The organism is Deltaproteobacteria bacterium (assembly GCA_016709225.1).
Lineage (GTDB): Bacteria > Myxococcota_A > Polyangia > Nannocystales > Nannocystaceae > Xiheibacterium > Xiheibacterium phototrophicum.
The window spans coordinates 1-44100 of sequence record JADJEE010000003.1 but is presented as its reverse complement, the minus strand read 5'-3'; the positions used below and the strand labels follow the sequence as shown (position 1 = coordinate 44100).

Annotated in this window: 35 protein-coding genes and 1 pseudogene; 16 read left to right on the top strand and 20 right to left on the bottom strand. The window is 61.0% G+C overall.

The window, feature by feature from the left end:
* Positions 1 to 733: 733 nt before the first annotated feature.
* On the bottom strand, positions 734 to 1102 hold the full coding sequence (locus IPH07_23620) for a hypothetical protein (protein MBK6920409.1): 369 nt from the start codon (positions 1100 to 1102) through the stop codon (positions 734 to 736).
* Between the two features lie 689 nt (positions 1103 to 1791).
* On the opposite strand from IPH07_23620, the gene IPH07_23615 reads away from it, so the two are divergent.
* The 16 genes and pseudogenes from IPH07_23615 to IPH07_23540 all read left to right on the top strand — a co-directional run bounded on the left by IPH07_23615 (position 1792) and on the right by IPH07_23540 (position 19854).
* On the top strand, positions 1792 to 2142 hold the full coding sequence (locus IPH07_23615; protein MBK6920408.1) for a hypothetical protein: 351 nt from the start codon (positions 1792 to 1794) through the stop codon (positions 2140 to 2142).
* 477 nt (positions 2143 to 2619) lie between these two features.
* Entirely contained in the window at positions 2620 to 3204 is a 585-nt protein-coding gene (locus IPH07_23610) for a hypothetical protein (protein MBK6920407.1), read from the top strand.
* A 2058-nt stretch (positions 3205 to 5262) separates the two neighbouring features.
* A complete protein-coding gene (locus IPH07_23605) occupies positions 5263 to 5883 on the top strand; it encodes a hypothetical protein (protein ID MBK6920406.1) in 621 nt (206 codons plus the stop codon).
* A 242-nt stretch (positions 5884 to 6125) separates the two neighbouring features.
* Positions 6126 to 6515, top strand: a pseudogene (locus IPH07_23600) (hypothetical protein).
* Between the two features lie 826 nt (positions 6516 to 7341).
* Positions 7342 to 7773: a hypothetical protein gene (locus tag IPH07_23595; protein ID MBK6920405.1), complete on the top strand. Its 432-nt coding sequence runs from the start codon at positions 7342 to 7344 to the stop codon at positions 7771 to 7773.
* A gap of 295 nt (positions 7774 to 8068) precedes the next feature.
* Entirely contained in the window at positions 8069 to 8341 is a 273-nt protein-coding gene (locus IPH07_23590) for a hypothetical protein (protein MBK6920404.1), read from the top strand.
* Positions 8338 to 8568: a hypothetical protein gene (locus IPH07_23585; protein MBK6920403.1), complete on the top strand. Its 231-nt coding sequence runs from the start codon at positions 8338 to 8340 to the stop codon at positions 8566 to 8568. Before IPH07_23590 ends, IPH07_23585 begins: the two co-directional genes overlap by 4 nt.
* A gap of 721 nt (positions 8569 to 9289) precedes the next feature.
* Positions 9290 to 10402: a PD-(D/E)XK nuclease family protein gene (locus IPH07_23580; GenBank protein MBK6920402.1), complete on the top strand. Its 1113-nt coding sequence runs from the start codon at positions 9290 to 9292 to the stop codon at positions 10400 to 10402.
* A 231-nt stretch (positions 10403 to 10633) separates the two neighbouring features.
* Positions 10634 to 12082 carry a hypothetical protein gene (locus tag IPH07_23575; protein ID MBK6920401.1) on the top strand — a complete coding sequence of 483 codons (1449 nt, stop codon included), beginning with the start codon at positions 10634 to 10636 and terminating at the stop codon, positions 12080 to 12082.
* 18 nt (positions 12083 to 12100) lie between these two features.
* Positions 12101 to 12514 (top strand): hypothetical protein, encoded by a 414-nt coding sequence (locus IPH07_23570; protein MBK6920400.1) that lies wholly within the window; start codon positions 12101 to 12103, stop codon positions 12512 to 12514.
* A 533-nt stretch (positions 12515 to 13047) separates the two neighbouring features.
* Positions 13048 to 13539 (top strand): DUF3310 domain-containing protein, encoded by a 492-nt coding sequence (locus IPH07_23565; GenBank protein ID MBK6920399.1) that lies wholly within the window; start codon positions 13048 to 13050, stop codon positions 13537 to 13539.
* Complete coding sequence (locus tag IPH07_23560; GenBank protein MBK6920398.1) at positions 13536 to 15341, top strand: hypothetical protein; 1806 nt, start codon at positions 13536 to 13538, stop codon at positions 15339 to 15341. Before IPH07_23565 ends, IPH07_23560 begins: the two co-directional genes overlap by 4 nt.
* Complete coding sequence (locus IPH07_23555) at positions 15311 to 15862, top strand: hypothetical protein (protein MBK6920397.1); 552 nt, start codon at positions 15311 to 15313, stop codon at positions 15860 to 15862. The genes IPH07_23560 and IPH07_23555 overlap by 31 nt, the downstream gene beginning before the upstream one ends.
* Positions 15859 to 16536, top strand: a complete 678-nt coding sequence (locus tag IPH07_23550; GenBank protein ID MBK6920396.1) for an N-acetylmuramoyl-L-alanine amidase — start codon at positions 15859 to 15861, stop codon at positions 16534 to 16536. The genes IPH07_23555 and IPH07_23550 overlap by 4 nt, the downstream gene beginning before the upstream one ends.
* Positions 16526 to 16828, top strand: a complete 303-nt coding sequence (locus IPH07_23545) for a hypothetical protein (protein ID MBK6920395.1) — start codon at positions 16526 to 16528, stop codon at positions 16826 to 16828. The genes IPH07_23550 and IPH07_23545 overlap by 11 nt, the downstream gene beginning before the upstream one ends.
* A gap of 770 nt (positions 16829 to 17598) precedes the next feature.
* Positions 17599 to 19854, top strand: a complete 2256-nt coding sequence (locus tag IPH07_23540; GenBank protein ID MBK6920394.1) for a bifunctional DNA primase/polymerase — start codon at positions 17599 to 17601, stop codon at positions 19852 to 19854.
* 19 nt (positions 19855 to 19873) lie between these two features.
* On the opposite strand, the gene IPH07_23535 is transcribed toward IPH07_23540, so the two are convergent.
* From IPH07_23535 to IPH07_23445, 19 genes are all read right to left on the bottom strand, one after another.
* The gene (locus IPH07_23535) at positions 19874 to 20671 is read right to left on the bottom strand and encodes a hypothetical protein (protein MBK6920393.1); all 798 of its coding nucleotides are present in this window, start codon (positions 20669 to 20671) and stop codon (positions 19874 to 19876) included.
* Between the two features lie 334 nt (positions 20672 to 21005).
* Entirely contained in the window at positions 21006 to 21260 is a 255-nt protein-coding gene (locus tag IPH07_23530; protein MBK6920392.1) for a hypothetical protein, read from the bottom strand.
* 176 nt (positions 21261 to 21436) lie between these two features.
* The gene (locus IPH07_23525) at positions 21437 to 22321 is read right to left on the bottom strand and encodes a hypothetical protein (protein MBK6920391.1); all 885 of its coding nucleotides are present in this window, start codon (positions 22319 to 22321) and stop codon (positions 21437 to 21439) included.
* Between the two features lie 752 nt (positions 22322 to 23073).
* The gene (locus IPH07_23520; protein MBK6920390.1) at positions 23074 to 23742 is read right to left on the bottom strand and encodes a hypothetical protein; all 669 of its coding nucleotides are present in this window, start codon (positions 23740 to 23742) and stop codon (positions 23074 to 23076) included.
* Between the two features lie 101 nt (positions 23743 to 23843).
* Positions 23844 to 26912, bottom strand: a complete 3069-nt coding sequence (locus IPH07_23515) for a hypothetical protein (protein ID MBK6920389.1) — start codon at positions 26910 to 26912, stop codon at positions 23844 to 23846.
* The gene (locus IPH07_23510; protein ID MBK6920388.1) at positions 26913 to 28739 is read right to left on the bottom strand and encodes a hypothetical protein; all 1827 of its coding nucleotides are present in this window, start codon (positions 28737 to 28739) and stop codon (positions 26913 to 26915) included.
* Positions 28740 to 28749: 10 nt separating this feature from the next.
* Positions 28750 to 29943, bottom strand: a complete 1194-nt coding sequence (locus IPH07_23505; GenBank protein MBK6920387.1) for a tail fiber domain-containing protein — start codon at positions 29941 to 29943, stop codon at positions 28750 to 28752.
* Positions 29944 to 29976: 33 nt separating this feature from the next.
* Positions 29977 to 33111, bottom strand: coding sequence for a hypothetical protein (locus tag IPH07_23500; GenBank protein ID MBK6920386.1), 3135 nt, complete (start codon positions 33109 to 33111; stop codon positions 29977 to 29979).
* 42 nt (positions 33112 to 33153) lie between these two features.
* Positions 33154 to 33549, bottom strand: coding sequence for a hypothetical protein (locus IPH07_23495; GenBank protein ID MBK6920385.1), 396 nt, complete (start codon positions 33547 to 33549; stop codon positions 33154 to 33156).
* A 1194-nt stretch (positions 33550 to 34743) separates the two neighbouring features.
* On the bottom strand, positions 34744 to 35586 hold the full coding sequence (locus IPH07_23490; protein ID MBK6920384.1) for a hypothetical protein: 843 nt from the start codon (positions 35584 to 35586) through the stop codon (positions 34744 to 34746).
* Between the two features lie 3 nt (positions 35587 to 35589).
* Positions 35590 to 36096: a hypothetical protein gene (locus tag IPH07_23485; protein MBK6920383.1), complete on the bottom strand. Its 507-nt coding sequence runs from the start codon at positions 36094 to 36096 to the stop codon at positions 35590 to 35592.
* Between the two features lie 18 nt (positions 36097 to 36114).
* Positions 36115 to 36807, bottom strand: coding sequence for a hypothetical protein (locus tag IPH07_23480; GenBank protein MBK6920382.1), 693 nt, complete (start codon positions 36805 to 36807; stop codon positions 36115 to 36117).
* A gap of 3 nt (positions 36808 to 36810) precedes the next feature.
* On the bottom strand, positions 36811 to 38043 hold the full coding sequence (locus IPH07_23475; GenBank protein MBK6920381.1) for a hypothetical protein: 1233 nt from the start codon (positions 38041 to 38043) through the stop codon (positions 36811 to 36813).
* A gap of 12 nt (positions 38044 to 38055) precedes the next feature.
* Positions 38056 to 39084, bottom strand: coding sequence for a hypothetical protein (locus IPH07_23470; protein MBK6920380.1), 1029 nt, complete (start codon positions 39082 to 39084; stop codon positions 38056 to 38058).
* Complete coding sequence (locus tag IPH07_23465) at positions 39081 to 40793, bottom strand: hypothetical protein (protein ID MBK6920379.1); 1713 nt, start codon at positions 40791 to 40793, stop codon at positions 39081 to 39083. Before IPH07_23465 ends, IPH07_23470 begins: the two co-directional genes overlap by 4 nt.
* 268 nt (positions 40794 to 41061) lie before the next feature.
* Entirely contained in the window at positions 41062 to 41466 is a 405-nt protein-coding gene (locus IPH07_23460; GenBank protein ID MBK6920378.1) for a hypothetical protein, read from the bottom strand.
* On the bottom strand, positions 41457 to 42941 hold the full coding sequence (locus IPH07_23455; GenBank protein ID MBK6920377.1) for a hypothetical protein: 1485 nt from the start codon (positions 42939 to 42941) through the stop codon (positions 41457 to 41459). The genes IPH07_23460 and IPH07_23455 overlap by 10 nt, the downstream gene beginning before the upstream one ends.
* Entirely contained in the window at positions 42938 to 43150 is a 213-nt protein-coding gene (locus tag IPH07_23450) for a hypothetical protein (GenBank protein MBK6920376.1), read from the bottom strand. Before IPH07_23450 ends, IPH07_23455 begins: the two co-directional genes overlap by 4 nt.
* Before the next feature lie 188 nt (positions 43151 to 43338).
* Positions 43339 to 43818, bottom strand: coding sequence for a hypothetical protein (locus IPH07_23445; GenBank protein MBK6920375.1), 480 nt, complete (start codon positions 43816 to 43818; stop codon positions 43339 to 43341).
* Between the last annotated feature and the right edge of the window lie 282 nt (positions 43819 to 44100).

Genomic DNA, 44100 nt, shown 5'->3' with positions numbered 1-44100 from the left:
GGTAAAGGTTCCCGATGCGGAGCACTTTTTTCTTGGCTCCCTGGTGACGTTGTGCTGGCGTCCGAGGGGGAGGCGCGGGCTTTCCCTTCGCCGAACAACGGACGCCAGCACAGTGGACGCTAGATGCCGTAGCGGCCGCGCTCGCGTTCGGCGGCTTCCGCCAATAGGCGCTCGCGAGCGGCGTCCCGGTGCTGCTGTGCTCGCGCACGGTAGCAGGCTGCGAGGGCGGGGGCGGTTGCCTCAAGACGGGCTGCGTACGCGATCATGGCGCGAGCTAGGCTCAGAAGTGTTTCGGTATCCATTGCAACCTGGTAGTGCGTCGCGAGGGGGAGAAGGTTCCCCGGACCGTGCACTTTTTCTTGTATGCAGGGCCCGTGCCAAGTGCATTGACGTCACTGTCAGTTTCGAGGGCGCATTGGATAATGCTCAAGATAATCCCCGAAACCGGTGTCGATGGTGGCTTTGGTGGGGTCACTTCCTATGCGCCAACATCGACACCCCCCTTCGCTCTCTCTTCACCACCCACTAGAATCTGTAACCGTACTTACGTAAACCTCAATTTTACAGAAACAACAAAGTAACAGCAACTAATCCACCTTGCCACTAACCCTAATCATCTTACGACGTTAGAGATAATGCCACCAGTGGATTATTAAAACTGAATATCCCTATCATTTCTGACTTTCCAGGATATTATTTCGAATATCCTGGAAAGCGCAAGGTTTACATGCGGTTAGCGCGCTTCGCCCAGTCGGTCCAGCGCTTGCATGACGTCGGTATAATACGCCCAGTAGGCGATATCGCGCAACACGTCGTTTACTGATCGGGGAATCAGTTCCGTATGCTCGTCGATCGCGCCTACATTTTCCGACAGATGGATGATGCGGTAGTGCTCGGCGGTGTAGATGGTCGCCCGTTCCGCCGCGTCGTGCACGTAAAACATCCACTTACCAGCATTAATCCACTCGGCCTTGATCTCCTCTGCTGTGTTCCTCACCTCGCGATAGTACCGCGCGATTTCCGCTTCACGCCCAAGGCGGATGGCGGCATCGTCACACTTACGGTACGGGAACTGCACTCTCTTACGCTTGTCTTTCGTCATTGCAACCTGGTAGTGCGGTTTGGGGGCGGGAAGGTTCCCCCTTCTTTTTTATTTTTTCTTGGAACCTTTCCCCCTCCAAACCGCACTACCAGGTTGCAATGAACGCCATCCACCCGCTACCGAACGTGAAGCGTGATACCAAGTCCCTAGCCCCCATCGGGCATCCCTACTACCCCTTGAGTGGTGCACAGGACTGGTCACGCGCCGGAGTCCGGGGGCACTCGCGCCCGTTGCGTGTCAACGCGGCTTCCATCGGTGCATTGGATTGCGACGACCAAACGTGCGCGTGGTGCGCTAAGAAGCTTGCGCGATTTGCGTCTATCTGGGGCGCGATGGCCGCACGCAACCACAAGTCGAACTAAGCCCTTTTCACTTTTTCTTGGAACCTTCCCACCCCCGAAACGCACTACCAAGACAAGAAAGCCGAGACACGAACCATGTTCACCATCATCATCCTTTCGTTCGCCCTGTGCACCGCCTACGCTGCTCCCTTCGCCAGCTGACCCCCACTCCTCCCCACTCCCCACTCCCCACCCAAAACTGTAAGGAAAAATACAATGCCCGATGTTCTCCATGTCCCCCCTCACACCGAAGGCTTAACCGAAGATCAGGTGGGAGATATCGGCCGGATGGGGCTGTGCGCGCTCGCCGCTGGCGATCATGTTATGACGGGGCTATGCGCACGCGCCTTGGACCCCAATATTACCGCATCACAGCGCGACTGGGCACGCGTGATGCTTCTTGCGGCTTTGGACCACCTTCGAAGCTTGTCGCCCCCCGCCCCGACCATCACCGCCAAGATCACCGCCCGCGGCCCCCGCTCGACCGTCCCCGGCAACGCGGGTGCCGTCGACGCCACCCTCTACGTCGACGGCCGGGACGTCGGCGACTGCACCCTGCTACCGCGTCAGTACGATGGGCAGCTGGACGTCTGGGGCGCGATCGACCACTGGGCCGACGACTCCCTCCGCGCGGCGCTCGACGCCGGCACGCTGTCGGCAGACGACGTGGTCGAGGCTGTGATCGCAGCCGACCGGTAGCGCTGCCCCGGCGCGCCACCCCGCCCCGTACCTCGCGAGAGGACGGGGCTTTCGAGGTGTGAGCACCGAAAAAATCAAGCTTCCCACCGCTGTCACCACTCGCGACCTCGCCCCGTCGGATGGAGCAAAGCGAATCCCGGCCGGAACCAAGGTCACGTTGTCATGGCCGAACCGGGACCAGCCGAACCGGACGCACCTCACCGCCCCCGACGGCACGGCGCTAGTATGCCCCACCCTCGCCTTGTCCCTTATCCTCAAGCCTCGGAAGTATCACCGCCCCACGGACCAATCGGTCATTACGTGGGCGATTGGAGGGGTAGCCAAGTCGGTTCTCGGGCACCGTGTCGAGCCGGACGGATGGGACCCTCAAGGCTCCCCCTCATGGTGCCTAGTGATGGGATACGTTTGACCCATCCCCCGCACCGACCCCAGGTCCGCACCCCTCTCGCAAGGGGCCGGGCCTTTTGGGGTGTGAGTATGGAAAAAATCATTCAAATCAAGGTGAAGTCCAGCGAACCGGGCGGCTATTACCATGAGGGCGTCACGGTGGATATCTTTTCCCCGTGTAAGCGAATGGCCGTGCATCGGGCCTGGGATGTTCCGGGCTGGACCGTAACGGCCATCGCCTCGGGACTGGCGTTCGGGCGATACATGAGCAGGGCGGACGCGCGCGAAGCCATGCGAAGAGCTTCCATCGTACTGCCCGATGCTGTGTTGGATGAATCTGACGTGTCACGCGCGAACAAACCAAGGCCAGCGTATGGGCGCAAACTCACCCCACGATTACGTATGGGCCCGAAAGCTCGGATTCAAGCGGACAAAGGGAGTGTAATCATGCTTACGCCAATCAAGTGGACTGTGACCTTCACTACCACTAACCTCGAACTACTCGAAGGCGGGTTTGACTTGTCCGAAATCTCAAGCATCCACGGGAGCGATGCCGCCGCGTTCGCAGCCGCCGTCGCCCGTGCCTTGGCAGGTCACCGCATCGGCGCCGTAACCTCCCGTGTTACTCATGCCCCGTCGCCCGAGGCACTGGAAAAAATCCGAACGTCAGAGTAGGCTAACTTTGGCTTACCCCGGCCCGCACCCCGCAAGGGGCCGGGCCTTTTGGGGTGTGAGTATGGAAAAAATCAAGGGATTTGTGTTGTATGACGGCCCGTCGCTACTGGACGGAGTTACCTCCATCGTCATGATTATGACGCTCGGGAGTGGGAACCGTAAGACGGGAGACATGGTCCAAACGTGGATTCTCCGCAAGGACGCTTCCCCCACGGATGCCGTCCGCGACGGTTCGGATTCCAGTATCTGCGGCGACTGCCCCCACCGTGGCCCCTTCGCTACGCGGACTTGCTACGTCACGGTATTCCAGGCCCCCCGTAGTGTGTGGGCCGCGTACCAGCGCGGGCTGTACAAGTATGCTCCGAGCGATTCCGAGGTAGCCGCAGCAACGGCAGGCCGCATGGTCCGCCTTGGAGCGTACGGCGACCCTGCCGCCGTCCCGGCGTCCGTGCTTCGCCAGGCGGTGCATGGGGCCAAGGGCTGGACGGGATACACGCACGCATGGCGGCAGGGGTTCGCCATTGCGGATTTGTGCATGGCGTCGTGCGAGACTGAAACCGACGTTGCGCAGGCTGCAGCGTTCGGGTTCCGCGCATTCGTCACCACTCCCGGCCCCCTCCCTCGCCGCCCTGGCCATATGGTATGCCCCGCCAGCGACGAGGGTGGGCACCGTCTCACGTGCGCAGAGTGCGGGGCGTGCGGCGGAGTGCGGGACAAGGGTGCGCGTGCTCACGTGCAAATCGCCCTGCACGGTCAGGGAGCGAAGCGGGCCAGCCTCCGCGTGGTCGCGTAACAGAAACGGTAATCCACCACGCAGAAAAATTGACGGGAAAAATATTCTCTTGCCTCCCCCTTGACTGGGGAGTAAGGTAACGACGGGCTTAGACCCAACTGGCGAAGCCTTCAGAAAGCCCGCCCGGCGTGGCCCCGGCCGTATACGGGGCATTAGCCGTGCCAAAGGAAAAATGCGAATGAACGAACGCCAAATCAAAAATTTCGGCGCGACCGGGTACCTTATCCTCCTACTCCAGATTCTGGGGTACAAGGAAGTCGCCCGTGCTGTGACGTGGGACGCAGTCGCGTTGGACGTGGTCTGCCGCATGCACGCATTCAACCTCGAAGATATCCCTCGCCTTGAGAGGCAAATCAACCGCAAATAACCAAGGGGGAAAAAATCATGGGAAAAATTGTAATTGAGGGGTACAAAGACATCTTCGATAACACCGTGTCATACAGCGCCGAGCTATGGACGGAAGATCGAGAGTATCTTCTCGCTGGATACGGTGAAACAGAACAGGAAGCACGAGAGAGTTTGAAGCGAAGGATGGCAACCACTGGAAAAAAGCTGCTGGAATATCATGAAACGTGCGCTGCCGTACTGCGCGAAGCGATGGAAAGGATGGAAATTTTGTAATGACCAGTGCAACGGCAAGGCTTACAAGACTTTACTCAGGCAACATCGTGGCCGATGGAATTTTCCCCGAAGAGGCGTGGATTTGCACGACCCCCGAAGTCGCGTTGCTTGCGCGCCTGACGGGGTTTTGCGAAGCTGCAATGCAGGCTACGGTGTAGAAGCTGGTTGACTGGGGCGCCATGCCGACGGGGGAGTCAGACGCATCTCGAACCGAAACCCTCCTCCCCCTTCTGCCGTACCTTGATGAAGACGGCGAGGCGGATTGGCTCAAAAATTTCGCGATGCGGATAGCGCGAGAGATCATCCCTACTTTCTTGGGACCGTTCCTACTCCCTCACGAAGTAGAGGAGTGGAAGAACCTCACCTCCCCGAAACAAGCCCTTCCCATCATTGCAGCAACCCTCGCTCGATTCGCGCTTCCGCGCCACGACTATCTATACGCTATCTTCTTTCGAGTGAAGCAAGTGATGGAAGATCTGAGTCAGGCCTCCGACACGTCTCAGCAATTGGACAATACACGGAAAAAATGATTATCAACCTAGTCACATGGCTACATAACGAAAAGGTAGTCAAGGAAATCTGCAAAATTTTGCTTGACTTCTTTGCCCACAAGATCTAAGAAAGACAGAAGGAGAGATACAAAAATGCTTCACGATTTTCAAGATGGCAATGGTCCTGTTCCCTCTCACCATCACCCAAGAGGAGGTGGGATTGTCGCGGACACCGCGTACGTTGCGGATGGCGCCTATATCGGCGAAAAAGTTTGGGTGTTTGGATATTCCTATATCGGAAGCGATTACATTAGCTGTTATGGAAATGCACGAATCTGCTCTTCCACCCTAGATTCTCACGTCACTCTCGATGAGAAAGCAAACATCACTGCCTCGCATCTTCAAAACATTATTGTAAGTGGGAAGGCCCACGTGAACAACAGCACCCTCTTCGGGACTCACAGTGATTCCATCATGATTCGTGGAGATGCGGTAATCCAGACAGTAAAGATGTGTGGAGATATTGTGTTGCATGGAGGCGTGTGGAAGCGCGCGCCGATCTTCGCACGCGGTAACTCCTATACCATGGGCGAGACCAGCGAGCATACCTTCCGCGTGGGGTGCCAAGATCACCCTTACTCAAAGTGGAAGCGTGACCTTGACAGAATCGCAGACAATCACGATGCTTCTCCGTTCGATCGGGAGATGGCTCGTGCTATGATCAAGTTCGCGATCTCGATCTGGTCGAACACGAAGGGCTGGGTGATGAAGTGACCCCGGCCCGGCGCATCCGAGCCCGCGGGTGGTGACCACCGCGCCCGCAACCCCGCCCCGCCGACGAAGGTCGCGCGGGGCTTCGGCGGTAGGAGACCACGACGATGCCCGAGCCCACCCTCCGCCCCTGCGGCTACCCGCCGACCCCCATCGAGCACACCGTCGACGCCCAGGGCTTCGTCCTCGTCGACGGCCACCGCGTCCCCCACACCGCCGCCGACAAGCACGCCAACCAGGGCGGCATCTTCATCCGCCTCGCCGCCAACGGAGACAAGGTCGTGGGCGCCTTCTGCGGCGAGCCCTTCGCCCGCGAGGTCGTCTGGACCGGCGAGCGCTACGAGACCTACGACCCCGCCGTCCACACCGACAAGCGCCCGAGCCTCCGCGTGATGCTCAACTTCTTCGTCCCCGACGAGGACGAGATGAAGGTCATCGAGGGCGGCACGGTGTGGTTCAAGGACGTGCTGAAGGTCCGCGACAAGTACGGCCTCGACAAGTGGCTCTTCGAGATCGAGCGCCACGGCGACGCCGGCGATCCGAAGACGACCTACAGCATCCTGCCCGAGGAAAAGATCGACGACGCGATGCGCGCCCGCATCGCCGAGGCCGAGCCCCACGACCTCGCCTCGATCGGCAGCGGCGACGCCTCGGCCAGCGCCGACAAGGGCGCGGCCAAGCCCAGCGCCGGCGACCACCTCCGCTGGACGCCCAGCTGCACCACGAACTGCGCCCGGTGCCACCGCCACAACGTGCCGCAGACCATGCACGTGGTCGCGCAGCTCGACGATGTCGTGCCGGGCGGCGTGCAGTACCACCGCGATCTGCCATGCGCCGCCTGTGCGGCGCGCTTTCCGATGCCTCGCCGCGACTGGCGGTGCACCGTGACCCCGGCATGGCGGAGTCGCCGCCGCGCTCGCGCTCGCTTGCAACCTCGACTGGGGCGGTGGGGTGGCCGGCCGCGACGGTTGGTGGGGGCGTCGGACGTGCCCGCCCGACCTCGACGGCCAAGTGCCGATGCGCATCACCACCCGTCCCCGACCCTCCGACGCCGCGGCGTACCTGGCCGACTGCGCGCGCCGTGGCGTCGAGCCGGGGCCGCTGCCGGCGCGTGAGTACGCCACTGGCGAGGTCGCTTGGGTCGTGGCTCCCGAGCGCGACGGGACTGTCGACTACGTGGCTGTGCGGGCCGGCGCGGCACAGTGCACGCGAGCCATACCGCGGCCGCGACGGGACTGTCGACTACGTGGCGGGCCGGCGGCAGCATCGAAGTGTCCACGCAGGAGGACCACCCGCATTGGTCTGTCTGCCCGAACTCGAGGTGCACAGCCGCCGACCTCGCGCTGCTCTCCACCCTCGTCACCGCGGCCGCGGCCGCACTGGAGACCACCGATGGCTGACGCGACTGCGATCTTTCTCGCCGGCTGGTGTGGCGGTGCAGTGTCCGCTGAGGAGGGACCGATGACGCTGTCGCGCACCGAAGAAATTCGGCAGGTGGCCTCTGAATGGGAGTTCGACAAACGCATCCCCGCACCCCGCGCAGCCAGACTGCTCAAGGAGCTGTTGCGTCGAGTTGACGAGCTAGAGCGCGGGATTGGTCAAATGCGGCTGATTGCCGGCCTCCCGCTCCCGCCTGATGTGGCCGCGAAGGTGGCCGAAGCCGACCGCCTCCGCAAGCTGTTCGACGACGCCGGAGAGGGTCAATACAACGTACTGAATCTTGTCGAGAGCTACCAGCGCAACTCGATGGAGGCGGACGAGCGCCTCCGTGTGGTTCGCAGGCTGCTCGAAGAAAACGGGTGCGATTGCCCGTGCGACCACCACGCGGACGAGCGCGGGCCCGACTGCGAAGTGTGCCTCGCGTGTCGCATCGGAGAGGCGGTCGGGAAGTGAGTTCGTGCAGAGCAACGAATGGGAAAGGGTCCCGGCTGTACCACAACGACAGATGCATCAGCGAGTCCGACGATGGAGAACACGACCATGGCTGACGCGACCAACACCGATCCCGACGGTCCTGCGATGCAGCGCCTGCTCGACGTCCGGTGCCATCTGCGCTACATCGCGAACGACCTGCACACCAGCGATCGCACCGCCATGCATATGCAGGAGGTCGCGCCTCGTACGAGGCGGCCCGCGACGCTGCCGTGGCTGAGATACAGCGTCGCATGGACCGCAGAATGGCGGTGCTGTGATGCCGTACGTCGGGAAAAGCATGGACCGAAAGCGCAATGCTCGTCGGCGCCAGCTCAGCGGAGCGCACACCGCCGTGTCGTGGAATGCCGAGTATCCGGTTGGAACCGCCGTTCGCTACTGGCCGATCTATCCGCCATCCGAAGGCTTTCCGCCTGAGGACACGACGACACGATCAGAGGCGTGGACTCTCGGAGACGGCTCCGTGGTCGTGCTCGTCTCCGGCAAAGCTGGCGGTGTTCACCTGTCGCACATCGAGGTGCTGCCGTGAGCCACAAGGACGGGCGGGTGGTGTTGTCCGCATGGGTCGAGCCGGTGTTGCGCGACTACGCGCGCGAAGCCGCAAAGGTCGCCAATCTGGAGTTCTCCAGATGGGTCGAGCGAGCCGTTCGGCAGACGATGGCCCGCGAGTCGGCGGACAGAGCGATAGCAGCCGCGAACGAACGCGGCGAATGCGGGACGTGCGGTTATGCGCCGTGCGCGTGTGACCAAGCATGAGTTCGTGCAGAGCAACGAATGCGAACGCTGGTAGCGTGCTGCGCCGCCGCGACGACGGCGACCACCTGATCGACCTCATCCGCCGCCGCAACGCGACTTGACAAGAATCAAAAATCAAGCTATGAAGACCATCAACTACCTCTCTCGAAGGAGATTGCTTCAATGACCCGACTCTCTCTACTGACCACCCTTTTTGTTTCTTCACTTACCTTCTTGGCAGGATGTCAAGAAAAGGATGACGACACTACTTCTATTCCGCTGCCGGTCCTTGATCTTGGCACGGATGAAACGACAAGTAGTGCTGCTACTTCCCCCGTCGGCCCCGGCGAGGTGCAGGCAGACCCCGAAGCCGCAGCCGGATGCACCGATGAGCAGTGCATGCTCGTAGCCGCGCATTGCGCAGCAGACGGTTGCTTCAACGATCCGATCGCACTCACTGCGTGCACTACTCCGAACTCAGTGTACTGTGGGTGTTATCACCCGCCGGATCACGAGGGAGGGTTTCGCCGCGGTCTGTTCACTGGGCCGAACTGTGATCAGTGCCCTGCCGGGTATGACCTGTTGTGCACCCCCACTAACGAAAATAACAAGACGCAGTCGAACTGTTGCGAGTGTCCCGGTAACCTGTGTGAGAACTAAGTAAGGCATGACCTCTCCGTCTGCCATCTCGAAGTATAAGCTGTGCCCGCGCAAGTGGGCGTACAGCAAAAAATTTCCCAAGATGCGGAAGACCACGCCGTCTGCTGCGTTGGGAATCGAGGTGCATGACCATAAGGAGAGGTGGATCAAGGAGAGGAAATCTCCGCCACTGAACACCCCGTCCGGTCGTCTGGCTGCTGTGGGTCTTGCCCTGACTCCTTCACCAGGGCAATGCGAAGCCGAAAAACAGATCAAGCAGACGATCGACGGGGTGTTTTGGTGGGTAAAAATCGACGTACACCACCTCGAACCCTCGTGGGGAGTGTATGACTACAAGACGACGAGTAATCTTGAATACGCGCACACACCCGCTTCGCTAGCTGAAGATTTTCAGCGAATCATTTACGTCGAAAACCTTCTCATGTACAAAGAAGTGTCGCCCGCACAGGTAGGCGACGTCCTCTCTCGCTGGATCTATCTTCCTACCTACCTCAAGCGGCCAAAGGCCCATCCAGTAGACTGGGTTGAGAAGGCATCCATCACGCATGACCGCTACGTAGATGTAGTACACCCAATCGCCCTCGAAGTCGAGAACGCAAGCCGAGAACCGGAGGATCATCCCCGCCATCTTGATGCATGCGACGAGTTTGGGGGTTGCGAGTTCCGAGAGATCTGCCACAGTAACCTCTCCACAAAAGAAAAACGACGAGCGATATTCGCTCCCTCCCACAAGGAAAAAATTGTCATGGCATCAGCCCTCATGGAAAAGATCAAGGCCCGCGCTGCTGCGAACGGCGACGGGGTAATTGAAACCACCGCAAATGAAAAGCCTCCCGCCGATGTTCCTCCTACTCCTTCTTCTCCTAGTGTGGATAGTCCCGAAGATCCTGCTAAGGACGATCCGCCGAAGCGGCGTGGCCGCCCGCCTGGCAGTAAGAACAAGCCCAAGTCGGGAGAGCAGCCGCCAGAGCAGCAGGTCTTGCCTGGGATCGAGCACGATGTTGGCCCAGAGCCCGAAATGGATTCGCCTCCTCTACCGGAACGCGAAACAGTGATTGACCTACTCGACGCCGAGTTTCAAACCGCTCGATTGGTAATGGCACAGACGATCGTTAAGCTAGCAAGTCGACCCGACCTCACGGTCAGTGATATTCGTGATCTTGCAGGTGCCCTGACTGACTTGCGCTTGTTTTGAATGGCCTCCTCACTGAAGGAAAAACTGGCTAAGCTGCGGCTAAATCCGCAGCCAGGCCGGTCGTCTCTGGCGAAGTCCCTCCTCCTCGGCGGTGTACCTCACACTCCCGAGCTGGAGAGGATCTTGCGTCTCCCGCGTCGCAGTTCTTCAGAGCCTTTTCCTCCCTCGCTTTCGTCCGAACTCTCGCACCATATCTTCGCTCCTTCCTCCCCCGAGAGAGGACTCCGTCCGGTGCAGGCGGAATCCTTTCATACGATCGACGTAATGAGGGGAATGTTGGGGATGATCGGAGTGGGCGAGGGGAAGACCCTAATCTCGCAGATCAGTCCGTTCATTCTAGATCTGTACCCGGCCTTGCTGATGGTGCCAGGGGGGCTAGTAAAAAAGACAAAAGTCGAATTCGATTGGTGGGCAGAGACGTTCCGCATTAGGATCCGCCCGCCTAGTATTCTCTCGTACCAACTTCTTTCGCATCCGAAGCACCAGCAAGACCTTCTCAAGCTCCGTCCGCGCTTGATTGTATTGGACGAAGCCCATCACGCGGCCAACCCTTTCTCGGCGCTCAGCACGCGTTTGGCGGAGTACCTTGAGGCGTTCCCTGAGACAGTGGTAATCGCCATGTCCGGCACCCTAATCGAGAGATCGCTGCTGGACATCCACCACCTACTGCAGTGGACGCTCGGCCCCGACGCATCCCCCCTTCCCCGCACTCGCGAAGAGTGCGCAGTATGGGCTCAAGCCCTCGACCACGAAGTGCCGTTCGGCAGCCGCAGAGCAAAGGGCGCACTGAAAGTTTTCGACGAAGGCGGAGGGTTCGGAGTTTACCTGCGTAACACTCTTGGCGTAGTCGTCGGAGGTAGTACAGATGTGGGGGCATCGATTCGGTACCGCGTCCTGTCGTTCGATCTGGGTGCGGACATCAAGCGTCATCTTGCAGCTGCAGACGACGGGGTTCGCCCGGATGGTGAGGTAGAGTTCGAAGCAGCCGCCCTCTCCTCACTGAAGTTCACCCTCTCCCTCGGGTTCTGGCTGCGCTGGAAAGAACCTGGACCCCCACTCTGGATGGAGAAGCGGCGACGGTGGGGACAGTTCGTCCGTTGGACGCTGGAGCAGCGCCTCCCCAATCTTGACTCGGAAGAGATGGTGCGTCAGGCGTACGGCGATTCCACGCAGGAAGGGAAAGAGTGGTTCGCGATCGAACCGTCGTTCGTTCCTGAGACCGAAGTGGTTTGGCTTGATCGTTCCATCATCCCTGCCGTCATCGAAAAGAGTAAGCTGCGTTACCCTTTGATCTGGTGTGCACATCCCGCATGCGCCTCCCTCCTCAACCCATACTTCGGGGCAGGGGGTAAAGACCTACACACCGGCCGCTCGATCCTCGACGTCACGAAGCCAGTCACGGCGGGGCTGTCGATTGAAGCCAACATTGAGGGAAAAAACCTGCAGCATCTTTGGCATGAGAATCTTTTGCTCGACATCCCGAAGAGTGCTAGTACGTTAGAGCAGCTGATCGCACGGACGCATCGCCCGGGGCAGCGGAAAGACGAAGTAGTAGTGACGTTCTACGCCCCTACTGCTGCACATCGAGAGCGGATCGCTTTCGTGAAACAACAAGCCCAGTGGCTAGAGCAGTTCAAAGGAAAGAAGCAAAAGCTTCAAATCGGCGACTGGGAAATCTAGAAAAAGGAGACAAACATCATGGGTAAGTACGCATTTGTAGCTAAGGCAGCAGCGTCTAAGGGCGCCCTCTTTTTCCTTCCGGGAGAGTATCTCGTAGAGATTGTCGCCGTGAAGGAGTATGATGGGATCAAGGGACTGAAGTTCATCGTCGAAGCTCGGGTTCTGGAGTCGAACAACCCTGCCTGTCCTGCGGATACCCGCACTCGTAGCTGGGTTGTTGACTTGAGCCGACGCGACATGGGCGGCCCCGGCGACGTGAAGGCCTTTATCTGCAACATGGAAGGCATCGCTGAAGAGGACTTCGAGGAGGAGATGGTCGACCTGGCCGTGGACCAGGAGGAAGCTCCGTTCGTTGGCCGGCAGGCGCGATTGACCGTTCGTGATCCGAAGCCTGGTAAGAAGTTCACCAAGCACATCTGGTCAACGATCTAGTAACAAGGGGCGCGACAGAGGGACGGTTCCCGAGGCGGATTGTAAACCCGCCGTGCCTGCCGCAGATTAGGTTCGACTCCTAACGCGCCCACCGGGAGTAGTGTAACGGCTAACACGCACCCCCCTAATGGGGTGAAGATGGGCGGTTCGACTCCGCCCCTCCCGACCATGCGACACGTCATTCACATCGACTGGCCCCTCAACGGCGCGTCGATCAACCGACGGTACAAGTTTCGACACATTCTGGCTGACGCGTATCGAGAGTTTCGTGACTCCCTTGCTGTCCTCACGACTGGGTGGGAGACGTTGGAGGGAGAGGTGTACGTCCACGTCGATGCAGGGTGGCCACGCGTGCACCGCAGCGGACCAGCGAAGGGCATGGCCCTAGGCGACGCGGACTCCCCGCTGAAGTGCATTTGCGACGGGCTTCAAGCGGGCGGAGTGTTCGGTAACGATGCGCAAATCGCGGGCGTAACTGGTACCAAGAGAATAGCACTTGACACCTTCATCCTCATCACTCAGGATATCGAAGAATGGCTGACATCAATCTGGATCGCCCGAACTACTACCTCGTCGATGTGGATGGACACACCGTTGAGTGCAAAGCCCTCATCCGAGCGCTTGGCCTCCCTTACTCGCTCGGTAACGTCCTCAAGTACCTCTGGCGGGCGGGCAAGAAGCCGGGGCAAGCGACGGTCGACGACCTCATCAAAGCGAAAAACTACCTCGAAGACGAGATCTCGGCCCTCCGCGGCAAGGAAGAAACCCCCTCGTCAGAAGACAAAGAAGAACCCCCCTCGCCAAAAGACAAGGAAGAAGTAACCCTTCCTGCGGGGTTCTGCTGGATGAGTGATGAAGATGGGTACTATTTAGAGGAAGAGGCGACCAAAGATCTTCTGTATTGGAGGATCTTTTCCGATTCGTGGGCCGGCAACTTGGCCTATCGAAAGCACGAAAATCTATCTGAGCTGAAGCGCCTCATTTGCAAGAAAAACGGTTGGACAGACGGACGGGAATATCGATGATCGGCATCGATACCGAAACCCACCTCGTAAGCGACGAGGCTCCGATCCCTCCGATTGTTTGTGTGTCCCTGTGGACTCCTGATCCTGGCGGGCTGGTAATCAAGCCGGAAAGAGAGTTGTTGAAGGAGCTGTTCGATTCCGGCGAGCATTTTGTCGGGCAGTTTCTTCCGTACGAGATGGCCGGGTTCGCTGAGCACTTCGACCTCATGGATGAAGTGCTTGAGGCGTACGAGGCCGACCGCCTCCACGGAGTGGAAGTGCGTGAGAAGCTGCTGGATATCGCGCATGGGCAGCATTTCTTGCTGGGCGGCTACAACCTCAAAGATCTAGTTCTTCGTCGCCTCAAGGTCGATCTGGACAAGAGTGCAGACACTTGGCGGCTGCGGTACGCAGAGCTGGAAGCAGTTCCGTTGGCCGAGTGGCCAGCCGACGCCATCGAATACGCGATGCTGGACGCGAAGTATCCGTATCTTCTATGGGAGGATCAGGAGCAGCGTCGCATCATCGAAGGGTGCGACGCATTGGAGGACGAAGGGCGTCAGATGCGCGCCCAGTTCGCTCTGTACATGATGACCCGCTGGGGGTTGCGCGTTGATCAAGACGCAGTCGACGCCTACGACCTCTCGCTGGAGGAAGCGTGGCAGGCAGCTCGTGACCGACTCCGTAAGCACGGCATAGTTCGTCCGGACGGGTCCCGCGACACCAAGAAGGCGCAGGCTTACGCAGCGCTGAAGGGGCTGACACGGAAGACGGACACGGGGAAAGGTCTTTCGCTTGACGGCGAGGCGTGCCGGGATTCGGGCGACCCGCTGCTACAAGACTACTCCGACTACACCTCGATCCAAAGCACGAGGTCCCGGTTTATCTACAAGCTGCGCACCGGTCGACTGCGATGTCGGTACGACGAGTGTATCGAGACGGGACGAACGTCTGCTTCCGACCCGCCAATCCAGCAGTGGCCTCGGGCCCCAGGACCTCGCGAGTGTATCGTACCTGATGAGGGGGATTGCCTGATCTCGGTGGACGTCGACAAGGCTGAGTGCGTCGCGTTCGCTCAGAACTGCATTGAGCTGTTCGGCTACTCCGAACTGGGGGCCACCATCAACGCAGACCTCGATCCCTACCTCCGCATCGCTTCGCAGGAGACCGGGCTCTCGTACGAGGAATGTAAGGCTCGTTACGAATCTGGAGACCAGGAAGGGTTTGACGCGAGGCAGCGCGGTAAGACCGCCGTCCTCGGGTTCATGGGAGGGATGGGCCCCGAGAAGTTCTCCCTCTTTGCCAAGAAGAGTTACAACGTCAACATTAGCGTCGAGGACGCACGCATCCTACGAGAGATCTATCGCGCCACCTACCCCGAAGTCGTGGAGTACCATGACTGGGTGTCGGATCAGCTAGGCGAGGATGGCCTTGGCTTCCTTGTGCATCCTGGGTCGAATCGTCTGCAAGGTGGGGCGTACTTCTCAGAGTTTGCGAACTCCTTGTTTCAGGGGCGCAGCGCCGACGCCATGAAGGATGCGCTTTGGAGGGTGTCACGTGCACAACTTGCTGGACATTTGCCCGGACGTCAGCTAGTACTCATGCATGACGAGTTGATCGGGAGCGCCCCCCTGGAGCATTGCGACTTCGTAGCACGTGAGACCGTGCGACACGTCATCGAGGCTCATCAGAAATGGTTCCCAGATGTGCGAGCCACATCGACTCCAGTCGCAATGATGCGATGGAGCAAGAAAGCCAAGCACGTAACAGACAAGAACGGGAAGTTGATTCCATGGGATCTGACAAAGAAATCGCCAAGCTGACCGAAGAGCACAACACCATCCTCGCGGAGTGCAAGACGCTGCCGTTGGATACCGCAGAGCAGCGTGACTTCGCAGCGACTTACCTCCTCGAACTGCGGTCCCTCCTGGACAATGCAGAAGGAATGCGGGCGGCAGTTGCCGATCCCATTTACAAGGCGTGGAAGAATGCACGCGAGCAGTACGCTCCGGTAATTACCCCGCTGCAGGAAGCGTGCACCTGGCTGAAGACCTCCCTTGAAGCTGCTACGGCGAAGGCGCTGAAGCAGGCCGAGGAAGAGCTGGAGAAGATCGCCCACGACACCGAGGCCTTGGCGAAGTTTGAGGTCCCTGACGCCGCCCCCAAGGGGATGTCCTTGCGTTCGTCGCGGGTGAAGTACCGTGTGGTGGACGAATCCCTCATCCCGCGCAAGTACCTGACAGTCAACCACGCCCTAATCCAGCGCGAAATCGGCGAAGGTGTGGAAGAAATTCCCGGTCTAGAGTTCTACCGAGACACCCAACTACAGAAGGCACGATCATGACTGACTCCCCACACTCCTCGTCCCGTCAAGGCACGATCCCAGACGTCTGCATCCTACATTTCACGGCAGGGGCCGGGACTGCACTGTCGACGGCTGAGTTCATGGAGAGGACGGGAAATAGTGCGCATTGCATCGTAGGACGTGATGGCGAACGGGAGCATCCTGTCCCGGTTGGGCGAGCAGCTTGGCACGCTGGCGACCACAATAAAGCCCGAACCTCCGGCTCGCGGCTCCCCTCGCCCGAGCAACTGCGGCAGTTGAGTTTCCGTGGTACTCCGATTCCGTTTGACCAGGTGGAGTATGCGAGTGGGGCAGTGAACCGACGCTCCTACGGGATCGAAATGGTGAACCTCGGATACTCTTTGGAGAAGAAGGAGGGCTGGTACCAAGGCAGGCATCGTAATCCCGGTTCGCGAGCGAAGTACTGGCAGCCGTACACAACCGAGCAGATGGAGGCTCTGGCAGACGAAATGCTGTACGGACTTCCTGACTCGGTCGCTTATTACTGCGGTCACGAGGACGTCACCAATCGGTATACGGTGATGCGGGTCGGAGGCAAGCTCGACCCCGGACCGGCGTTCGACTGGGGCTGGTTGAAGAGCCGCGTCTCGCATCGTCTCACGCGGCTGATTTTCGACTTTCAGTTGAAGGCTTGGCGGTTGGATGTTCCCTAACTGCCCACGCGACCGCAACACTTGCGCAGAGAGGGAGTGCCGCTACTCTCTGCTGCCTGAGGCTAAGCGCGGCCACCTCCCCGTCGTCAACTGCGCGCTAGAAGTTGCGGACGAGGGGGAACACACTTACGATCAGATCGGTGCGATCCTGCACCTCTCGCGGGAGACCGTGAGGCTAATCGCCGAAGAGGCATTGAGGAAAATCCGAAATGGGCGCCATCTCGAAGATTATGTCGATTCTGAGCTTGGTCGGGAGACCCTTCCGGCAGTGGTCCGAATGGGCCGCAGCTAACCCCGAAGCTGCTGCGATCGAGTTGGAGGGTATCGCCAACGCACGCCAATCGAAGGCCGACGAGCTGGAAAGGCGGGGCAAGGCTGCGTGGCGAGTGCGGCGGATTCGACGCACTGTTGCTTCCTTGCGCCGGCAGGCCGCTGACCTCCGTGACCGTGTGCCGGGGGTGTGTTCGGTCGTCCCAGGGAAGTATCCGACGTGACAGATCAAGAGGCATACGACAAGGCCTGCCGACTCTGGGGTCGGGGGCTTGTCCAGGTCGAGGTGCGAATCGACGCCCTCGGTCGCACTCCGACCTATTGCGTAGGCTCGTACCGCGATGAGTGGGCGTGGGACGAGAGGGGGCGAGGCGAGAGCTGGGAAGCAGCGTTCGCACAAGCTCTACAGCGCCCCTCAAGAACGAAGCATCTCTGATGTCACACCGCGATAGGTTCTGCACGATTGTTGGAGTCGAGGTCGACGGCGAAATGCTCCAGATCCAAGTAACTTGGAACGGGGGCGGCTGGGTGCCCGATCTAAGCGAGTTCCGGCGCGTTCTTCGCGAGGCTGCTGAGGCTGCGTACGAAGAGGAGTGCGGGCCGGAAGAGGATGAAGACGGATGGGCATGACTCCCCTTGACCAAGTCGCTCTGCGTTACAGCAGCGCCGTCCTAACCCTCACCCTCGCTGGCGCAGAACGCGGGACCGCGCTACAAACGGTGTACGCCTACGCGCTCGAAAGGGGATGGCTCCCTGAGCGCTTGACCGCTACCACGCTGCTTACGGATCCCCATGCCAGCACTTCCACTTTCCGTCCCCGAGGCTAAGGCACGTAACTGGCATGTAGTTCACGTCCCGCCCCACGCGCCAAACTGCGACCGTAAAGGTTGGCAGACCACCCCCTCCGAGTTGGAGGAGTTCGGGCCCGAAGACGGCATCGGAGTTGTCCTCGGGCCTTCTGGTCTCGTCGATGTGGACCTGGACTGCGCTGAAGCGGCGATCATCGCTCCCCTCCTGCTCCCTGCGACTGCGACGTTCGGCCGCGCGGGGAAGGAAGCCACGCACTGGGTCTACAACTGTGCAGGCGCCCGAAGCGGGCAGTGGGTCGACGCTGAGCTAAAGGACGCCGAGGACAAGAAACGGGCCATGATCCTCGAAATGCGAGGTGGCCCCCTGTACACACTGTTCCCGCCCTCGACGCACTGGAAGTCAGGGACCCCCGTCGAGTGGGACGATCCGAACGCCGAAATCGCTGGTATCGCAGAGAACGACCTACGCAAGGCCTGTCGTTTGGTGGCGTTCGCTGTCCTCCTCGGACGCGGGATCCCGGACGGCTCTCGCCACAACGCCGCCCTAGCTGCGGCAGGCTGTCTCGCCCTCGCCGGTTTTTCAATGGATGAGGCGATGCTCACTCTGCGGGCGGTCGGCGCTCTGTGGTGGCCGTTGCAGGCGCCCGACGGCAACGTCGATGCGGGGGTCCGAGACACTTACGCAAAGCACGCTCAGGGCCTTCCGCTGATGACCTGGCGGGGGCTCTCGGCCGCAGGGCTGTCCGATCAACGTATCGAGAGTGCGCAGAAGGCCCTCGGAACACGCGAGGGGTTGGTCGTCATCGAGGCGTCGACTAACATTGGCGAGAACGTCGACGCCATCTTGCGTCAACTCCGCGCCTCTGACGCTCCATTGTTCGACGCGGGCGGGGGTCGACTCGTGCGTGCAGTCGAGGGGCAGCTGCAAGACCTCACCGAGGCCGGTCTCCTGGAGGAGATTGGGCGTTTGTGTGTGTTTCATCGCGGAGGTAAACCTCTGACCAAGCCTCCACGCGAAGTAGTGACCGCTCTCCAAGCTCGCGGCTCATGGCCAACTTTGCGGCATCTGCGCGGAGTGAGTCACGCCCCCGTTGTACGGCCGGACGGCAGCGTCTCCGTGGCGGTGGGGTACGATGACGAGAGTCAGGTGTGGGCACGTACCTCTCTTCCTGCTACGACGGCGACGCGGGAGGGCGCGATGGAGGGGCTAGCCACCCTCGTCCTCGCTACACAAAGCACCTGGTGGAAGGACGACGAGGACCAGTTGGCGTGGATTGCGCATGTCATGACGCATGCGGCAAGATATGCGCTCCCCGCTAATGCTCCAGTCCCGGTGTGGCTCTATACCGCCAACGCCGCCGGATCTGGTAAGACCACCCTCGCACAGCGCGCTTCGTGGGTCACGCTAGGCGCGATGCCGGGCCCCACCACCATCACTCGCGGCGGGGAAGAATGGAGCAAGACTCTTTTTTCCTCGGCCGATCGCGAGGTGCTGCTGCTGGATAATCTGCGGGGGAGGGTCGAGAGCGTGGAGTTGGAGGCCGCCGTGCTTTCGGGCCAGGTCACAGCCCGCCGTTTCCACACGCAGGAAACAGTCACTCGGCCCTGGCGCCCGATTGTGGCGCTGACCGCCAACGGAGCCACCCTCGGCAGCGATCTTTCCCGTCGAGTGATTCCGGTGCGCCTAGAGCGGCCTGTGGACGCTGAGGCGTACTCCGGCGACCTCGTGCTGGATCGGGAGGCAATGCTGCGAGCGGCGTTGTCTATCGTGCGCGGGTACCTTGCTTCAGGCGAAACCGCGCATATCACGCCGTGGCAGTCCTATGACGCGTGGAATCGCGTCATTCCCGCCTCTCTCGCGTGGCTGGGCTGCGGCGATCTCGTAGCTCATGCGCAGGCCTCCATCGCCAGTGTTGACGCCGAAAGGGAAGAAAGGATGCGGGTTATCCGCGCCCTCCATGAGTTCCTGGCGGCTTCGGGCTGGCTAGAGCGGGGGGCGAGTGCGAACGAGATTTGCCAAGAGAGTATCGGAAATAGCGGGCCCGGCGACACTAAGACTAGACGCGAGCTGCAGGCCGTACTACGAGAGGTATTGGAGACACGCCGCGGAACGATGACGGTGCGGGGTGTCGGACACTACCTCGGTACTGTGGGGCTGGTCCCAGGGTACGCGAGCATCAACGGAAAAGTCAGCAGCGGCGTTCGTCGTTGGGTCGTTCGCCTGAAAGGAAATGAGTAATGAAGCGGCGCCCGCTCATCTATGCGGCTCGGCGACCCCTAGGCGAGAGGCGACCGTACTTGCGTTCGAGGTAAGCCATATCTACCTCGCACAGAGTGTAGTCGCCCCTCCGCACGTTGTTCTTCATGATCATCCCCCTCCAGTAGTGATTCAGGGGTCCGATATACTCTTCGTCGTGCAGATAAAAACTGCCGGCGATGAGGCCACGGGTAAGCCCCGATGGGGTGGGGATGACAGCTACGTCCAGGCCTTGCTGGTGCCCTGCCGTCGTCGAGGAGAGAAGGCGCTGGCACTGAGCACGAGCTGACGGGGCGCCGTTCTTGTTCTGCATCACCTTCCCCTGCGCGTTGTGGGGGAAGAAGTGCGAATAGGCAACGCCGTCAAGTTTCACGATCTCCAGAAACGGATGTACCTTGATGTCCAAATCGCGCAAGCACTGGAACGGATCAGGATACCCATCGAGGAGGTGAGGGGCGGCCTCCACAGCGCGCCGGAAACGGTTCTCGTGGTTCCCCATGCAGAAGTGGATTTCCGGCAGCCACCCCGCCTCGTACCACCGGCCCACCACCCTCTCGATACAGCGTCGTGGTGCTTCGATGTCGTGACGCAGACGCGCCCCCTCAGTCGATAGCGAGCCGCGGGGGTTGAACGTACTCAACGAGGGGAGGTCCCACCAGTCGCCTGCGAAGATCACCTTCGTCGGCCCCTTGTCGAGGGCGAAGTAGGTGAGCCAGTCGAGGTGGGCGATATCCACGCCCTTGCGAATTTGAGTGTCAGGAACGAACAGATGACGCTGCATCAAGGCACCCTTGTCCACGTTCGGAACAGTTCCCCAAACGTAGTCCAGAATGCGTCATCATGCAAACACTCGCCGCTTGGATCCTGCAGCTCCTCCTCACGCAGGAGGTGAGCCCACTCGTGCAGCAGAGCGTCCACAGCGCTCACCCGAGGCAGGCGGGAGTCGATCCAGATCACGGCGCGATCGAGGCGGCCGCCCTTGTACCAGCACCAGAACCCCCCACACCACCACGAAGGCACCGAGAATGGAGGGGAGGGAGAGTGCACGACCTTCACAGGGATAGGCGGAGGAAACAGCTGCCGTGCTTTGCGGACGAACTTCCGCCATTCCTGCTTGGTAGGCGGAGGGTAGGTCATTTTCGCGCGCTGCTCTTTCGCCCGCGCCCGCGTGTAGACCTGCGCTTCAGCGCGGCCGTCAGCTCGGCGAGGGTCTCTTCGTCACGTCGTACGTGGGCCTGGAAGTCCGCATGTAGCTGCTCCGTCGCCTTCGCGTTGCTATGCAAGGCAGCCTCGAACTTAGCTAGCCAGCCCCGTGCGAAGTATCCCAGAATCGCCAGGGCCCCCGTCGGCCCCAGATCGATGAGGGTGGAGAGGTCATGCTCGGTCATGACTTACTCCGCGGCCTTCAGCGCCCGCGCCCCTCGCCCCAGAGCGACGAGGCCGAACGCCGCTGCCGCTTCCGGGCTTACGATAACCGCAAGACTAGGAAGGGACTGCGCAGCGATTGCCCATGCGATGGCGACCGCGCCGATGATGAGGTCTCCGAACTTAGAAAGGAAGGTATTCATGATGCCACCGTGTCGATGGGGCCGCGGAGAATGACGCGGCATCCCGGATAGTTACCTGGAAGAAAGTCGCTCGCGTCGCCCACCATCGGGGACTCGAAGGGGTCTGTAGGGTCAATACTATGGTTTGGGTTATCTTCGTCGAACTCGTACTCGTGTCCGTTGCCTGGAGTCGTGACTTCAAGATCGAAGGGGTCCCAGCTAGGGTTGGCGAAGCCGGCGTCAGTGGTGTCTGCGTACGCGATAGTGATCCCGCCGTTACCGCGTACCACCCACCAGATGGTAGCCTCCGCGGTAATTGGGTACGACGTCGCTCCAGCAGAAATTGAAACCCACTCTTCCGTGAGATCTCCAGACGTTAGTCCAGCGTCCCAAACAAGAGTGGCTCCGTCCATGTCTTCCAAGATGCCGCCCGTATACACAGCGAGACGAAACTGGTCGGTGTGTTCGTTTCCGACCGCAACCTCGACTGCATCGACTTCGAAGTCTTGAACGTCAGGGACGCTAAGAGTCACGCCTACGTTAGCACCCGGGCTCAGAGCGGTCAGATCGCTCTCGAACCCGCTGTCGAAGACGAGGTCGGAGTGTGTCCCGATACGGAGAAGAACGCGATCGCCAGCCGCGTCGACTGGGCGGTAGATCAATGCGACATGAAGGTACACGGGGGATGACCCTGCTTGCGCAATGGCCGACAGGTCGACGCCGGCCGAATCACTGGCGAAAAGCGTATCCGGGTCGGGGTCGAAATCGTCGAAGATAATCATGTTCTGGTTAGTCAGGTCCACTCCATCACTCGCGACGAGGCCGGTGTATCCGGGATCCGTCGTCGCAGAGTTCGACTTGGCCAGAAGCCACAGATCAGAACCGGCGGTAATGCTGGCCATTTCAGTGGACGTCAGGAGGGCCCAGTTCCACCCAGTCGCAGACCCTGACGTCACACCTTCGCACACGAGGGTAGTGGTAGTGGACAGATCTGTATCCCCTCCAAGAAAGAGACCGAGTCGGACTTGGTCGGTATGCGCCGACAGGTAGATGCCTAGCGCAAGGGGGATTCCGTCAACGGCGGGGGCGGATAGATGGCTGCCGACGATACCGTTGAGGGGGTTGCCGCTGAACTGCGGGGTACCGAGGCGGCATCCATGCTGACGCGTAGTTACGCTCTCGTCATGCATGCCTCCGATGAGGATGCCCGCAGCGTTGAGGCCGTTGCCGCTGACTACGACGCTGGCGCCTGACCCGCTGACGTCGAACGCGCTACCTGCCATCGCAGCCCGAGTTGCTACCGCTCGCTGCGCTCCGGTGAGGTTACCGGCGTCCAGTTGAACTTCAATACCGGTCACTCCCGCCAGAGCAGCAACCCAGTCACCAGGATCGAGCCCCACGTAGCGCCCGTTCCCGTCGTCCTGCGACCACCAAATATATTCCGTAGTGTCGCCGGGTAGGAGCCAGAATTGGCCCGCTACCGTAGACCCGATCGTGCCGTTGAGAGCAGCGCGCACAGGGCGAGAGTCCCACGACGCGGGGGCCACCGTGAACGTAGCCACGTCGCCCCCGCCCGGGTCGATACCCTCGCCCGATCCGGCCGACGTAGGGCTAACCGGTGAAGGTCCGACAGGTCGCGGAGAGACGGCGGACATTAGCTAGGCCCCTGGTCGCGAATGAGGACTTCGTAGCCAGCGGTGGATGCGACGGCGTCTGCGAAGTTCGTGAGGCGGACAGTAAAGAACCCAGCACCCCGCAAGGGGAATTCATAAATGGTGTTCAACGTGGCGTCCACCTGAGTACTGGTGCGAGAGTAGTGTTCCGTCACTTCGACTCCGGTATCCGTCATTCGCCGCACGAGCTGAACCTCCACAACCTCCAGATCGAAGGTCGTCTGAGTGCCGGTGCCCGGATTCAGTTGATCGCCGCTGGAGTCTACGGCGTGCACCGTCACAGCGACCTGACCCAGGTTGTAGCGCGAGCCGCCGAAGTGAGGCGCCGATCCGAGCTGCGGCAGCTCCTTGTCGGCAGTCATCGTGCCGGGCGACGGTGCCGTCAGCTCGACTTCAAGTTGCGCGTCCGGGGGGAAGTCGAGGGTGAACGTAGTCGTGGAAAAGGTGGCAACAATGTCGAACTTCGACAGCGGTACTTCAAGGGCGTCTTCCGCCGCACCTAGTCCAGTCACGATCTGTGCGTTGGTCTCGCTCGTGCGCGTGAAGGACACGGTCGTATCCACCGGCATGTGAACACCCTTGCGGGTAGTCACGAAACCGTGAATGCGGAACGAGTAGGCGCCTGACGTGGCAGTACCGCCTACCGTCACCGTCACTCGATTAGGAGAGACACCGCTCCCGCGCCAGTCAGTATCGTTCGCAGTGTCTGCCTTGAGGCGGAGACGCTTCCAGAGTAGAGTTTGGTCGGACATTAGATCTCCGTCTTAGAGGTGGGGGTTGGGGCGAGAGAGGGGAAAGTGAATTTATTCTTTCCCTTGAGGTTTTTAGTTTCGGACGTCGGGGGAAGTGGGATCCCTTGACCGGGAGGGGGGGCGTCGGGGGCCGCGAACACCGCCTGCAGCTGAGCAAGATGATCTGGCTGAAGCGCGGCGTCGGTGGGAATCCCGAGGATTACACCCAGCTGGATTCTCTCACGGTACGGCACCATCCGCTTACTGTCCTGCGCATCCGCCAGCTCGTCCATGACACTACTCACGATGTTGCGGTAGATCTGCGGATACACTTCCTTCAGGGCCTCGACGTGCTCGACGGTAAGGCGACCTTCGGCCATTAGGTCGATAGTTGCCAGCGGGTCGGTAACCGCCTGTACGTACTTCTCCCACTTCGCCTGCTCGACCGGGTTGACGACGGGGGGGTTCGTCGAGAACTGCGGGGAGTATCCAGTGGGGATCTTTGACTGCAGGAAGGCAGCAGCGCGTGCCGACAGTTCGGTGATCCCGTCGTAGATGCGCGGAGCGTGCTGGTCGACGGATCGAAGCGGGAGGGACATCTCCCGAATAAGGACGTCGGGGTTGCTTGCAAGTAGAGCTGCCCGGTCGCGGATACGAGCTGCTTCAGTCTCCCGTTCGGCGCGCGACTTCGAGGAGATGCTAGTGACCGCCTGAGGTACCCGAGTAGTTCCCTTCGCAATCCCTCGACCAACGGCACCAGCCGCGGCCTTCCCACCCCCTCGCATCCCGTGGAGGAGGCGGCCTACCGCACCGTCGATATGTAGACCCGACTTGTCGATTAGGTTGCGTAGAGCTGCGTACGCTCGGATCGAGGTGTAAGCGTGCGTAGCGACGCGGCCAGCAATACCGCCCACCGTCGCTCCGGGGACGCCTGCGATCATGCCGCCGATGGCAGCTCCCGCCATCGTACCTGCGTTGCTGCCTCCGCCCAGCGAGACCGAGTTCCCGCTCTCCGCAGCTCGCACTCGGGCCACGACGTCAAGGTCGTCGAGCATGCGCCCTCGCTTCGCCACAGCAGACTTCATTCCGTCGAACGCCGCTTCGGCCTTGGCGACCTGGTCTGCAAACCCCGACGGCATGTCGTAGTTGTCTCGAAGGTGCCGCAGATAAGCCAGCTCAGTCTCGAAGACTTGACCGATGGCGTCCTCAGTGCCTCGGCCGCGGCCGAACTTGCGCATCACCGACAACAGGCTGTCGGGAGTAATATCCTTGTCGCGGTTGAAGATCTTCTTCAGCGTAGGGTCGATGTTCCCTGCGTCCACACGAGCCTTCATCGCGGCTGCCTGAAGCGCGTCTGCCGTCTGCAGCTTTGCTGCTGCGTCCCCGAGAAGGTCCTTGTTATACACGAAGGCCTTCAGCTCCTTGCGGGCTGCGCGGAGTGCATCGATCGCCGCGTACTCAGGCTCGGACTTGGTAACGAGTTTGTGTAGCTTGCTCTCGATGTCTCGCAGCCTGCGCTGAGCTACGTCGACTGCCTGCACCACCTCGACCGCTCCCTTGCCGTTTAGCTTCGAAGTGGCAATAAGCTCGCGCACACCCTCCACCTCGCGGCGGGCCATCTTGATGAACCCGTTTGCGTTGGCGGCGGCTGGGCCGAAGTCTTCCATCGTCTGCCCAATAGTAGGGCGCGAGGTCTTGGGGAGAGTCAGCCCCTCGGCATCGGTTGCATGAGGGCGCGGTACCTCAGTCGGATACCCAGCATCAGCGAACGCCCCAGCCGCCTCCGGGTCCTTCTCCAAGGCGCGCTGCAGATCGTCTACCGCCTCGCGTTGAATTCGCTGCGGGCGCATTCCAGCGAATTCATCGGCAGCACGTGCCGCATCGTCAAGCGCACCGGCGGCGTACGCATCCTCGCCCCCCAGCTGCCGGAGAGCGTTGGCTACTGCGTCGTCCGCCACCGCGTGAGCGTGCAAGTCAGCTCCTTCGCGCAGCTTCATCGACTTCGCAAAATACCTGCCCTCAGTATTTTTGAGCGCTTCTCCAACAGCGTCATCTAGGTCGTCAAAATGCGGTCGGAGTCCGGCTGCTTCGTCGCTCGTCTTCCTTGCGATGTCGGCCGGGCTTGCAAGCACTAGATCACGCATCGCAGGGCTGTTCGACATATCGACCATGCGCTGCACGTCGGCCGAATCGGCTCCCGTCCCTGCTGCTAGCACCTTCGCAATTCGACCGGGCGGAGTGTGCACGACCTCGTCGGTATTTCCGATACCTCGTTGAAAGACCTCTTCGACGTCAGTAGCGCGCACCTTCTTCCGGCTCGCCGCTACCTTCGCCAACCCCTCGCCGGCAAGTCCGAGTGTGCCTCCGAGGATGCCCTGCATTACACCCGCAGCGGCGATCTGCTCCACTGCGATGTCGCGTTGCCCAAGGACGCTCTCGTCAATCTCTGCGCCTGCTCCGTACCCGATGCCCTCGACGAACTGCCCGGTGGCGAGGGGGATTGCTTTCTTGAGCCCGGTAGCTCCGGGAAGTACGCGGGCTGCGACCTTCTCGCCCGCGCGAACGGCCATGCCCGCTGGAGTCTTGGCGAGGGTGCGTGCCACGAGGCCCTTGCCTGCCGCCTTGGCTCCCGCCGCTGCGCCTGCCTCGACGGCTGCCGAAGCACCACCCGAGAGGACACCTGCGGCAATCTGGGCTCCGACGCCTGCGATGTCGGCAGCCACACCGGCGGCCTTGTTTCGGGCGGCCATCGCCTTCGGGTCGACGCCGAGGCTTTCTTCGAGGAGGCGGGTACCTCCTAGCGTAAGATCGCTGGCGACCTGTTCGCCGACCGCAAGTGCCTTGTTGCCGAGGGTGCTCTGCTCCCGTTCGAGTCGAAGCTCTTCAGCCTCCTCGTCATCGACGATCGCCCACCCCTTCGCGGTAGCCTTGGTCAGATCCGCGGAGGAAATGGTGCCCGTGCGGTTGCCGAGCTTGACGCGGACGGAACGATCTAGAATCTGCAGATCTCCGCGAAGCGCGCCTTCCTGGGCCTGCTTCGCGGAGACAGTAGTTACCGCCCCGTCAGCTGTGCGTACCTTGACTGCCATTTACTCGTCCAGGCTGATGTCGAAGTCCGGCTGGCCTTGAGTGTTCTCAAGAGTTTCTTGCGAGGTGGTCTTGCCTCCGGGCGTCTGCTGCCCTCGTCCGGCCAACTCTTCGACGAGGGGTTGCTGAGCCGCTGCGGCGATCGAGGCGACTCGGTTGGAGGCGTCGCTCTGCATGGCAGCAAGCGACCCCCACACATCGGCATCACCGCCCCACGGATCGTCAAGAGACTTGAGCATGCTCTCGTCCATCTCCTTCGGAGAAGACGCGCCGGTGACCGCTTGGATGTACAAATAACGAATATTGCGAAGTTGCTGGCGAACCCGAGAAATAGTCTCTCGATCGCCAAAGCTGTGCGATCCGACCACTGCAGTGATGCCAGGGATATCGCGTCCGGCCCACTCCTTGTTGAACTCTTCAATCGCATCCGAAAGATGCTTTGCCGAGGAGTTCATGATGTCCTTCTTTTGCGCATATTCGAGGCGCTGCTGCTCCGGCTTCTTCTCGCCCTTGCTCGCCTCGACCTTCGCGTTTAGCTTCGCCATCCACGTCGACTTCGCGCTCTCTGCACCGTACTGCGTCTTCGCGGCATCGATGACACCCGCGGCACCCATGTTGAGCTGAGCGCTGCTTTCCTTTGCGTAGGTATCAGCCATCTTGCGGGCGTCCTGCGCAGACACGGTGTAGAGGTTTCCATCGCGCCCACGCACAGTGACGTTCGGATTGGCGCGCCAAACCTGCTTGTTCGAGTGCTTCGCAATCAGCGCCTCGCGTTCGAGCTGGGTCTTGGCGTTGATGTTCAGCATTTCCGACATGATCTTCTTCGCCTCGACCGGGACCATATCCAGATTGAACTGGGCCTGGTACTTCTGCATCTCAGCGATCGCAGCCTTTTCATACGCGTCTCGCACCGCGAGATCACGCGAGGTCTGGTCTTCGAAGACGGACTGCATCTCTTCGAGGTTGGCGTGAGCTGCTGCTACCTGGCGCTCGCGCGCAGACAGCACCTCACCAAGACGGGCGCGGTTCTGGCGCTGCGCCTCGACATTCATTTCGATCCCAGCTCGGATGTCGGCCATCGGGTCGACCGACATGCCCTGACCCTGCAGCCATCCCTTCATCGCAGCCGACATAATCAGCGCGACCTTTTGCCATCCCTTGCGAGAGGCCCAGAATGCGCCGGGGTCTTCGGGGGTGCCGCTGCTGAGTGCCTTCACGGTCTTGTCGCGGGCGGCCTCGTAATCGCGATTGATCTGCTGCTGCATCGCGATGCTTTCCTGCTGCTTTGCCGCCCTCTCCTCCATTTCGCGGGCCTGCAGGTTGTACGTCTTCATCTGGTCGATAGCGTGGTCGCGAATTGCCGTCGCATAGTCTTCCTTCGCAACCTCTTGAGGTCCGAGGGTGCTCTCGGCCATCGCGTCAGCTGCGGTCGCCTTTTTGTCGTAACGTCGCACTGCGTTATGCAGGGGATCGTTGACCGTGACCATACGCCCGCCCCGCGTCGCGACTGCCTGCATATTCTGTAGCGCGAGGGAGTCCGACGCTACGCCGCCTTGCGCGACGACGTTGCCCGCCTGATACATCCCACTCGGGTCTGCGTTCGGCACTTCGGGAGAACGGTTAGCTTGAAGCGTCGCGGCTGCCTCTTCCGCATCTCGATCCATCGAGGCTCGAGTAGCACGGGCAATCTGCGCCTCCACAGTATCTTCAGCCCCAGGAGCGGTGAACATTGAATCACCGAACGCAGCGGACTGCGGAGGAACGACAGGGCGTGCCTTCGGTTCGTCGACGTCGGGGAGATCCGCAGTAGAGAAGTCGCGGGTATTCATGTACCGCGGATCAGCCATAGATGCCCCCACGGTCCCCGAGGCGGCGGTCCCAATATCCGTCCATCGCTGCAGACGGGCCGACAAGGTTAGTTGCTCGGTTCACGTTCACTCGCCTATTCGCGGCAACCGGGGTTCCGCTTTGAAGCATGGCCTCCAACTCAGCGATCTTTGCATCCCGTTCTTTGTTCCGCTGCAGCTCCTCGGCCTGAGCCGCAAGGGCGAGGGAGGCCATGCCGCCCACATCCAGCGTCTTGCCGTACGGGGTGTTGTTGACGATTGCAGCGCCGGCCGGGGTCTTCTCCATGTCCTGCGCGATGACTCCAACTCGCTGCCCGGGCGCTCCGTACCCAGGCTTGTACTCGTACGACACTGGCGTCAGCGCACCAATGGCCTCAGTCGCGTTCATCGACGAGGAGGTGTTGTTGACGTTGGTCTTCGCGCCTTCGTCGGAGTATACCGAAGGGACCGGGACGCACTTTCCGTTCCGCAGCACTGACCCTTCTGCGCACTTGCGGTGCCTCTCGCCGGTGCCGACGTTGCAGTACCCGCTGGAGTTGCATTCCTTCACGCCGCCCTTGGCCATCGTGGGGCGAATATTAGTTTTCGCCCTTTCGTCCGACATCGTGCCCAGTCCGCCGAGGACGGCCCCTGCCGCTCCGATGCCGGCATTGGCCAACGTCAGGTTGAAGTTCTGACGCATGTTGTCGCGCTGTAGATCCATGTTGCCCTTGCCGGTGTACCAGCCGAGCGAGTTCTGGTCCCAGCCCAATGCCTGAGAGCCGGCAAGCGCGTCGTAGTTGTAGCCCTGGTTGTACATCTGACTGGCCATGGCGCCGTACGCAGCCATCGCTTGCTGCTGCTCCTGAGCGCGTAGCATGGCAGCCTGCTGGTTCACCATCTGGTTTCCGCCGCCTTGCGCTGCGAGGGCTTGCTGCATCGCGCCTGCGGAGTTTCCGCCGCGTGCGCGGCCGGCCAGTGCCATCGCCTGCGCGTTGGCCTGGTTCTGCCCCATGCGCAGCTGTGCCTCGGCGACGCTCGGACCGCGTCCTGCCGCCATGTTGCCGTACATGTTCAGGGCGTGATTCTGCGCATCGAACCCCGGCTCGCGCGCCTGGTTCGCCAGCTCAGAATAGTTGTTGACGTTGTACCCGCCGCGGACGGGGTTGAACGAGTCGAGGCGGGTCTGCTTGGCCTCGCCGGACATATCCCAGAGATTAGGAGCTGCAGAAACCATGGGTTACGTCACAATCTGCGCCGGGGGGATGCGGCCTGGGCCCTTCTTGAGACCGACCTCGAAGACCAGCCCGGACAAGCTCAGGTTTTCGAGGGAGGTCACCCCCGCGTCTTCGTAGATACGGACGCGGATGGCGGAGCACTTCTGAATGGAAGGACGGACACGGGCGCGAGCGGGTGAGATGGAGGTCACGGTTAGGCCGGTCTCAGTCTCGGGGGAGTCATAGTCGCCAGAACGTACGTAATCCAGGTCAACGTTGTACTGACTGTTGTTAGGCTTGGCGCCCTGGATCACTATACTCTTGATCCTCTGGTAGCCCAAGATACCAGCCGCGTGGAACCAGCTGGTGCGCAGGTCGATCGGGATGCCGACATCGCCCGTGGAGGTTCGGTCGGTGTAAGCAAGCGAATCCCCGACCCTGCGCTCTACGAGAAGCGCGCCTTGCGCAAGCAAGACCTGCGCGTCCTCGTCACCACGCCCTCCCCAGGAGATCCCGTCCACCAGCTCGCTCAGTCGAGCGTCCGTTGACGTCGGAACAATGTTCGAGGTGGTCCAGCGCCTGTAAAAGTAGTTGTAGTGAAGGAGGCGCGGGTGCGTGGTAACTCCCCCCTCCCCGTCGTCCTCGGCCTCTCCGTTGACAACTAGAGTAATCAGATGCCGGTCCTTGAGGAGGAGGGCGGCGCGCACATTGCCTCCAAGCCGGACGTCATCCTCGATTTCAGCGCCAGCAGAAGCGTAATCTAGCTGACGTCCACGATCGAGGATGTAATATCCCTTGGCGCTTTGGAAAAAGATGCCGGGAGGGGCGAGGACAAGGGAGCGCGGTTCGATGCAGCCGGTCCCCTCATGTAGGACTTCGACCTGCAGTGTGAGGAGACCTCCACCGGCATCCTGGGCTACCATGCCGTAAATCGACGTCGCCGTGAAGATGATCATGGCGTTATTCATCGGCATCATAGCCGTAATCTGGCCTACTTCTCCGATGCGGAAGAACTGATCGGATCCGAACACCGGTCCCGCGTACGCCGCAGACCCTTGCGCTCCTAGGTCTGGCCCGATCTCGTCCGAGTAATAGATGACCGCCGGGTCAACAGCGCTCACACCCCAGATGCGGTTTTGCCACGTTGCCAACACAGACATCGGGGGCGGGGTCTGAGGCAGCGGGATTTCGAGAACGGTCGTCCCCGGCGAGAACTGGTACGGGCCGGAGTCTCGGAGAGCCAGTTCGACATCACTTACCCCGTCGAGGACATCCACGTAAGGCACCGTCGGATCGTTCAGGGGGGTGTCTTGCACGCGATACGGGGGACGGTCGGCGCCGAATACGCGGTAGAAGGTCGTCTCGTTATTGAGGGTGCGGTACACTTCGAGTTGGATGTTCGTGGCCTGGGGGTACCTTTCGATACTGTCCTTCAACGACAAGGACAGCGTCTTGTGTCGGGTGGCGATCGTCTGGTTGCTTCCGGTGAGAGTGATCTCTGCGATGTTGCTAGGTCCGCTGCGATGGATCTGCCCCGCTGCGTCCGTCCACGACCAGCACGAGTACACCAGATAGGTGCCGAGGGCCGTTACATCTCCTTCGGTGTTTCCACCGATGAAGTTGATTTCCGGCGGCCACATGAACCCTAGTTCCGTGACCATTTCCCCGTCGTAGCTGTAGAGGGTGCCCCCGCCGAAGATCGTGGCCCTACCCGCCTCGATCGGGAGACACATCGGACGGATGTTGGGCCGCCTCTCATTCGTAAGCGGCAGCGTATACGAGTCGTTTCGAGGGCGCTGCCATCCCTCTTCCATGTACACCACGATGCCGTTGATCCCGCACAGTTCGGGCTGGAACGCTTGTCCATCCTGAGATGCGATTTCGTTGAACACATGCGTCGTCTTGATCCGCGCGTAGAATCCGGCAGCGATCGTGCGCGTCTTGGCTTCGTACCCCGAGGAAGGAGGTAGCGCCACGTTCGAGATGTGGTTCATCCGCTTCGAGGGGCCAGTCTGATGTACCGTGGCCGAGAACGCTCCAGCGTCCGGCATCCAGCCCGACGTGCGTGCGTCGGCAAACCCCAGCCCCTCGACCGTGCAAATGGGGCGGGGGCGGAGGGTAAGCGAGTCACTGGAGTCCCAAAGTGGATAGTCGAAGCACAGCACGAGGTACTTCGCCTGAGTCCAGTCCTCCGCTTCCACTGTACTGCGGTACGAAGCGAGGGCGTACACCTCGGGAGCCCCCGTAGTCGAGGTGCCGTTGAGGTACATCCACGGTCGTGACTGCAGCGACATATGATGCACGAAGTGCTCTTCGCCCTGTCGCGTGGCGTCGTTAGAGTTGATCGCACGGAAAGCGATGCCGTGTGACCACCGCAGCGGGGCGAGTACGGCGTTATGATGGTCTTCGAGCTGGACTTCCGTCACCAGCGCGACGGTGTTTGCAGCAACGCGGCAGTGCCCGACCTGAACCCAGGCGCCTAGAATCTCGTTGAACGAAAGAACAGGACTAGTGACGTTGCCGCCGGTAGTGACGTCCATGCGCAGAGACTGCAGCGTCAGCGCATCGCCTCCGGTCCCTTCATAAGTCAGCACCACGTCGTTGTCGGAACGATGCGCGTAGACCGCAAGCACCCGAATGGGATCCTCAGACACGAGGGTTGTCCAGTCGAAGTCGACCCAGTCAAAGTCGGTAAATAGCTGAACAGTGATTTCAGTTGCCGTATGACGAGCGACGACGAAATCCGTGGCCGATCCGATAACTGGACACACATCGTACAGTCCGTCAGGGTGAACGCCCACTGAACCTCGGGCGTTCCACGTAGTTGCAGAAAACGCAGCCATATCCATCGTTGCGCGGTACAGACTCCAGATACGCCAACCTGCTTCTCCAACAGTTTGGATGTCGGAAGCCTGAAGCCAATGCACAACAAACGTCTCGCCTACCGCGATGATTTTCGGATTATCCAGCGGGATACCGTTCGTGTCGTCGATTTCCGTCTGTGTAGCCTGCGCTACTACGTTGTGGAACACGAGCACGGGCGTGCCGTCCGCCTGAATGCGATGGCACACTGCCTCGATCGCAGCTGCGGGTTGGTTGAGGTAGGTGTAGCAGCGATAATGGACCCCATCGACTTCAAGCGAGGCGACGTCGGGCATCTCATGCGCTGCGAAGAGACGGGTGAGGGACGAGAGGGGCACTTAGACGTCATCTCCGGTAATGGTCGTAGACGCCTGAGGCCGCGACACGAAGTCAATACGCAGCGAGGCGCGGTTGTTCGGCCCTCGGTACACCACCGCGTCTGCTCCACGCAGTGCCGCATCTACATCGCCGAGGGCGAGGACGTAGTCGTACGAGAGAATCAGTAGCTCTCCGCGACGGGAGGCCAGGTGCTGGAACAGCTCATCGTCGTCGAACCGGTTGATGGCATTACCTAGATCGACAAACTGGAATCCGCGTCGTTTGTTCAGCACTCCGTCTTTGTCAAACTGCAAATTGACCGCAGTGTCGAGGGAGTCTGGACGACGCGACTTCGTGTCAGTCTTCTGCTGAAGACCTCCGAAGAGTAGTTCGACTGAGGTGAACTCAAGAGGCATGTGTCACCACAAGAATACCACCAGTGCACCGGAGCCGCCGTCTCCGCCGTTCCCGCCTGTTCCCGGCGCACCCGCCGTACCCCAAGCAGAACCTCCGCCGCCTCCGCCGCACCCCAGGCCACCTGCGCCACCATCGCCTGCAGCAATACCGGAAGTCAGAGAACCGCCGCCTCCGCCGCCGCCCGTCGAACCAGAAAATAGATCTCCGGCTGCTCCGTCCGCCCCGTTAGTAGGTGCGACTCCCGTTGTGCCTGCCGTACCTCCGCCGCCCGCCAGAGTTTGCCCAGAGCTACCGCCGGCCGTAGCTGCTACCGCTGCGTTCACTGCGTTGTGCCCGCCTCCCACTCCTCCTCCTCCTCCTCCGTAAAGAGATGAGCCGCCTGCTTGGCCGATGCCAGCTGCAGGACGTCCGCCTCCGCATCCGCCGCCCCACTCCGCACCTAGCGAGGCGGTGGCGTTATTACTCGATCCTGATCCGTTTCCGCCGGAGACACCTGTAGAACCGCCTGGCCCCGGCCGACCTCCCGTAGTTGCGGTATTCGACGTGGCGTTTCCGCCCACGGAACCTGTACCGCCTCCGGCGCCTCCACCGGATGCCTGGGATGCGACTCCGCCGCAGCCTCCGCCTCCGCCGTAAGCAGTCAGGTAGGAACCGAAACTCGTCGTACCGCCAGCCGATCCATTAGCGCCTGATACAGACGATGCGGTGTTCGGGGCGCCAGCGCCATACGCTCCTCCTGCACCGATGGTGACGGTAACGGGGTCAGTGAGATCAGAAAGTCGGAAGGTGCGCTCCGCAGTCGCGCCTCCTCCGCCCCCCGTCGCTCCCTGCATCGCGGTTCCGCTGCCGTTCGTGGATCCGCCGCCGCCGCCGCCGCCTCCCCCACCTCGGCATACTACACGAGCGAAAACATATCCGTCAGCAATCCACTGACTCGTATCGAATGACCCGTCGCTCGTGTACACTACTGAAGTAGGAGGGGTAGCATCCTCTCCATCGGCACCGTCTGCGCCATCGGCTCCGTCAGCCCCGTCAGCCCCATCGGCTCCGTCCGCGCCCGCGGGGCCAGGAGGTCCGGGAGGGCCCTGCTCTCCTTCCCCCAGGGAAAGCAACCACGCCTCTACCTCCCGACGAAGTCTTTCGACGTCGCCGGTTTGCTGGGAAAGGCGTGGGAACCGACGCGAGGGCGGCACTTAGACCACCTGCGGCACCGGTAGATAGTGCAGCTCTACTTCGAACTCGCCGGCAGTAAGGCTTTCGAAGTTCAGGGGGGTTGCCGACGCGAGAGTGATCTGGATGAGAGGCACAAACGCCGCCTCATATCGCGGGGTGAACTCCGCAGCGCCCGTGGTCTGCACGATACCCGTACTCAACAGACTCGTTGAAGTAACAAGACCGTCGGGGTCGTTCGCGTCGCCAACCGTCACGGTCACTGCAGTTGCACCCGCGAAGGCCACCCGACGATTGACGGTGCACGCCTTTCGCCAGATATGCTCGGGGAGAGCGTGCGGCACGGCCGGAGTGCGCGCGAACGTAGACCCCACCGTAATGCTACCTACGTAAGTGTAAGTAAGCGTACCGGTTGCGGACCCAGGGAAACTGACTGCCACCGAGACCGGAGCCACCCCCGCCGCCTTCGTCAAACAGGTGATCGTGATCGTCGCGGTGTTGACCACTTCGTTCGTGACCACATCCGCAAGCGCACCTGCACGAGCCGTCTGAATCGCAGACTCTAGCTCGGCTGCCATCTGAGCGGACGTCTCGCCCGAATCTCGGGTAGCAGAGACGACTACGTCATCTTCCAGCCCGCCGCCCGAGAAAGTGAGCTGGTAGGTGCCGTCAGAAGCAGTCCCACCAACGACGAGGGTGATGACCTGCGTACTCGCTCGTAGGCTGAGCATTTCGGCGGTAATCAGCTGAGTCCACGCCAGCTTCGGCGTGCCATAGAACCGCGTGATCGAGTTCGCCTTCATCCGATTGATGACGTTGGCGTTCCCTCCACGAGAAAGGAAGACGGGAAAGTCGGTCGTCGGCATGACTTACCCCACGCTCGCGACTGGAGTGAACTGAATCATCAGCCATAGATCCATTCCTTCGATAGCGTCCACGTCGTCCGAAGTAGTGGCGATGTCGACCGTGGGGTCGAACGCCGCTTCGAACCGCGAGGTGAACTCCGCCGCTCCCGTGGTCTGCAAGAACCCACTCGCTCCGGTGAAGATCGAGGTTGAGGTCATCAGCCCGTTAGGGTCCGCAGCATCACCGAACTCGAGAGTCACTGCCGACAGCGACCCGCCGGCCGCCGGACTCGCCACGTAGACCAAAGGATTCTCTCGAATCACGTTGGTCGGGAACGGATTCGCAGGGAATAGGGTGCTTAGCGTGAGGGACTGCGCCGTATCCGCATCGGGAGTGAAGTCGGTCTCTCGCAGACGCTGCACCCACACCCAGTTGCCGACGAACGCATCACGGATCACTCCCGACTGCAATGCACGAATGAGGCGGGAGTTGCCTCCGTTTCGCGCTCCAAGCTTGACTGGAAAGTCCATATGGACACAGCTTTCTGCTCACAGGGATCGGAATCGGAGGTTGTTGCGGCCGCGAACATCGGCAATACGGGGTGAGCCGCCCGCATCACGAAGCGAGGCCATTTTGCGAATTCGCCCACGGAGCTGCTCCAGTGCGGCGTGTGCAGGAGAAGAATCCTGCTCTTGACGTTCGAGGGCGAGCTTGCGCGCGAACTCGACAGGGTAATCTTCCCACCCTGCAACTCCATCCAGCTCGTCCGTACCGGAAGCCAGCAGCTGAGGTGCCTGTACGTAGTGGATGCGGTAAGTATGGGTCCCAGGATCGGGGTCGAAGTACAGGCGGGTGCCAGAACCGTCAATCCCGGACGAGCGCACTTGATATCGTGTAACGGGGGCCCCGAATACAGCAAGATCACCGTCGGTGAGGGGGCCTAGACGTTCTTGGAACTGCAGCGGCTCGATCGGATAACGTCGTCCCTGGATTTCAACGTCCACCCCGCGCATCTGATAGAAGTCGTCGGGAAGAACGTAACTCTCGGTTTCCGTAGTTGTCGAGATGGTGTCGGTGACGTAATGACGCTCAGGGTCGGAGAAGACGAGCATGTCCCAGAGGTCAGCAATCCCCTGGTTGAGCCAGACCGTGATCATGGCATCAGTGACATGCCCGTCGCCCTCCATGTCAGCGCGGGCGCGCACATCGGCAATGAGCTGAGTGAGAGTGCGCGTCCGCATCGGTTACGCCAGGATCGAGGTCAGATCCATTCGGCCGTTGTGCCCCGGGGCGTTGCAGCACAGGTCCCACTCCGCCACGTAGCGCCACTCGAACGCGTCGCTGGTCGGCATGCGCAGGTTGCTGTTGCCGTCATCGTCGATCAGACCCGGCCACCCGCCCGGAACCGCGTGGATCTTCCACGACGGCATCGAGAGGACCCAGGCAGTGGCTGCCGGGTTGTACGTGTCCTCGACCACGGTGACCTTGTGCTTGCCGCACACGATCGCCATACCGGTGTAACCGATCTTCGCGTCGGTGCCGTCCGACATCTTCGCGTACCGCTCGACCACGACCTTGTCCTCCAGCTCCTGCACGAACTGCTGGAAGGCGGTGGTGCCGAGGATGACGGTGTCCGGCTTGCCACCGAATCGACCAACCGTCGAGACCGCCCGCACCAGAGCGCGGCCGATCGTCGCGTCACTGGCCTGCGCAGTCATACGCACGCCCGAAAGAGCGACGATGTCCTGCGTACGATCGACCCCGCGGAACGGAGTCGAGGTGGGGTCGGACGCCGGGATCCACGCCCCGAGACCGCTCGCCACCGCGTTGTAGTTACCCACCTGGTACAGGTAGTTACCGTTAGCGTACTCGACACCGTTGGTCGAAGCAGTGAAGGTGATCGTGCCGGCAATCCGGTCCACGCTCTCGATCACCTCTTCCGAAGAGGCAACCGCACCAGTACCGTCACCCGTCGCGGTGCGAATCCGCATGCCGGGGTCGAAGTGGATGATGTCGTCCGCGTTCGTCAGGGTGATGGTAGCGCCACCGCCACCGGACTGGATGCGGCCGATCGAGCCGGTACCAGTGCCGTACAGAATGCCGGCCATCTGCTTGCGCAGGGCGTACAGAACCGAGTCGCTCTCGTCCTGCACCACTGCCTTGATGGCACCGGCGTCGCGGCAGCGCTTGATTGCGCTCCGCTCGATCTGCACGACGCCGTAGTTGGTGAACGAATCGGTCAGAAGGAAGGCCGTACGGCTCGACGGGCCGGTGTAGGTCTGCGCCTCGGCAAAGTCGGCCGAAGCCTTGTTGCCGGGGCCGAACTTGACGGGAACTCGGATAGCCTCGCCGACGAAATCGTTCGCCTTCGAAAGCATACCGGCAAGGGTGCAGTCCTCGTACAGAATCGGCTCAAGGCCGTAGGGGTACATCTCCTTGAGGAGGGCTGCGAGATCAGACTGGGCTACTGCGGGCATTTTGGGAATCCTTTAGTTGGGGGGTGATTGGCCGAGGAAGATCTTGGCCGCCAGCCGCTCAGCCGCGAGATCACGTTCTCGCTGGGTCTTTTCACGGGGCGTGCTCGCTTCTCCGGCAAGCTCTGCGGAAATCGATTTCGGCGACGGCTTGGTCGTCGCTCCCTGGGCCTTCTTGCCCGGCAGCTCACCGCCTAGGGCGGCGATGCGTCGTTCGAGGTCTTTGCGTAGCTTGGCTTCCGCGACCTTGGCGACGGCTTCGTGACTGACCTCTCGATCCGCTTCGACGAGGAGACGTACGGCCTCAATAGCCATCTCCAGTCGATCTGCAGGATCTTCAACGGACAGCAGTGGGTAGTGCGTGGCGTCCTCGGTGAGGGCGACGAACTCCCGTCGGTTCTTCTCGGCAAGCTGTGCTTGCTCCCTGTTCGTGAGCTTCTCTTCAGTTCCAGTTTCCAGTTCCTGCAGCTTCTGCTTGAGGTTCGAAACCTCTTCGTTCAGCTGCTCAACGGTCTTCTTTGCGTGGAATCCCTCTCGATTGATTGCCTCTCGATGAAGGTTCTGCGCAACAGAAACAGGGTCTAGGCCAAGGCTCTCAATAAGCTCAATGGGGGAGTCCTTCGAAAGCGACTGTAGCTTGCGGAACTTCTCCGCATCAGCGGCGTTCGCCTGAGCAGCTGCTTCGAGCTGGGCCAGACGGGCCTCAAGGGCGGCGGACTTGTCGCTGCCCTGGCTCTCGGCGCGCTTCGCTGCCTTCTCTGCGGCCAGCTTGCGCAGCCCCTCGTAGTCGACGATGTCTTCGTCTGCCTTCGCCGCCGGCTCCTCTTCCGTGACCTCGGGCTCCGGTACCTTGCCATCGGGCACGGTGTCCGCCTCTGACGGCGCCCCGCCCGCCCCAATACCGAATAGACGAGCTGCGGCAGTGGCCACACCCTCACCGTCACCTCGGAGGTCGGGAGGCGCAGTGACGCGACCTACGTCCGCGGTAGCGGTGTCCTTGACTGCGGTGGGAGTGGGGGTCGGAGGCGTGGCGGTCTTCTTCATTGCAGCGGTACCATTCCCGGACTAGGTCCGGCGGGGGGCATCATTGGAGGGCCTGGAGGCATTCCAGGGGGCATTCCGGGAGGGAGAGGGGGCATTCCGCCGCCCATCATGGACGGATCCATAGGCGGCACCGCAGGAGCGGGCGGAGGGGCGAGCTTCTTCAGCTCTTCAAGCGCAGTAGCGATCAGTTCGTCGAGGCGGATGAGGCCGGAATCCGGCGCTCCTTCCAATTCTGCTTCACATCGACGCATTGTACCGTACTTCACAAGATATTCCAAAGGCATATGCGGATGGACGAAAGCCCGCTTACTCTTCAGAGCGTTATCGACCATCTTTCGGACCAGTTTTCGCCCCGCAAGACGCAGATTGGCGTTCGCCTGCGTGTCTGGCATGTCCAGGATCTCCAGAATCTCCTCTGGTTCGCTGAAAACGCCCATTTCTGTCATTTGGGACACCTGTTCGAGGCGGCCAGTGGCGCTTCGCGACAAACGGGAGACAGGCCACACGCGCAAAACGTACTCGTCACTCTTCATGCGTGCGTCAGAGTACGAAACCAGCTCCAGCGTCTCTTTTCCGCCCAAAACGGCTAGCTTCTTGCTGTCGTCGATGCTATCGTCGACAGCAATGTCTTCCGCCTCCGTGATCAGAAGCCGCGCGGTGTCGATATGGAGGTTTTCGAAGTGCTGTCCGGGCAGTGCGTGCCTCTCGCTCTCCAAATCCTCGTGCGCAGTGATCGCAACACCCGAGTTCAGACCGGCTGGCTTCTGCGATTGGGCCGAAAAGGTGCTGATTCCCTCTAGCCGCAGCATCCGATTCTCCAATTCGGCCCCTCGCTGCAGGAAATCGGGGCTAACAGCGTTCGGAGTCCACGGCTGCGGGGGGGCACCCTCGTATTCGATGACCCGACCGACCTCGTTGGTGTACGCTGCCTTCGGAACCGAGCCCTTCTGCACCATGATAGCGGGGGTCATGAGGCTGTACGAGTCACTGAGGACCGCATCGAGGGTGTTCAGGTCGCCCTGCATGCAGCCCGCGCTCTCCACGATGCCCATCCCCCAGAAACTGCGTGACTTTTCGCGGTATCGGAAGAAAGAAAACGGAAAAGAGTCCCTCTTCCAGTCCATGGAATCGGGGTTTAGGACCGTTTTTGAGGTGCAAATGACGTGTTTGCCTCCGGTGGGGACGTTATCAGCGTCCGTTCCGGTGGGCAGGCGCCAGGCTTCGACGATGAGAATGAGATCAGACGACACGTCATCGTCATGTTCCGCAGGAACGAGAGGATCCTCGTACTCGTCCGCCTCCCCCAGCTCTGCTTCGAACTCAGGCCACGTGGAAATGGCCACTTCCCGGTCCATAGGGATGGTTTGGTAGAGGGTTCTAACACACTGGTACTTCTCCTCACGCTTGTTGACGTGCAGGTTCCCCGGCCAGACACACTCGACACAGGGTAGCCCGTTCCGCTCAAGGGTTTTCAGGGCCCCTGTGCCCAAGACCAGTCCGTCCAAGAGGGCTTTTCGGGCGAGGTCGTCCATGGAAAGACGTTCAAACTGCCCGTCAAGCCAAAGTTTGAGGAGTTCAGCCTTCCGCTGCATCTCCCAGTCGCCTGCGAAGGTCACCGGCCACGGACGTGGGCGCGATCGGCCGATCCGGTTCATCTGCGTGTCGATCAGCGATCGAATGACCGGAGTACGTTGCCAGACCGCGCCCACGTCCGACCTACCGAAAATGGTCGCGATTACCGTCGACGTAGCTGCTGAGAGGGTCGGAGCAGCGTACATGCTCTCGAAAGCCATGTACAGACTGCGTCGGCCGTCCTCAGCCAGGCGGTCGACGATCGAATGGACCGCCCCCGGCATGTCACGGGGGTTGAGGGACCACCAACGCGGGGCAGTTTTCTTCACTGCCGGCCTCCAAGGAAGTCAAAAACAGCGTCAATCGCGTAAGCGGTGCCTAGGATCGCGAGGAGGAGGGTGAAAGTCATGCGATCTCCAGTGCTCGGAGCAGGGCCGAACCCCCCGCAGTCATGTGAGTTGGCGCTTCGGTGAGGGTGTACCCCTCGCGCACATTCGTCACCAGACGGGTAGCAAGGCCTTGACGGCGCGCCTTGTCGAGGGTATAGACGTAATGAAGGCGGACAGGGTCGAACGCGACCCACGCAAGCGGCACCGAAGGCTCTTCTTCAAGGACCAGAACGTTGATCAGACACTCACGAACCAGTTCCTCCACCAGCGCTCTATGCGCCCTGCGCCACAGATGCGGCGCAAGGTGGCGAAAGAGGCTGCCGATCGTAATCGAGCCCCAGGCCGGTTCGAAGGATGAAGCCCACTGACGGGCGATCTCCTTGAGATCCTCGTTCTCTGCTGGTCGAATGACTAGTCCCACGGGGAGTTCTTTCTGGATGACGGAGTGTATTTTGCAATACGCACCGCTCGCATCCTCTTGACTTCCTCAGCGTACCATTCCGCAGACCCGTGCGCAATAGGAGGCTTGTCTTCCCCGAGCTTGTAGTGAAACAGCTTACGCAAAGCATAGCAGACGGCGTCCGAAACGTGGTCTGCTTGGTTCGGGTTAGGGAGGCGTCCGTGCTCGTCCCACCCAAGAACTGCCCACTCACTCATCAGTGCGTCGTTCGCGCCCTCTTTCCCGTCCGAGAACTGCGAAACGATAACGACCTTGCCGGCCATCAGACGGTCGCGGACGTCACGGACGTGACTTTCCTTCTCGACCTTCTTTGCTGGCTCGATCGCCATGAGCCATTGCTTTGTCAACTCTTCGTGATGGTACTTACCCATTCCACCCGCATCAATCACGACCGGGCCTGGGAATACCTCATTCAGCTCACGCAGGTAGTCGCGAAGCGTACCAATCAGTACATTGCTACCGAGGTTGCGGGTCTGAAGGATGAACGCCCGGGGATCGTGCTGGTGCGCAGCCACTACGCTAACTGCCGTAGCATCCTTGACGCCGATGTCGGCACCCTTGACGTACCGCCAGCCCTCCTTATGCAGTGGAACTCCGGTGCGCGATCGAATCGGCAGACACGGCAGAACGTTCTTCGAGATATCGACTGGGAACACTAGTTCGGTGAGGTCATTGACCCACTGTGCCAACCACTCGCGGATGAACGCAGGGCTCTCGCGAGTCATGCCGTTGTTCGCCAAGAACTCATCCACGAAGGCGTCGACCTCCGACGTGGTGCCGAGGGCGGGGTTGTCCCATGCGGTCCAACGGAATAGCTTCGGCATTGTGTCGGCGCGCTGGGGACCTGTTTGGTCGAACCAGTACCCATCGCACACACGCGCGGGCGTGCCTACCTTCGCAAGCTGGCCCTTGAAGCGAATCATCGTGGGCCAGATGATCTCGGACAGGAAGTAGCCGATGAACGCGTTGTCCTGGGAGCCCATTTCGTCAAGGGCGGGGCGGTACGTCTTCACGCCGCGCCAGCTCTCGATCGTACGGGAGTCGTCCGTGCCCGCCGCTTTCCAGATACTGCCGTTCGGGAACTTGACCAACAGCTCGCGTTCGTGGAGCCAGTCGCTAGGGAATCCGAGCGACTGCGAAATGCGGAGGACCTCAGGCCACACGATGTTACGCGCGGAGGCCGAGGTGAGGGCGAGGTAGGGGTTCAGACTGCCGGGCTTGTCCCAGGCTCCGGCCCACTGCCACGCCACCACGCCGAACGTCTTGCCGCCCTGTCGACCGCCCAGTACGTTGCGCTCGCGCCCGTCATAATCAAAGAACTCCCGTTGCTTTTCGTGCAGGAGAGCACGGAAGTCGGGTGGCGCGGCGGACGCTGCAGCTTCGATCCTCTCGACCCGGAGGGCCGTGGCCAGCTCTGGGGATAGGGGGGAAGTCACTGGAGTTCGGCGGGGGGCGCGGCGATGGGGGCGACAGGGTGCTGCGCCAGAACGAACCCCATCACGACCGACGCGAATGCTTCGCGGGTGCCGTCGTCCAACGCGGACAGATCAGTGTACATGCCGATCTTGTAACGCACCTCACGTCCGTCAGGACATGTAAAGATCATGTGACGCTTAGTGACGCGGAAACTGTAAACATCATCCATCTTCCGCCTCCGAGGCTAACCAGATCGTATTGTAAGGCGGCTCACGTTCCGTGATCGTAGTGGCGTGCTGGTGTGCGGCGCCTGCGCGAAGCAAGCGTCCCCAGGCCTTGCGCTCGGGAACGTCGTCCGGGAGCGCCCATGTATGGCGGCACGTGGGGCAGGTGAGGACTGGACGAATGGGCATAGGATTAGCTTACCACGCGCAAGCCGCCCGCTGCGACGGTCTTTTCGGCGGTCTCAAGCGCCTTGCGCACGTGCACGTCGTACCCCTCGCGCGTCCACCCGGTCCACTGATACGACGCTTCCTTGAGGGGCGCCCATGCGTCCTTGTCCAGGAACGTTTCCCCGGTCGCGGCCGAGTAGGCTCGCACGGTGAGGGCGGCGCGGCCGACGAGGCGGGCTTGTGCGGTCGCAGCACGATCAATCGGTGAGGTAGGATACAGATCCCCGGACGTGCGCGCTTCAAGGGATGCGGCGATCTGTTCGTCGCTGCACTGCGCAGTGGCCAATAGGATAGCGTACTCGCGTCGATGCGAGGCGAGGTCGCCACCGTCAAGTAGCGCTGCTAGGGCGTCGTCCACGTCCTCGGACGGAACACCGCGCACGTGAGAGAACGCGTCGTCTAGCTCGCGCAAACGCGCCCGGATCTCGTCGGGGGGACTTGGCATGCGACTAGCATACCGCATCTGCGCTACTCACACAAGCTGCATTGCATGCCATCGCAAAGCGTATCCCCGCACACCGCACCATCGCCAAGTGCGTAGCATGCATCGAACATGCCACAAGCGTCGGCGCCCGCATCGACTAGGCATTGGTGTACTGGGCAACACGGATCGTCCGCGGTGTACCAGCCCGCCCACTCGCGAGGGAGTCCTTCGCACGGTTCCGGCTGACCCGGAGGCGAGGGTGGGTCGGGGTCGGGAACGTCGGGCCAGGGAACCGGGAAGCAC

Excerpts from the sequence above, each read along its gene's own strand:
- IPH07_23570 (MBK6920400.1), top strand. The coding sequence starts at position 12,101 with ATGGGTAAGTACGCATTTGTAGCTAAGGCAGCAGCGTCTAAGGGCGCC.
- IPH07_23470 (MBK6920380.1), bottom strand. The coding sequence starts at position 39,084 with ATGAAGAAGACCGCCACGCCTCCGACCCCCACTCCCACCGCAGTCAAG.
- IPH07_23500 (MBK6920386.1), bottom strand. The coding sequence starts at position 33,111 with ATGCCCGACGTCGCCTCGCTTGAAGTCGATGGGGTCCATTATCGCTGC.
- IPH07_23490 (MBK6920384.1), bottom strand. The coding sequence starts at position 35,586 with ATGCCGACGACCGACTTTCCCGTCTTCCTTTCTCGTGGAGGGAACGCC.
- IPH07_23555 (MBK6920397.1), top strand. The coding sequence starts at position 15,311 with ATGGGATCTGACAAAGAAATCGCCAAGCTGACCGAAGAGCACAACACC.
- IPH07_23510 (MBK6920388.1), bottom strand. The coding sequence starts at position 28,739 with ATGAATACCCGCGACTTCTCTACTGCGGATCTCCCCGACGTCGACGAA.
- IPH07_23480 (MBK6920382.1), bottom strand. The coding sequence starts at position 36,807 with ATGCGGACGCGCACTCTCACTCAGCTCATTGCCGATGTGCGCGCCCGC.
- IPH07_23545 (MBK6920395.1), top strand. The coding sequence starts at position 16,526 with ATGTTCCCTAACTGCCCACGCGACCGCAACACTTGCGCAGAGAGGGAG.
- IPH07_23540 (MBK6920394.1), top strand. The coding sequence starts at position 17,599 with ATGCCAGCACTTCCACTTTCCGTCCCCGAGGCTAAGGCACGTAACTGG.
- IPH07_23445 (MBK6920375.1), bottom strand. The coding sequence starts at position 43,818 with ATGCCAAGTCCCCCCGACGAGATCCGGGCGCGTTTGCGCGAGCTAGAC.
- IPH07_23550 (MBK6920396.1), top strand. The coding sequence starts at position 15,859 with ATGACTGACTCCCCACACTCCTCGTCCCGTCAAGGCACGATCCCAGAC.
- IPH07_23495 (MBK6920385.1), bottom strand. The coding sequence starts at position 33,549 with ATGCCTCTTGAGTTCACCTCAGTCGAACTACTCTTCGGAGGTCTTCAG.
- IPH07_23505 (MBK6920387.1), bottom strand. The coding sequence starts at position 29,943 with ATGTCCGGCGAGGCCAAGCAGACCCGCCTCGACTCGTTCAACCCCGTC.
- IPH07_23450 (MBK6920376.1), bottom strand. The coding sequence starts at position 43,150 with ATGGATGATGTTTACAGTTTCCGCGTCACTAAGCGTCACATGATCTTT.
- IPH07_23515 (MBK6920389.1), bottom strand. The coding sequence starts at position 26,912 with ATGGCAGTCAAGGTACGCACAGCTGACGGGGCGGTAACTACTGTCTCC.
- IPH07_23620 (MBK6920409.1), bottom strand. The coding sequence starts at position 1,102 with ATGACGAAAGACAAGCGTAAGAGAGTGCAGTTCCCGTACCGTAAGTGT.
- IPH07_23610 (MBK6920407.1), top strand. The coding sequence starts at position 2,620 with ATGGAAAAAATCATTCAAATCAAGGTGAAGTCCAGCGAACCGGGCGGC.
- IPH07_23605 (MBK6920406.1), top strand. The coding sequence starts at position 5,263 with ATGCTTCACGATTTTCAAGATGGCAATGGTCCTGTTCCCTCTCACCAT.
- IPH07_23580 (MBK6920402.1), top strand. The coding sequence starts at position 9,290 with ATGCGGAAGACCACGCCGTCTGCTGCGTTGGGAATCGAGGTGCATGAC.
- IPH07_23595 (MBK6920405.1), top strand. The coding sequence starts at position 7,342 with ATGACGCTGTCGCGCACCGAAGAAATTCGGCAGGTGGCCTCTGAATGG.
- IPH07_23475 (MBK6920381.1), bottom strand. The coding sequence starts at position 38,043 with ATGCCCGCAGTAGCCCAGTCTGATCTCGCAGCCCTCCTCAAGGAGATG.
- IPH07_23525 (MBK6920391.1), bottom strand. The coding sequence starts at position 22,321 with ATGGCCAGCATTACCGCCGGTTCTGATCTGTGGCTTCTGGCCAAGTCG.
- IPH07_23530 (MBK6920392.1), bottom strand. The coding sequence starts at position 21,260 with ATGACCGAGCATGACCTCTCCACCCTCATCGATCTGGGGCCGACGGGG.
- IPH07_23560 (MBK6920398.1), top strand. The coding sequence starts at position 13,536 with ATGATCGGCATCGATACCGAAACCCACCTCGTAAGCGACGAGGCTCCG.
- IPH07_23485 (MBK6920383.1), bottom strand. The coding sequence starts at position 36,096 with ATGGACTTTCCAGTCAAGCTTGGAGCGCGAAACGGAGGCAACTCCCGC.
- IPH07_23565 (MBK6920399.1), top strand. The coding sequence starts at position 13,048 with ATGGCTGACATCAATCTGGATCGCCCGAACTACTACCTCGTCGATGTG.